Raw genomic sequence first — 55,233 nt, 5'->3', positions numbered from 1 at the left:
GTCAACGTTCTGCCCCCATCGACGCAGCGAGCGCGGAGGACTAGCCTGGCGCCAGGCGGGTGGTCCTGCCCGTCGACCCGACCGAGGAAGCGGTGTGCGATGGACTCGATGATGATGGGCGCCATGTCGAAGAACATGGAGTCGATGCCCGACATGCAGATGATGGACATGTCGGTGGTGCAGGCGTGCATGGACGCGTGTGCGGCGTGCGAACAGGCCTGCACGGTGTGTTCGACGCAGATGATGGACTGTTCTCCGGCCTGCATGAACTGTGCGGACATGGCGAGCACGATGATGCGATCGATGCTGCGGATGCAGGGGATGACGCCGGCCTCGATGATGGCGATGCTCGATGCGTGCATCGCCATGTGTCAGACCTGCATGGACGAGTGCATGGAGCACGCCGACATGAGCGAGGTCTGCCGTCTGTGCGCTCAGGCCTGCCAGGCGTGCATGGACGCGTGCGCGGCGATGAGGGACATGATGATGGCGGGTGCCTGAGTCGCGGTCGGCTCAGACGGCGGCGACGTTGAACTGCGTGCGTCCCACGGCGAGGACCGCGTAGCGGGCGTGCAGCGCCACCGGTGTTCCGGGCCCCGCCTCGAGTGCCGCGCCCGAGGCGTTCCACAGCGCGTGCACGGCGCCGTCGAGCGTGCGCACGAGGAGGTCGCCCGCCACCGGGTCGGACGCCTCCACGATGCCGTCGACCCATTCCGCGGAGGTCGCCGAGGCGATGCGCGCCTGGATCAGGTGCAGAGCGTGCCCCGGAGCGAAGGACGAGCAGCGGCCGCCGTTGCTGCACATGCACGCCGCACGCTCACGCACCGGGACGGGCGAAAGGCGGTTGAGCGGCGTGGACACGGTGGTCTCCTTCGGATCGATGTTCCGAAAAGAGTAGGTCGCCCGCCGATCCCGGGCCAGGCGGCCCGACATGCGGCGAAACATACGGGTGTAGAATCGCCGGGTGCTGTCGTCGATGAGCGCCCCTCGGGCGCAGAGCGGAGCTGCAGGCGCCCCTCGCGCCGCAGGCAGAGGCTGAGGACCGGCCGGAGACGGAACCCCGTCGCCGGTGTCGCGTCGTACCCGGCTTCCCTGTCCGGGCTCCTCACTCCGATCGACTCGCCCGTTGCGGCGAAAACCTGAAAGCACTGCTCCCATGCGTCTCATCGACGATCGCGCCATCCGCGCCTCCTTCCTCAACGTCTCCCGCAAGGAGGTCTCCGACCTGTCCCTCCCGCCCGGCTTCGCCGAGATCGACTTCGAGCGACTCGACTTCCTCGGCTGGGTCGACCCGAAGATCCCCCGCCGGGCCTACGTCGTCACCTGGGTCGACGACGCCGTGGTGGGCGTCTTCCTGCAGCGCGCCGAGCAGCGGGTGCTCGCCCGCGCCCAGTGCTCGTGGTGCGAAGACGTCACGCTCCGCAACGACGTGCAGCTGTACGTCGCGCGCAAAGCCGGACCTGCGGGGCGCAAGGGCGACTCCGTGGGCGTCCTCACGTGCGCCGAGTTCGGCTGCAACCGCAACGTGCGCATCCTGCCGCCACTGGCCTATCAGGGCTTCGACCGGGAGTTCGCGCGCGACCTGCGCATCCTGCGCCTGCAGGAGCACGTGGCGGGATTCCTCGCCGAAGTCGGCGGGCGCGCGGACTAGACGGAACGTGCGCGCTCGGTGATCCGGGCGCGCACGTGCTCCCACGCGGGCTCGGACAGAGCCGCCGACCGGCGGGCGAACTCGTCGAAGCTGCGCCGACCGGACCAATCCGTCGGCAGCATCGACGGCGGCAGGCCCGGGTCGGTGTACGGCAGCACCCGCCAGCGGTCGATCAGCTGCACGGATGCCGCGAAGGGCTCCGTCGGCAACGTCGCGAGAGACGCCTGGAAGGCGAGGTGCTCGGCGCGGAGCGCGTCGAGGTCCCACCACTGGGCGGCCGCCTCGACGAGCGTGCCGGCCGGGGCAGGGGCGGAGGCCAGGAACAGCGTCGCCCAGCGCCGCGCGTCGAGCTCGTAGAGGATCTGCAGGGCCTCGTCCCGAAGGTGCCCGGGGCAGATCCACAGTGCGGGCGACACGACTCCGGCACCGATCCACTGCAGTCGGCGGCGCAGCTGGTGACGGGTACTGCGCGCGCTCTCCGGGATCGAGAAGGAGACCAGGCACCACGGGTCGGTATCCGTCATCTCGCGCATCTCGAAGATGCGACGGTCGCCGCGCTCCAGCATCGGGATCGCGGCCGGGTTCAACCGGTAGCCGATCGTGTCGTCGCGCTCGGCGAGCAGCAGCCCTTTCTGCTTGAGGCGGGCGATGCCGGTGCGGGCTTGCGTGGGCGGGATGCCGAGGTCTCCCGCGAGCGCCACCAGGTCCGCCGCCGAGATCCATCCGCCGAGAGGACGCAGGAAGACGCCGATGAACGTCCGCAGCAGCGAGGCCGTGCTGCCGGGACGCGCATCGATGTCGTCGAGGACGGGCGCGTCCGGGAAGTCAGAAGTCACCGGACTCCAGCGCGTCGCGGATGGCGAGCACACCCGTGATCGTCTCGACGTGCGAGGTACTCAGCGGGGAGAGGCCGAGGCGGATGCCGTCGGGGAAGCGGAAGTCCGGGATGATCCCCTCCGCCCACAGCTTCCGTGTCACGTCCCGGAAGTCGGCATGGCCGATCGTCACGTGTCCGCCTCGGAGGTCGGCGTCGCGCGGGCTGAGCAGGCGCACACCGAGGGGCGCGAGGACGGCATCGTAGGCGCGGACCGCCAGATCGGTCAGGGAGCGGGACTTGGCACGCACGCTCTCGATCGTCGACTCCTCGATCAGGTCGAGCATCCCCTGCATCGCGAGCATCGATGTGACCGGCGGCGTGCCGCTGAGCAACTGGCGGATATCGCCGGACGGCACGTACTCGGGGCCCATCGCGAAGATGTCGGCGGCACTCCACCACCCCTGGATCGGCTGCCGCAGCACTCCGTGGAGCCCGCGGCGGAGGTACGCGAAGGCGGGGGATCCCGGGCCACCGTTCAGGTACTTGTACGTGCAGCCGACCGCGACGTCCACGCCCCAGTCGTCGAGCTGCATCGGCACGACGCCGGCGGAGTGGCACAGATCCCACATCATCAGCGCGCCGGCCTCGTGCGTGACCGAAGTGATGCCGGGCATATCCGCCAGGGCTCCGGATCGGTAGTCGACGTGGCTGAGCGACACCAGGGCCGTGCGCTCCGAGACCACCGCGGCCACGTCGGCGACGGTCACGCCGGCCACCGGGTCGGGTTCCAACCAGCGCAGGGTCAGGCCCGTCTCGGCGGCGACGCCTTCGGCCAGGAAGCGGTCGGTGGGGAAGTTCCCCGCCTCGATCACGAGTTCCGTCCGGGTGGGATCGGCGGTCGCGGCGGCACGCATGAGCTTGTAGATCAGCACGCTGGTCGAATCGGCCACGACGGTCTGGCCCGCGCCGGCTCCGAGTGCCACGCGTCCGATGCGGTCGCCCAACTCCATCGGCAGCGCCATCCACTGTTCGTCCCAGGAGCGGATGAGCCGGGTGCCCCAGTCCTCGCGCACGAACGCGGCGAGCTTCTCGGGGATGTCGCGCAGCGGACGGCCGAGGGAGTTGCCGTCGAGGTAGGCCGTGACGCCCGGGGCATCGGCGAACGCGTCGAGGTGCGCACGCAGCGGGTCGGCGGCGTCGAGGGTGCGGGCGAGGTCGAGCAGTTCACGGTCGAGGGGGTCGGTCATGTCACACCTTCAGGTCTGCGGGGATGAGGGGGCGTGCGGCGAGCGGGTCGGCTGTCGCGGGAGAGGCACCGGGAAGGAACAGGAGCGTCGCCGACGGGGCGAGCGGATCCAGCGGGGAGAGCGCGTGCAGGAGCGCATCGGCGTGGACGCCGGCCTCGCGGAGGGCGGCGACCTCCCGGGCGTTCAGGTCGTTCGGCATCGGTCCGTTGCCCAGGTCGGTGCCGTAGAGCACGGTCCCTCCTGCCGCGTGGAAACGGCGGACGTTGTCGATCGCGATCGCGCGCGCGGGGCCGTCGTGGATGGCGAGGGTCGAGATCCACGACGCCGAGGCCGCCTGCCGTGCGATCTCCTCATCGTCGAGGCGTTCCGTGAACGGGGCATGGGCGAGGCGGGCGGCGCCGAGGGCGACGACGCGCTGCGCCTCACCCGGTCCTTCGGCGTGGGCGACGACCGGGAGGGAGCGGCTCGCGGCGATGCCGACGATCGTGCGGAACAGGTCGTCCGAGAAGACCGGTCCGGCCGTGCTGTTGCTCGTGACCTTGAGACAGGAGGCCCCGGCATCCGCCATCTCGGCCACCGCATCCGCCGCGGCTCTCTCGTCCGCGACCTCGCGCACCGAGCCTTCCGGTGCCCACTCGCGGTCGGAGGGGTATCCACCCGGGGCGGCGACGAACGCCCCCGCGAACTCGACGAGCGGGTGCGGGTGCGGGATCGAAAACGTGCCGGAATCGCGGGTCGCGGGCGCGTTTTTGATCCCGCCACGCGCGAGTCGGCGCAGCACGCCCGGGTTGCCGCCGAGGTCGACCACGCGCCCCAGGCGCGAACCCGACAACTGCGCGTGGTCGACGAGTTGCAGGTGCACGTGGTGGTCCGTGAACCCGCCCAGCACGACGCCGTCGAGGCGGGGGAGGCCGGCAGCGGAGTGCCCATCGCTCAGCCACACCCGCCCGTCGACGAGCTCGACGACGCCCTCGCGCCAGCCGACCCCGTCGAAGAACGTCGCGGCGTGCATCAGCTGCCGATCTCGGTGCGCACGGTGTAGAGCTCGGGGAAGAACGTCAGATCCAGGGCGCGCTGCAGGAAGCCGACGCCGCTGGATCCGCCGGTGCCGACCTTCATGCCGATCGTGCGGGAGACGGTCTTGAGGTGCCGGAAGCGCCAGAACTGGAAGTTGTCCTCGAGGTCGACCAGGTCTTCGCACGCTTCGTACAGGTCCCAGTACCGGTTCGGGTCCTGGTAGATCTCGCGGATCGCGGGCACCAGCTCCGGGGTCTCGCGGTACGGCTCGCGCACGTCGCGGTCGAGGATCGAGGACGGGACCGGCAGGCCGCGCCGGGCGGCGAACCGCAGGAACTCGTCGTACAGGGTCGGCTTCTCCCACTCGGCCGTGAGCAGCGCGAGGTTCGCGGGGTGGTCGGCGAAGACGTTCAGCATCTTCTCGTTCTTGTTGCCGAGGGCGAACTCCACCGCCCGGTACTGCACGGACTGGAACCCGGACGAGTTGCCGAGCGCTCCGCGGAACTGTGCGTACTCGGTGGGCGTGAGGGTGGCGAGCACCGACCACTGCTGCGTCATCACGTCCTGGATGCGCTTGACCCGGGCGATGCGCTTGAGTGCTTCGCGCAGGTCGTCACGGGCGAGCAGCTCCCGAGCGGACGAGAGCTCGTGCAGCAGCTGCTTGAGCCACAGCTCGGTGGTCTGGTGCTGGATGATGAACAGCATCTCGTCGTGGTGCTGCGGCTCGCTCACCGGGTGCTGTGCCGTGAGCAGCTGGTCCAGCGCCAGGTACGACCCGTAGGTCATCCGGCCGGACAGATCGGTGACGATCCCGGATTCGAGGGCGCGTTCGTTCTCGGTGCTCATGCGCCGAACATATCACTTCTGTGGCGAGCGTCACAGAGATGAAATGTTCTCGATCCGGATCAGCTGTCCGACGGCAGGGCCGGTGTGCGCGGCGGGGGAGTGCGTCGCGTGCCCGGAGCGCCGGTGGCTTCGAACGCCACGGCCAGGCGCAGCAGCATCGTGTCGTCGTACGCTCGTCCGGCGAAGGTCAGGCCGATCGGCATGCCGATGTCGCTCATCAGCCCCATCGGAACCGTGACCGTCGGGATGCCGAGGTGTCGGATGGCGAGGTTGCCGTTCGCGATCCAGGTGCCGTTGCGCCACCCCAGGTCGGCGGAGTCCGGGTTCACGTCCATGTCGGCCGGGCACACATCCGCGACCGCGGGGAACACCACGGCGTCGAGGTGGAGCGCATCCATCCACTCCTCGAGGTCGCGGCGACGCGTCTCCTCCAGGCCCCGCAACCCGTTTTCGAGCTCGGGCATGTCCGTGAAGGGGGTATCGGGGTGGCTCCGCACCCAGTCCGGATACTCGGCGATGTCGTCGTCGAAGCCGGTGTAGCGGTCGGGGAGGGCGCCTTCCGGGTGCGGGAAGATCGTGGCCCCGTCGACCTCCGTGAGCGTGCGGAGAGCCGGATCGCCGTTCGCCTGCAGGAAGTCCTCCCACGCCCACGCCGAGAGGTCGACGATCTCGCGGCGCAGGTACTCGGGCGACACCAGTCCACGCGTCGGGAGGGTGGGGGCGCCCGGGCGGTCTCCCTCGTAGTTGGACACCACCGGGAAGTCGACCTCGATCACGGTCGCCCCGGCGGCGCTCAGGTCGCGGCGAGCCGCCTCCCACCGTTCGATCACACTCGCCCGCGTCTCGATGCGCCGACCTGTCGGGCCGCCGATGCCCGGGGCCTGCGCGCTTCCGGCATCCGGATCCGCATTGATGTACATCTTCGGGATGCCGATCCGCATGCCGTCGAGCGCTGCCGGGGTGCCGGTGGCGAGGGCCGCATACGAGTCCGGTCGGACCGAGGCGGCCGAGGGGATCGGGACCCACGGCTGTGCTCGCCAGAAGTCGCCGCGGGAGTCGGGGTCGTCGGCGACGATCACTTCGAGCACTTCGAGCAGGTCGGCCATCGTGCGGGTGTGCGGCACCACCACGTCCATCGTGGGAACGAGCGGCCAGTTGCCCCGGGTCGAGATCACGCCGCGGGAGGGGGTGTAGGCGCACAGGGCGTTGTTGGTCGCAGGCCCGCGACCGGAGGACCAGGTCTCCTCCCCGAGCCCGAAGGCGGCGAAGCTCGCGGCGGTCGCGGTGCCGGAGCCGTTGGAGGAGCCCGATGCGAAGGGTGCGGTGAGGAACGCGGCGTTGTACGGGCTCTCCGCTCGGCCGTAGACCCCACGCTGCATGCCGCCGTTGGCCATCGGCGGCATGTTCGTCAGCCCGAGGCAGATCGCTCCGCCCGCGCGCAGGCGCTCGATCGTGAAGGCGTCGCGCTGGGCGATCAGATCCGTGAAGGCCGGGCTTCCGGCTGCGGCGGTGAGCCCCCGCACGAGGTAGCTGTCCTTGGCCGTGTACGGGATGCCGTCGAGGGGGCCGAGCACCTCGCCTCGGGCACGGCGTGCGTCGGAGGCCGCAGCCTCGGCGCGGGCGTCGGGGTTCGCGACCACCACCGCGTTCAGGGCGGTCGGCGTGCCCGGCGCATCGAAGGCGGCGATGCGAACCCGGTAGGCGTCGACGAGGTCGACCGCGGTCGTGGTGCCGTTCTCGAGCGCGCGCCGCAGGTCGGCGATGGAGGCTTCGACGACGTCGAACATCAGCGCGACCCGTCCACGGAAGGCTGCTGCTGCGTGATGCAGTGGATGCCGCCGCCGCGGTCGAACAGCGGGCGCGCGTCGACCGTGACCACGCGGCGTCCGGGGTACGCGTCCGCGAGGATCTCGCGGGCCGCGGCATCCGCCTTCTCGTCGCCGAACCCGCACGCGACCACGCCGTCGTTCGTCACGAGATGGTTGACGTAGCTCCAGTCGACGGGCCCTTCGTCGTCGCTCAGCGTCGAGGGCGCGGGCAGGTCGATCACTTCCACGCGGCGACCGGCGGCATCCGTCTGCTCGGAGAGGAGGGCGCGAAGGTCGCGGGAGACGGCGTGGTCCGGGTGCTGCGGGTTCTGCTGGTCGTGCAGCAGGAGCCGGCCGGGGGAGACGATCGTGGCGACGATGTCGACGTGGCCGTTCGTCCCGAAGTCGTCGTAGTCGCGAGTGAGCCCGCGCGGCAGCCAGATCGCCTTCGTCGCGCCGATCGTCCTGGCCATCTCGGCCTCGATCCGCTGTTTGTCGGCGTAGGGGTTGCGTCGCGGGTCGAGCTGCACGGTCTCGGTGAGCAGCACCGTGCCTTCGCCGTCGACGTGGATGCCGCCGCCCTCGTTCACGAGCGTCGAGCTCACGAGCTCCGCCCCGACGGCGCCGGCCACGATGCGGGCGTGCTGAGCGGCCCTGCGCCACTCGGCCCAGTCGGGAGCGCCCCAGCCGTTGAAGATCCAGTCGACGGCGCCGAGCACGCCCGGGCGCTCGTCGTCGACGACGAAGGTCGGGCCGGAGTCGCGCATCCAGAACTCGTCGACAGGTGCCTCCAGGATCTCGATGCCGGCACCGAGCATGCGTCGGGCCCGCGGGATCTCGCTCGGGTCGACCAGCATCGTCACGGGTTCGAACTCGGCGACGGCGTGGGCGACGGCCGTCCAGGTCGCGTACCCCTCTTCGCGCTCGGCATCCGTGGCACCGAGCGTCTCGCCCTCCGCGGGGAACGCCATCCAGGTGCGCTCGTGAGGTGCCGTCTCGGCGGGCATGCGCCAACTCATCGTGATCTCCTCGTCGACGATCTCGGGCGGACGGAATCCGCTGTTGAACACGTGATCAACGGGTGATACCGTAGCCCGCGATGAAGATCACGTCAAGAAGCACCGCGCCGCGGCGGATGCCCCCGGAGGAGCGCGAGCGATCGATCGTCGACGGCGCGATCGCCCTGGCACGCGAGGGCGGACTCGAGGTGCTCACGGTGCGCGCGGTGGCGGCGCGCGTCGGTGTCACCCCGGCCCTGGTCGCTCACTATCGGCCCGTCATGGACGCCTTCGTCGCCGAGATCTTCGGGCACATCGTCGCCGCCGAGCGCGATGAGGTGATCGCGGCTTTCGATGGCGTGGGTGACCTCCGCGCGGGTCTGCACGACCTGATCGAGACCCTCCTCGACGGCGAGCGCGACGACGTGACACTGATCTGGGTGCAGGCCTGGGCGCTCGGTGCCCGCAACGACATCCTCGCTGCCCGCGTGCGGTCCGAGATGGACGGGTGGCAGAGCGCTCTCGAGCAGATCTTCGTCCGAGCGGCGGCGGCGGGAGTGATCGCCGACGGCCGTTCCGACACCGCCGCGTGGCTCCTGCTCGCCATGGTCGACGGCATGAATGCGCACTCGCTCGTGAAGTGGGCGCCGAGCGATCGCGCCGACCTCGCACGCCGCGCGCTGTCCGCCGTCCTCGACAGCGCCGCACCCCACGCGATCTCCCTCGCTTCCCCGACCGAACCCCGCATCGAAGACCAGTAAAGGAACGCTCATGGATGCTGTGCGCATGCACGCGGCTTCGCCCGAATCGACGGCGATCGTGGATGCCGTGCTCGACTACTCGCGCCGTCGCATGCTCGCCGCCGACGTGCCACTCGACAAGCCCCAGACCGAGGCGGAGCTGAACCGTCTCGTGGGGGCGACGATCACCGACGCCGGGCTCGGAGCCCAGCGCGCGCTCAGCGTGTTCGAGCACATCCTCGCGCCGGCCTGTCTCACCACGAGCCACCCGCTCTACCTGTCCTTCATCCCGACCGCTCCGACCATGGCGGCCATCGCGTTCGACCTCGTCGTCTCGGCGTCCGGGCTCTACGGCGGGAGCTGGCTCGAAGGGGCAGGTGCGGTGCATGCCGAGAACGAGGTGCTCTCGTTCCTCGCCGCGGAGTTCGGGCTGCCGGACACTGCGGGCGGTGTGTTCGTGCAGGGTGGCACGATCGGCAACCTGTCGGCCCTCGTCGCGGCGCGGGAGGCCGCCAAGGCTCGGCTGGTCGCCCAGGGCAAGGAACTTCCGGCGCGCTGGAAGATCGTGTGCAGTGCGGAGGCCCACTCCTCGAACAAGTCCGCCGCGCGGGTGATGGATGCCGACGTGGTGCTCGTGCCCGCGGGCGACGACGGCATGCTGCGTGCCGACGCGGTGCGCGAGGCGCTCGACACCCACGGCGACGAGATCTGCGCCGTCGTCGTGACCGCGGGTTCGACGAACTTCGGCATCGTCGACGACATCGCGGCGATCGCCGCGCTCAAGGACGAGTACGACTTCTGGCTGCACGTGGACGGTGCCTACGGGCTCACCGCGATGCTCGCGCCTGGCGCGCGTTCCCGCTTCCGCGGTGTGGAGCGTGCCGACTCGGTGATCGTCGACCCGCACAAGTGGCTGTTCGCGCCGTTCGACTGCTGCGCGCTGATCTACCGTGAGCCGGACCAGGGTCGCCGCGCGCACACCCAGCACGCCGAGTACCTCGACACGCTGACCGACGCCGAGGAGTTCAGCCCCTCGGACTACTCGATCCAGCTGACCCGTCGCCCGCGCGGGCTTCCGATGTGGTTCTCGCTCGCGACCTACGGGGTGGATGCCTACCGCGAAGCGATCGGCGCGACCATCGCCCTCACGGAGCGCATCGCCGCAGAGATCTCCCGCCGCCCGGAACTGCGCCTCGTGCGGGATCCGCAGCTGTCGGTCGTGGTGTTCGAGCGCGACGGCTGGGAGCGTGCCGACTACGACCGCTGGTCGGCGGAGCTGCTCGACTCCCAGCGCGCCTTCGTCGTGCCCAGCTCGCACGCCGGGCGCCCGAACACGCGCTTCGCCATCCTGAACCCGCTCACGACCTTCGAAGACCTCACCGGCATCCTCGACACCATGAAGTAGATGGCCGTGCCGGATGTCGGGAGGATTCCCGGATGTCGGGGGAGTCGGCCCGATCTTCCCGACACCCGTCCTTCCTCCCGACATCCGTACCGGCGGCGGGAGCGAGCCGGGAGCGGGCGCCGGGTGCGGGCGGCGGGGCGAGAGATCAGCCGCCCATGCCGGCGATGAGTCGTGTCAGCCCGTACTCGAAGGCGCGGTCGACGTCGCCGCCGAGGCGGAAGGCACCGGCGAGCTCCATCTGCAGGAAGCCGGTCGCCCACGCCGTGAAGAGACGGGCGGCGTCGAGGGCGTCGTCCTCGCCGACCAGTGCGGAGGACGCGCGGATCACCGGCGCGGCGGAGCGCGCGAGGGCATCCTGCGGGGCCGCGATCGTGAACATCAGCCGGAACCCCTCCGGATTCTCCTTCGCGAAGCTGCGATAGACGTGCGCGAGGCCGGCGAGGTCGTCGCCCTCGTCCTCGAGCCGTGCGGTGAGGGCGTCGATCGTGGACACGGCGACCGCGGTGTGCAGGGCGTCCCGATCGCGGATCCGCTTGTAGAGCGAGGGGGCACGGACGCCGACGCGAGCCGCGACCGCCTGCATGGTGAGTCCCGCGGGTCCGGCGATTTCGAGGATCTCCCGTCCGGCGGCGACGATCTCCGCGATGGACGTGCGTCCGGGGGTCGGCATCGGTCCTCCTGGATGGCTATTGACATTAGCCATGATAGCTACGTATCGTAGCTATCGCAACAGTCCCGAGAGGATCCGCCATGAAGCTCGCACCCCACCTGCACCGACTGGGCAACGACATCGTCGCCTCCTACCTCATCGACCTGCCCGAGGGGATCACCCTGATCGATGCGGGTCTTCCCGGGCACTGGCACGACCTCCAGCGCGAGCTCAAGCTGATCCGCCGTCCGCTGTCCGATGTCCGCGGCCTCGTCCTCACCCACGGCGACAGCGACCACATCGGTTTCGCCGAGCGGCTGCGCACCGAGGCGGGGGTGCCGGTCTTCATCCACGCGGCCGACAGCCACCGCGTGCGCACGGGCGAGAAGCCCAAGACGGCGATGGGGCCTGCGAGGCTCGGGCCGACGCTCGGATTCCTCGCCTACGGCCTCCGCAAGAACGCGCTCCGCAGACCGCACGTCTCCGTGGTGACGGAGGTCGGGGATGGCGACGTGCTCGACCTGCCGGGCGCTCCCGTCGTGATCGGGATGCCCGGTCACTCGCCGGGGAGCATCGCGGTGCACGTCCCGGTCGTCGACGCCGTGTTCGTGGGGGATGCGCTCACGACGAGGCACGTGCTCACCGGCCGCACCGGCGCACAGCCCGCGCCCTTCACGGACGAGCCGGAGGCCGCTCTGTCCTCGCTCGATCGCCTGGCCGCGCTGTCGGCCTCCTGGGTGCTGCCGGGGCACGGCGCCCCGTGGCAGGGAACGCCGTCCGAGATCGCAGCGGCCGTGCGGGCGGCCTGAGCGGGCGACGCCCTGGTTCAGCCGAGGATCGTGTCCGTGTCGCTGACGGTGATCTGCGGGGGATAGAGCCTCATCACCTGCAGCGCGGCCTCATGGTTCTCCGCCGTCGATCCGGCGCAGGCGTCTGCGGCGATCGTGACGTGGGCACCCGCATCCGCGGCGGCGAGCGCCGTCGAGATCACGCAGCAATCGGTCGAGACGCCGGCCAGCACCACGCGGCCCCCGCGTCCGACCACGGCTTCGAGCTCGGGCCCCCACTTGCCGAAGGTCGGCAGGTCGATCGTCGGGTGGGTGCTCACTGTGGCCGCCTCCGGCACCAGCGCGAACAGCGGATCGCTCGGCGGCTGATCCGCGAACGGCCAGGCGTCGAAGTACGCACCCCATGACGTCGTCCGGTCGGCGGTCGGCATCCAGCGGGTCACGAGGACGCGGTCACCGAAGGCGTCGGCCAAGGTGCGGATGCGGGGCATCGCCTCGGTGAAGAAGGGGGACCCCCAGGCGGACTCCGGCGCGGCGAAGATGGCCTGCGGATCGATCACCACCAGCCAGGTGTCGTCGAGCAGGCCCGCACTCACGCGTCCTCCTGGCGCCGGATCTTCCCGGCCCGGGCGAAGTACGTCACGAGGAACGACAGCACCAGTGCGAAGAACACCCCGAGGTTCGCGTAGGCCCAGTCCCCGTCCCTGCCGCCGACCAGGAACAGCAGATAGCCCTGCCAGTTGTTCCACGCGGCATCCTCGGCGAAGTTGTTCACGACCAGCCCCCATCCGATCACGCTGGTCACGACCATGGTGCCGATCGAGGTCCAGTCCCAGGCGCCGTAGCGGCCGCGGCTGTCGAACAGGGCATCCTCGTCGTAGTCCTTCCGGCGGCGCAGGATGTCGGCGATCAGGATGCCCGCCCAGGATGCGAGCGGGACACCCAGTGTGATCAGGAAGCTCTGGAAGGGCCCGAGGAAGTCGGTGGCGAAGAACACGACGAAGACCGTGCCGAGGGTGAGGATCACTCCGTCGATCGCCGCGGCGGACGGACGGGGGATGCGGATGCCGAGGCTGAGGAGGGTCAGCCCCGAGGAGTAGATGCCCAGCACCGCCCCCGAGACGAGGGCGAGCACCGCTGTCAGCAGGAAAGGCACGAGCACCCAGGTCGGCAGGATCGACGCGAGGGCGCCGATCGGGTCTGCGGCGATCGCATTCATCAGCTCTTCGTTCGAGCCGCCGAGCAGCAGGCCGAAGACGACCAGGATGACCGGCGCGACCGAACCGCCGATGGTGTTCCACGCCACGATCGCCCCGTCGGACGCTGTGCGCTTCTGGTAGCGGGACCAGTCGGCGGCGATGTTGATCCAGCCCAGTCCGAATCCGGTCATCACCATGACGAGTGCCCCGATGACCTGGCCGATGCCGCCGTCCGGGCGGGCCAGCACCGCTGCGAGGTCGATCTGCGGCGCCGCCAGGACGATGTAGAGCACGGTGACGACGCCGGTGATCCAGGTGAGCACCGACTGCATCCGCATGATCGTGTGATAGCCCAGCACGGATGCCGTGACGATCAGCGCCGCGACGATCACGGTCGCGACGATCTTGAGTCCGATGCTGTCTCCGTCGCCGCCGAGCTGGGTGATCACGGTCGCGGTCGCGAGCACGGCCATGATCGCGAGGAAGGTCTCCCAGCCGATCGAGGTCAGCCACGAGACGATGCCCGGGAACTTCTGGCCCTGCACGCCGAAGGCTGCGCGCGAGAGCACCATGGTCGGCGCCGAACCGCGCTTGCCGGCGATCGCGATCAGCCCGCAGAGCAGGAACGACACCACGATGCCGAGGACCGATACGAGGGTCGCCTGCCAGAACGAGATGCCGAAGCCGAGCACGAACGACCCGTACGACATCCCGAAGACCGACACGTTCGCCGCGAACCAGGGCCAGAAGAGGTCGCGGGGTCGCGCGGTGCGCTCCGACTCGGGGATGATCTCGATGCCCGCGCGCTCGATGAGAGCCGGCTTGATGTCCGTCATGCTGACATCCTGGCACTGCCGCCCCGTCACCGGGCGGACTTCTGCGGTCGAACCGCGCCAGAAGGCTCAGCCGGCGAAGAACGCCTGGGCGGTGCGCGTGAGGTCGTGGAGGTCGGAGACCCCGGCGAGTTCGCGGGCGGAGTGCATCGAGAGGATCGGGATGCCGACGTCCACCGTGCGGATGCCGAGGCGCGTCGCGGTGATGGGGCCGATCGTCGATCCGCAGGGCACGCTGTTGTTCGACACGAACTCCTGGGCCGTCACCCCGGCCCGCTCGCACCAGGACAGCCAGGACGCGGCGCCGACAGCATCCGTCGCGTACCGCTGGTTGGCGTTGATCTTCAGGATCGGCCCCGACCCGAGCACCGGCTGCACGACGGGGTCATGCTTGGCGGCGTAGTTGGGGTGCACGGAGTGTCCGACATCGCTCGACAGGCACCACGACGACGCGTACCCTCGGCGCCGCTCGGATGCATCGGCGCCGAGCCCGGCATACAGGCGCTCGAGCACGTCTTCCAGGAACGGGCCGGCCGCTCCGGAGCGCGATTCGGAACCGAGCTCCTCATGGTCGAAGGCGGCGAGCACGGCGATGGGGCCGCCCGCCCTCGGCTCGTGCGTCGCGAGCGCGACCACCCCGGCGTGCACCGAGGCGAGGTCGTCGAGACGGCCGGAGGCGAAGAAGGCGTCGTCCTTGCCGAACACGGCGCCGCGTGCGCTGTCGGCGATCACCACGTCGTATCCGCGGATGTCGGCGGCCGCCACGTCGGCGGAGGCGGCGAGCTCGGCGAGGATGTCGGCTTCACTCGCGTCGCCCAGGCCCCACACCGGCTGCGTCTCGACCTGCTTGTCGAGGGCGAGGCCGTTGTTGACGCCGCGGTCGAGGTGGATCGCGAGCTGCGGCAGGCGCAGGAGAGGGCCGGTGTCGGCGAGCACCACGCGTCCGTCCGCGAGGGCCAGGCGTCCGGCGAGACGCAGCTCGCGGTCGAGCCAGGAGTTCAGCAGCGGGCCGCCGTAGACCTCGACGGCGGCCTGCAGCCAGCCGCGCGACCCCGTGGTCGGCTGCGGCTTGAGCTTGAAGCCGGGGGAGTCGGTGTGGGCGCCGAAGATCTGCACGGGTGTCGTCGCGGTGGCATCCGCGGGCACCGTCCAGGCGATCGCCGCGCCGTCGCGGACCACCACATACCGCCCGCCCGCGGGTGCGGTCCAGGCGTCCTCCTCACGCAGCCGGGTGAACCCTGCGCTCTCCAGGCGTCGAGCGACCTCCGCCGCCGCGTGATAGCTCGACGGAGAAGCGGCGACGAAGTCGGCGAGATCCTCGGCGTGGGCGAGCGCGGCGGGGGTGACAGGCATGTCGTGACCTTCCTTCGGATGTGCGGTCCTTCGAGCGTAGTCCGGGGTCTGCATTCGGGCCGTCGAGCGGGGCGCTTCGCGTTCCCGGGTGTTCACCACGGCGCGGTAGGGTCTTCTCGATAGCGCCTAGGGTTCCGGGGTTCGCACCCGTCTGGTCCGAGCGGCGCCACGGCACTTCTCCGCAGGAGAGCCGTCATCTGACAGGACAAAAGCCCGGAGGACCCTGTTCGTCGCGCCGTGCGTCGGACGGAAGGGTCTCGCCGTGTCGCCTCTCGCCTTCGTCCTGGTCTTCGGAGCCGCCATCGCCCACGCGGCGTGGAACATCATCGCGCACGGCATCAGCAGGGCCGGAGCGCCGTTCTTGTGGTGGGGTGCCGTCGGGAGCACCGTCGTGTGGGCCGGAGTCGTGCCGTTCACAGGCGGCCCCGGTACCGACGATGTGGGGTCCTTCGCCCTCGGTGTCGTCGTCTCGTCGATCCTTCACGTCGGCTACATGGCCGTCCTCCAGCGCGGGTATCAGCGAGGCAACCTCTCCACCGTCTACGCGACCGCCCGCGGCACCGGCCCCTTCCTCTCCGTGATCGTCGCCGTACTGGTGCTGGGGGAGCGCCCGTCGGCGGTCGCGCTCGTGGGCGTGGCGGCGGTGATCGTCGGGGTCGTCGCCGTCGGTCTCGTCGATCGGGGCAGAGGGGCGGGAACGGGGCGGATCGACCCCGGTATCGTGTTCGGCCTGCTCACCGGCGTCGCGATCGCGATCTACACGATCTGGGACGCTCACGCGGTGCGCACGTGGGACCTCTCGCCCGTCGCGTTCATGGTCGGGACCACGGTGCTGCAAGTGCCGTTCTACTCGATCGCGGTTCGTCGCCGCTGGGATGCGGTGTGGGCGCTCGGCCGCACGCAGTGGCGCCGCATCCTCGCTTTCGGGATCCTCTCCCCACTGTCGTACATCCTGGTGCTGACGGCGATCCAGATCGCCCCGGTCGCGCTGGTCGCACCGTTGCGCGAGGTGAGCGTCGTGCTGGTGAGCCTTTTCGGGGTCTTCGTCCTGCGGGAATCGCGTCCGGGATGGCGGATCGCCGCATCGCTCGTGGTCGTCGCGGGGATCGTGCTGCTCGCGCTCTGAGGGTCGTGGTCCGCTTCCCGCCGAACGCATTCCGGAATATCGCGAAACACCTCCTGAACAGGCCTGTTTCGGGGCTCGAAATGTCAGTGGTCGGGCGTTGAATGAGGGCATGCACCCGCTCCTGGAATCTCTCGATCGGCTGGTCACCGACCTCGATCGCGTGCTGTCCGGCGGAGGGTTGGCGGGTCAGAGATCGTCAACCTCGCGGGTCTCACTGACCTGAACGCGTTGTCCCATCCCTTCGAGTCCTTCGGAGCGATGGGTAAGCTCCGCGTAGGAGGAGAAATGGGATCGCAGACTTCAGAGTCGGAAGGCACCTCGGTCGCGCAACGCGAAGGGCCTCACACCACTATCGAAGAGGGCACTCAATCGGGGGCAATCCGGGTGGCGCGAGTCGCTGTGTGTCTGTTGCGCCTCGGACCTGAGGCAGAGCCTCTCTTTACGGTTCCCGCCGCTCGCGCGCTTTCCGATCAGATCTCTGCGTCGCTTATCAAGGCGCTAAGTGCGGACACTCGCGTGTCCGAAGTTATCACGGCGCCGCCTGCCCCCGAGTTCGACAACGCGCGGACGGTACCCTTTTTTTATATCGATCCCGATCGTGACGGACCGACGCTAGGCGTCGAGCAGTTTCAGGCTTTCCGCTTGAACACAGCCCTTGAGTTCCGCGTGCGCGTTCCGGCGAAGAATCAGCCGAAGTATCGAAGCATGGATGACGTGCCGACAGACGACTACCTCGTCTCATGGGACGGGACTGTGCTCTATGTGCAATGGGATCAAGAGAACCCGGCGAGCACTGGCTCTGGCGGCCACGTTGTTCTTTCGATCGTGGAAGAAATCGCGAGAGCGGCTGGATACGAGGCTGTTGTGATGGCGTGCTCGCGTGGATGCCATCACCGCTTCATTCACGGAGATTTCGTGACCTTCGCCTCAGACCGGGTCCCGGACCACTACCACCGTATCGGCAGCTCGCCTACGGGAAATGGCTTCACTGTTCCGTTTTCGATGTCGGACAACGCGGTAGAGGATCTTCGTCGGATCCGGAGACACCTCTCGGTATTGATCGAAGTCTTTGCAGGCACAAAGTCCATTGCGGATGCGATTCTATATTGGGGCTGGCGTGCCCGCGCGGATGCCCAGACGACTCTCTCGATCGCGTACGAACGCGTGTCGAAACGGCCGTGGTATCGGCCCGTCGGCTGGCTCATAGACTCATGGCGCTTGCGCGGTACATCGAAGCTCAGTCAGAAGATGCAGTCGAGCCAGTGGTTGAGCCTGGCATCGATCGACTCGCAGATCGGTAACTGGCGCGAAGGCGACAAGCGTTTTGCCGAGCGGGTCGGTACGGAGAGGCTCAAAGAACTCGCTCGGCTGTTCGACACGGCTGGCGATGAAGTGCGATCCCTTGACACCACAACTGTACGTGCGTCTCTTCAAGACATTGCGAGTCGGGCGGAGGGGCGCTCGCTACGAGTGGTGACGCTTGCGGGTGCCGCTTGCGCGCTGGTTGGTGCCGTCGTCGGCGCGGTGGGCTCTGCACTCTTGACTTGAATCTGCAACGTGACTCGGAGACGTGACCGTAGCGTTGGCAGCACGGGAATCGCGTAGCGATTGCGAGAGTCGCATCCAGGATGGCGGATCGCCGCGTCACTCGTGGTGGTCGGGGGCGTCCTGCTCGCGCTCTGAGCGCCGTCGTCCACCGCGGACGAGTGCATTCCGGCATATCGCGAAATAGCGTCTGAACAGGGCCGTTTAAGGCATGAATGTCAGTGGTCGAGTGTTGGATGAAGGCATGAACCCGCTTTTGGACTCACTCGATCAGGTGGTCGCCGGACTCGATCGAGCGCTGTCCATGGGAGCCTTGGCGGGGCAGTCGGATTCCGGACGGATGGAGGTGCTCCACGCCGCAGGAGAAGCGCTGCGGCGCGTGGAGGCGGTGATCCTGGAGACGGTCGCGTCTGCCGACCAGCGGATGCCCGACGTCCACGGATGTCGCTCCATGAACGAGCTGCTGCAGCGGGTGCTCCGACTCGATGCGCCGGGGGCCTCGCGCATGGTGAAGGCGGCGTCCGCCGTGCGTCGTGAGATGTCGTTGTCGTCGGGGGAGCGGCTACCCGCCCGCTACCCGTCGATGCGCGCGGCGCTCCTCGACGGTGCGATCGGAATCGCCGGGCTTCTCGCGGCGACGGGGCCCATCGAGCAGGCGGGGGACCGCATCGGGGTGGCCGACCGGCTTGCGGCCGACGCGGCGATGGCGGACTTCGCGCGCGGCCATCCCGCTGCGGACGCAGGTGCCGGTGCGGAAGCGGGTGCAGAGAGGGATCCCGCGCCGCCCGCGACGCCGGACGACCTTCGTCAGTTCGCGCAGGTGCTGGCCATGACGCTCGATCCGGATGGCGCTGAGCCGTCCGACCTCCGGGCACAGCAGCAGCGGTTCGTGACGGTCGGGCGCCTCCGCGACGGGGTGCATCCGCTGCGAGGCAATCTGCTGCCGGATGCCGCGGCGCAGCTGCAGCTGATCCTCGACGCGCAGTGCAATCCGAAGACCGGCGGTCCGGTTCCGCCCGGGGTCGTCTTCCGCGACTCCGAGGGAGAAGTGCCGGACGCTGAGCCGTGGAACACGGATCCGCGGCACGTGATCGACGGGCGCTCCGCGGCGCAGAAGCGACATGATGCGCTGACCGCCGCGTTGGGGATCGCAGCGCGCCATGACGAGATGCCGAGCCTGAGCGGCGCCGCCCCGACTCTGGTCGTGCAGGTGGGGGCCGAAAGTGTGGCGACCGGCACCGGATGGGCCACGATCGCGAACACGCAGGCGCCGGTCCCTCTCGGAGTGGCTTCGCAGGTCGCGTGCGCCGGAGCGATCCAGCGTGTCCTCACCGACGAAGGGCGGATCATCGGCGTGACGGTGAGCGATCGAGTGTTCACCGTGCATCAGAGGCGCGCGATCGTCGCTCGGGACGGGGAGTGCCTGATTCCCGGGTGCCACGTTCCCGCGCCCTGGTGCGAGATCCACCACGTGGTCGAACATGCCCGCGGTGGTCTCACCCAGACCGACAACGGCGTGCCGTTGTGCTGGTGGCATCATCGTTCGCTGGAGACCTCCGGCTGGGAGATCAGGATGAGCGAGGGGCTTCCGGAGATCCGCGGTCCCGCATGGTGGGATCCGGGGCGTCGCTGGCGCGCTCCACATCGCTCCGTTGTGTCCGGAGCTGTTCGGACCGGCGGGGAGTCGGTGCTCAGCGGAGGCTGATTCTCAGCGGAAGTTGACGAGGCCGGCGTGCGCGGCCGTGACCAGGATCTGCACCCGGTCGCGCAGGTGCCACTTCGACATCATGCGTCCGAGGTGGGCCTTCACCGTCCCCTCGGAGACGATCAGCGCTTTGGCGATCTCGGCGTTCGACATGCCCTTCGCGAGGCATTGGAGCACCTCCGCCTCCCTCTCGGTGAGAGGTTCGAGGGCATCCACATCGGCGGTCGTCGGGGTGGACGCGCGGACGTGCTTGATGAGCATCGACGCGATCCGCGGGGAGAGCGAGCTCGCTCCGCTGTGCACCTCGCGCACACCGATGACGATCTCTTCGGCGCTGGAGTCTTTGAGGAGGTAGCCGGAGGCGCCTGCGCTCAGCATGGGGAGGACCGTGTCACTCCCGTCCAGCGTCGTCACGGCGAGCACCCGGACGTGCGGCCAGCGTTCGGCGATCACACCCGTAGCCTCGATGCCGTCCATCTCGGGCATCTGCACGTCCATCATCACGACGTCGGGCTGCTCGCGCTCGACGGTGGCGATCGCCTCGAGTCCGTCCTCCGCCTGGGCGATGACGGTGATCTCGGGGTCACGGGAGACGAAGTGAGACAGCGCCGAGCGGACCAGCGGATCGTCGTCGACGATCAGGACACGGATTTCCTGCATAGGGGGAAGCCTAACGGCGTGAGCGGCTCGACGACCGCATGTAGACCTTTGGCTAAAAAGATCTGGACTTGAGGCAGATGTGCCTCGTGAAGATCACCGAGAAGATGAATACAGACATCGACGAACGACTACATAATGGAGGTGAACGCAATGACTTTCTGGCAGCAGGTTGGCAAGTTTTTTGGTCTCGTCCGCTAGCGTACCTGGCGAATAGGAGATAGTGAAGTATGGCCTTCGACCAGTCCCCCCGACGATCTGCGGATTCGTTCCGGTTGGGTCGAGGCGAGAAGCTCAGCACGATCGAGCGGATCGTCGTCCTGGTCATACTCGGCATCACCATCGCCACCGACGTCATAGGCTTCTTCACCACGCCGGGTGTGAACCCAGCCGCCCTGGTGGTGAGCGTCGCATCCACTGCAGCGTTCGCCCTCTATCTCTGGAAGCCGCTCCTCGCGACATGCGCCCTCGGCGTCGTGTTCGCGTCATCATTTCTCGTGGGAACCGAATCCCAGGTTCTGACCGCCGCCGCAGTCGCGTCGGGTCTGGTCATGAGGCTGGGGTGGACTTCCCTGATCCTCGCCTACACCGGTGCGTTCCTCATCGCGACAGCAGTCGTCGCCTACGGCGACGCTGACGCCGGTGTGAATGTCGGTCTCTTCCTCGTCTTCGCCACGGTGGCTGGAGCCGTCGGGTTCGCCCTTCGGCTCGCGTTCGCCCGTGGCAGCCGCCTCGAGCGCGAACTCCAGGCGGCGGCCGAACAGGAGCGCCAAGCAGTACTCGCCGAGCGGCGCTGGATCGCCGGTGAGTTGCATGACAGCATCGCTCACCAGCTCACGGTGGTGTCGTTGCACGTGCAGATGCTCGAAGACCCCCAGACAAGTACAGATTCGCAAGAGGCGATTCGCGTCGCCGCACGCAAGGCGATGACCGATCTCCGATTCGTGATCGAGCTCGCCGACGACGCGCCGCAATCCTCGAGCGTGCAGACCGGTGACCTCGCTGCGGCGATCGACGAGGCCCAAGGAGAATTCGAGGCTGCAGGTCACTCCGTGGACCGCGTGGGAGATCCTCGGGACGAGCGCATCCCGCGTGCGGTCGAGATCGTCCTCGCGCGCATCACGCGCGAGTCCGCCACGAACATCCTCAAGTACGCCGGCCCCGGCGAAGTGCAGATGCACCTCGCGGTCGACGACGAGGTCGCGCATCTCATCCTCCGGAGTCCTCTCCCGACCACCCCACGCCGGGAGCTCTCCTCGAGCCGTACGGGTCTCACCCGCATGGCGGAGCGTGTGATGGGAGCGAGCGGACAGTTCAGCGCCGGCGAAGAGGAAGGATTCTGGGTCGTGTCGGCCCGCCTTCCGGTCGTCTGATGCTCTAGAGTGTGTGAGCACGCTTCGTCGATGACCGCAAAATCTGGACAAAGGTCTAGATAAACCTCGACGTTCGGCCCTACGTTTCGGGTTGAGTCTCTCCGTATTCTGGAGGCTCCCCAGATAAAGCGTCCCCAGCGCTGCGATCGCGAGCGCGGTCTTTCTGGCTTCTGAAACACTTTGCGCGCTCGCGATCGCCATCTGCGTTAACGGGCGATTTTCCGGCCCCGTTCTGGCCCCGGGCTACGCGCCCACCGCTCGCATGTAGTGCCCATCGGTGGAGATTCCCGACGCGGCGACGGTGAAACGCACGACCTCGCTCAGGTAGCGGTCCTCCGACGCCTCGAAGATCCGTCCCTCCGCGTCGCGCGAGGTGCGGGTGAGGCGCAGGATCGGCGTGCCACGCGGTACGCGCAGGAGTGCGGCATCCTGATCATCCGCTGCGACCGCGTCGATCACGTGCTCCAGGGTGACGATGGGGTGTCCCACCGACGACAGATACTCGGTGATCGAGACCTCATCCAGGTTCACCTCGAACAGGTGACGCCCCGCGACCTCGGTGTAGTTGAGGCGCTCGAGCATGGTCGGGCGCCCGTCGAGGAAGCGCAGCCGTACGACGCTCACGATGGTGTCGCTCTCGTCGACGCCGAGTGCCGCCCCCAGGGCGCCGGCGCGCCGCAGGCTCAGCTCCTGGGTCTGGGCGCCGGGCGAGACCCCGAGTTCGCGCGCCCAACGTGTGAACGGCACCGACACGTCCACCGCCTGATTGGCCTTGCGCGCCACCACGCGCGCGGGGCGGCCGCGCGTCGTCTCGATCAGGCCCTCTGCGCGCAGAGCCGCCAACGCATTGCGGATCGGGCCTCGCGAGGTCTGCCACCTCTGCGCGAGCTCCGCCTCGGTCGGGACGTCGTCTCCCGGGCGCAACCCGCCGTCGGCGATCCGAGCGCGGAGGTCGTCAGCGATCTGGGTGTACACAGCTTCAGCCACATAGGTACATTACTTCGTCATGCTCACCCACGCGATCGCGTTCCAGGAGCGTTCATCCAGGCGAATGGCCGGTAAACGAGTTCTGAACTCTTCCGAGTTAGGTACATATCTCGGTGCGGCACCTGTCAGAGTCTTCCGTGGATCACCCCTCCCACTCTGAAAGGTCCTCATGAAGCTTCGCGCTCTCCCCGCCCTCGCCGGTGTCGCGATCCTCGCGCTCGGTCTCGCCGCCTGTTCCGGCTCGGCTGAGGCGACCGGTGCCTCGGGCGCCGACGGGTCGTCCTCTGCGAGCGGATTCGCGGTCGACGAGAACACGCTCGTCTTCGGCGTCGTGCCCGACTCGGTCGACACCGAGACCAACTACCAGCCGCTGATGGACTACATCGCCGACCTCACGGGCAAGTCCGTCGAATACCACGAGTCGACCGACTACGCCGCGCTCATCGAGGCCGCCGTGGCCGGCAAGGTCGACGTGGCGTCGTTCTCGGGCTTCACCTACGTCACCGCCACCAACAACGGCGCCAAGCTGACTCCCATCTCCTCGATCGTGACCGAAGAGGGCCAGGAGCCGGGCTATTACTCGCAGGCGATCGTCCCCGCAGACAGCGACATCACGAGCATCGACGGTTTCAAGGGCAAGAAGGTCTGCTTCGTCGACCCGTCCTCGACCTCGGGCTACCTGTTCCCGTCGTACAACCTGCTCGAGGCCGGCATCGACCCGAAGACCGACATCACCCCGGTCTTCGCCGGCAAGCACGACGTCAGCGTCACCAAGGTCGGCGAGGGCGTCGAGTGCGAGGCGGGCTTCGCCGAGGACTCCGAAGTCGAGAAGTCGGACAAGGTGAAGGTCATCGACGAGACCATGGTGCCCGGTGCACCGCTCGTCTACTCCTCCACGCTCCCCGACGACGTCTCGAAGAAGCTCATCGACGGACTCTCCGAGATCACGATCGACGACATCATCGCCGCAGGCATCGACAGCGCCGACACCGACTCCTTCCGCAGTGTGTTCTACGCCACGAAGCCGGTCGACGACGCGTACTACGACCTGATCCGCGACATCTGCAAGGAGACCGAAGCGGAGCAGTGCAAGGCCTGAGCCCGGCCTGACCACCTCGCCTCATCGGCGCCCTCCGTCCCGTCCGCCTCGCACGGACGAGACGGAGGGCACCACCGCACGACTCACCACACCACAGGAGCCACGACATGACCGCCTCGGCATCCGACGCCCTCATCCGCCTCGACGGCGTGACGAAGACCTTCGGGACGACCACTGCGTTGAAGGACGCCTCTCTGGAGGTGTCCCGCGGCGAGATCGTCGTGCTTCTCGGGCTCTCCGGCTCGGGCAAGTCGACCCTGCTGCGCCACCTCGACGGCCTCGAGATCCCCACCTCGGGCTCGGTCGAGGTGTTGGGAGCCGAGGTTCCCTCGCTCAAGGGCCGGGCGCTGCGCGACCTCCGCAGCCGCGTGGGCTTCATCTTCCAGCAGTTCGAGCTCGTGCCCTCGCTCACGGTGCTCGAGAACGTCCTCACCGGTTCGCTCTCCGACCTGCGCGGACCGCGCCTCGGGCTCTGGGGGTACTCGCGAGCCGCGAAGGTCACCGCGCTCGAGCACCTCGATCGGGTCGGGCTGCTCGACCGCGCCTACCAGCGCAGCGACACCCTCTCGGGGGGACAGCAGCAGCGCGTGGCCATTGCCCGTGCCCTCATGCAGAAGCCCGACATCCTGCTCGCCGACGAACCGGTCGCCTCGCTCGACCCCGAGTCGAGTGAACAGGTGATGGCACTGATCCGCGAGATCGCCGCCGACGAGGGACTCACCGTCGTGTGCAGCCTGCACCAGGTCGACCTCGCGATCAGCTGGGCCGACCGCATCGTCGGACTCCGCCACGGCGAGGTCGTGCTCGACACCCCGACCGGCGACCTCACCAAGGCCGAGGTCATGGAGATCTACGGCCGCGTCGCCACCACGACCGCCGAGATCCGTGCCGTCCAGGAAGAGCTCGTCGAAGCGGCGGCGCAGGTGGCCGCATCATGACGGCTCTCGACGCGTCGACGGACTCCTCGACGCGGGGCGGCGGGGCGGCTCCTCGGCAGGCGGGACAGGTGAGGGAGCGCGCCCCGAAGCGGGTGGTCTCCCCGGAACGCATCGCGGCATCCCTCACCCTTGTCGCGCTCCTGGTCCTCGGCATCCTCGCCGTCCGTGACGTCGACATCTCGATCCCCGCCATGGTGCAGAGCTGGGGCAACGCCGAGAACTTCATGGCCCGCATCGGCGGACTCACGTTCCCCGCGCCCGGGGATCTCGTCTGGCTGATCGCACTCACCGTCGGTCTCGTGCTCGTCGGAACCCTGCTGGCCGCGCTTCTCTCGGTGCCGATCGCCTACCTCGCCGCGTCCAACACGACTCCGGGCAACGGCTGGCGTGCCGCCGCTCGATTCATCGGCGTGCTCACCCGGGCGCTCCCCGATGTGGTCCTCGCGATGGCGTTCGTGCTGATGTTCTCGCTCGGCACCCTTCCCGGCATCCTCGCCATCGGCATCCACTCGATCGGCATGATCTCGAAGATGTTCGCCGATGCGATCGAGCAGATCGACGAGGGTCCCCGCCTCGCGATCCGTGCCGCGGGCGGTTCGAAGATGCAGGAGTTCTCGGCGGGGATCATCCCGCAGGTGCTGCCCAGCTGGGTGGCCACCGTGCTGCATCGCAACGACATCAACCTGCGAGGCAGCGTCGTGCTCGGCTACGTCGGGGTGGCCGGTCTGGGCCTGGAGATGTCGTACGCCTTCAAGTCGCTGAACTACGGCAAGGGCCTCGGCGTCGCGCTCGTCATCTTCCTCCTGTGCATCGCGATGGAGGTCATCTCGAGCATGGTTCGCGGCGCGATGCTGGGCGAGCAGAAGCACACCCGCTCGTGGATCGACCGGATCCTCCACCCGCGCCTCGGAGCGAACACCGCAGCCGCGCCGGTCGGTCGCCCCGCCTGGGCCACGAGCCCCGAGACCGCCGTGCGTCGCCCCTGGACCTCCCGACGCGTGCGCCACACCGTCGCCGGCGTCGTGGCGGTGCTGGTCGTCATCGGCAGCATCGTGGTCAGCCAGATCAACTGGATGGACCTCATCACCTTCTGGGCCAAGCTGCCCGAGGTCGCCGCGCTGTTCTGGCCACCCTCCTTCGGGAACTACGACGCGAGCGCCATGTTCGAGGCGATGCGGGAGACCGTCGCGATCGCGCTGGCCGCCACGGTGCTCACCCTCCTCCCTTCGCTCGTGCTCGGCTCGCTCGCCGCCCGCAACGTCGCGCCGAACTCCGCAGCACGGGGGACGGCACGACTCCTGCTCGTCGGCATCCGCGGTATCCCGGAGCTGATCCTGGCGATCGTGCTCGTCGTGATCACGGGACTCGGCGCGCAGGCCGGCGTCATCGCCCTCGCGATCGGCGGGATCGGACTCCTCGGCAAGCTCATCGCCGACTCGTTCGAAGAGGTGGATCGCGGCCCCGAGCGCGCGCTCCGGGCCGTCGGGGCGACGCGTCTGCAGACCTACGCCTCGGCGACGGTGCCGCAGGGGACCCAGGCGCTGATCGGTCACAGCTTCTACATGCTCGACACGAACATCCGTGCGGCGACCATCCTCGGGATCGTCGGTGGCGGTGGGGTCGGCTACTACCTGCTCAACGCGAGCCAGGGTTCGCGCTACGAGACCGTGACGGCGATCGTGCTGATGATCCTCGCCACCGTGCTCGTCGTCGAAGGCCTCGCCATGTGGATGCGGAAGGTGTTCCGATGAACCCGGATCGCTCCGCGGACTCTGCGGACGTCGTGGTGGTCGGGGCCGGGATCGTCGGTCTCGGCGCGGCCTACGCGGCGGTCCGTCGCGGGCTGCGGGTGATCGTGGTCGACCGCACCGATGCACCGGTCGGTGCCACGATCCGCAACTTCGGACACCTCTGCATCGGAGCGCAGGGCGGGGACGCCCGGCGGTATGCCGACGCCTCGCGCGAGCTGTGGCTGCGTCTCTCCCAGGACGCGGGCTTCTGGCTGCGCGAGTCGGGAACGCTGGTCGCCGCCCGCCACGACGACGAGATCGCGGTGCTCGAGGCGGCCGCTCACGATGGCGGGATCCGGATGCTCGAGGCCGACGAGCTCCTGCAACTCGCACCGCTGCGCGCCCAGGGCTTGGTCGGCGGCGCACACATCGAGAGCGACCTGCAGACCGATCCGCGCACGGCGGCGTCTGCGATCGTCCGCCACCTCGCAGCCCTCGGCGTGGACTTCCGCTTCCGCACCGGCGTGACCGGAGTCGGGCGCGGCCGGGTCGACACCACCCGGGGGCCCCTCACCTGCGGCAGCGTGGTCGTCGCCGTGAACCACGACATCGACCAGCTGCTGCCCGAGGTGGCCGAACGGCACGGGATCGTCCGCTGCGCCCTCGACATGATGCGGGCGGCCGTGTCGTTCCGGCATCCGCTCGCGGCACCCTTGCTCACCGGATGGTCGCTCGTGCGGTACGGGCGCTTCTCCGACGGACCGGAGGCCGCCCTGCTGCGCGAACGTCTCCACGCCGAACGGCCTGATCTCGCCGCGCTCGACCTGAACCAGATGTACACACAGCTCCCCGACGGCACGCTCATCATCGGGGACTCGCACGCGACCGCCGCAGCTCCTTCGCCGTTCCAGCCCGAGGCCGCCTTCACCGCGTTCCTCACCGAGGCGGAAGCGCTGTTCGATGCGCCGGCGCCGCGGGTGATCGAACGCTGGCAGGGCGTGTACGCCAAGGGTCGGCAGGAGTTCCTGATCGATCGGGGCGACGACGGTGTGCTCGTGCTCGCCGCCACGACCGGGATCGGGATGACCACGGGCCTGGGTCTCGCGGAACACAATCTCACCGCCGCCTTCGGATGGGCGGCAGCAAGGGAAGGAACAACATGACCACTCCCCTCGAACTCGTCGTCCTCGACATGGCGGGAACCACGGTGCTCGACGACGGCGTCGTGGAGCAGGCGTTCCAGCGCGCGGCCGAGCGCACGGGCGTCGCGGATCGGATGCCGTGGGCGGAGGCACTCGACCACGTGCGTGCGACGATGGGGCAGTCGAAGATCGACGTCTTCACGCACCTCTCCGGCGGCGATGCCGATGCCGCGGCACGGGCGACCGCGGCCTTCGAGGGCGCTTACGCCGAGATCATCACCGAGCAGGGCGTCTCCGAGATCCCCGGTGCGGCGGACGCCATCCAGGGCCTCAAAGACGCCGGACTGCGGGTCGCGCTGACCACGGGCTTCGCTCCGATCACTCGAGAGGCCCTGCTCGACGGTCTCGGTTGGCGCGGCCTCGTCGACCTCGCGCTGTCGCCGATCGATGCCGGACGCGGTCGCCCCGCTCCCGACCTCGTGCTCACGGCGCTGCTGCGCACGCAGACCTCGTCGGTCTCCGCGGTCGCCGTCGCGGGCGACACCGTCAGCGATGTCGAGTCCGGACGCCGGGCCGGCGCCGGCTTCGTCGCCGGTGTGCTGACCGGTGCCCATGATCGGCCGGCCTTGAGCGCAGCGGGCGCCGATGCCGTGCTCGCCGACGTCACCGCGTTGCGCGGAGTGCTCGCCCAGCGCGAACTGCTTCCGCTCGTCACGACCTCCTGAGAGACCGTGACATGGGAACGCTGCTGATCCGTCCTCCCGGGCACCGCAGAGACGTCGCGCTGCGCCCGGCGGCGACCGCGATGGTCTGGATCGGCGCCGGACACCCGCACGAGACGATCGCGGTGCCGGGAGTGGCGCTCGCCGATGGCGACGTGCTGGTCGCGGTCGAGATGTCGACCATCTGCGGCTCCGATGTCCACACCGTGCAGGGGCGCCGCTCCGCCCCGGTGCCGCTGGTGCTCGGGCACGAGAGCGTCGGGCGTGTGATCGCGACCGGTGACGCCGGAGCGAGCGGGGTCGATGGCACCCCGCTGCGCATCGGCGATCGCGTGGTGTGGTCGGTGACCGTCTCCTGTGGGAGCTGCGACCGCTGCCTGCGCGGGATACCGCAGAAGTGCCGCGACCTCGGCAAGTACGGTCACGACCGGGTCGGTGTCCACGGCGACCTCACCGGCGCCTTCGCGAGTCACGTGCAATTGCGCACCGGCACCGCGATCGTCCGCGTACCGGAGGCGCTCCCCGCCGCAGTGCTCGCTCCCGCCTCGTGCGCCACGGCGACCGCCTGGGCAGCGGTGGCCAGGGCTGCCCAGGGACGGGACCTCGACGGCGCCGCCGTGCGGATCCACGGCGCGGGATTGGTCGGGCTGTCCGCCGCGGCCATCGCCGTCGAACAGGGCGCGACGGTGGAGGTGCTCGACCCGAACCCGGAGCGGAGGACGCTCGCGACACGATTCGGCGCGACCGTCGTGGACCGCGAACCCGATGTCGTGATCGAGGCGTCCGGTCACGCGGTCCGCGACGCGCTCGAGGGCGTGGCGGTCGGCGGCACGGTCGTGCTCGTCGGCAGCGTCTTCCCCGCGGACCCGGTAGCTTTCGACGCCGAGAGCATCGTGCGGCGCCTCGTGACGGTCGCCGGTGTCCACAACTACACGGGTGCCGAGCTGGCGGAGGCGGTCGGCTTCCTGGCCGGACGCGGTCGCGCCTATCCCTTCGGTGACGCCGTCGGCGCGGTCCGTGGGCTCCTCGAGATCGACAGGGCGTTGGAGGAGGCAGCCGAGCCAGGGGCACCGCTGCGGATCGGGCTCGTCCCGGGGCGCTGAACCTCCGGCGCGCCGGCCTCCTGCGCGCCGGCCTCCGGGGTCAGGGATCCGGGGTCTGGGTTCAGCGGGAGATGCTCTCCACGGTCTTGCCCGTCGTGGTCGCCGAGAGTGATCGGGCGATGTCCGCCTGGCTCACGATGCCGACCAGGCGGCGGTCCGCGATCACGGGCAGACGGCGCACCTGGTTCTCCTGCATGCGTTCCAACGCCACGCGGATGTCGTCGTCCGCGCCCACCGTGACAGGCTTCCCCTTCGCGAGCGCCTCGACCGGTGTCGTCTCGGGATCCATCCCCAGAGCGACCGCACCGACCACGATGTCGCGATCGGTGAGCATGCCCTTGAGGCGGCTGTCCTCTCCGCAGATCGGCAGCGCGCCGACGTCGAGCTCGGCCATGACGGATGCGGCGATGCGGAGCGAATCGTTCACGCCGATGCAGCGCGGACTCGGCGTCATGAGCTCGCGCGTGGTGGTCATCGCTCTTCGCTCTCGTCGTAGTCCGGACGCGGCGGCTGCAGCGGCTGATCGGAGTACTCTCCACCCGCGCGCCCCCCGTAAGGACGTCCGTGGTCGGCGAACTCGTCGCGTGCGAACACGAACGTCCAGGGCCCCGCCGTGAAGTGCGCGCCCGTGCGCAGCGTCTCGGAGGACTCGTCGGTGTGAGTCGCGTCCACACCCAGGCTCGCGTTGGTCTCGCCCTCGCCGTTCAAGGTCAGCACGTACTCGTCGCGGTCGTCGTGCGTGATGGTCGCGTGCACGGGGTCGGTCTCGGGGAGGCGCAGTTCGTTGCCCTCGGCCGACCCGATCCGCACCACGTCGGCCTCGAGCGCGAATTCGGTGCGTTCGTCGTCTCGGCTGATGCGCAATCGAGGGTTCCCCGCGCCCCATTCGGCATGCGTGGTCGTGGGGGTGTATCCGTCATCCGGGCGGTCGTCGATGTGTCGGTCGTTCATGGCAGTCCTCCTCGAATCGCGTGTCCCGAGGCTAGGGTCCTGCCGTCGCTCCGCCGAAGGGGGTTGACTTCGGCGCAGCGAGTCGCCAGCGCGCGGTCGACCGCACCCGGAGGCGATAACCTTCTCCCGAGTACGGGAGAATGAGGTGAGCCGTCGTCTCGGCCCGGCAGCGACCAAGGAGCACCACCCATGGGTAAATTCGTCTACGAAGGTGGCGTGAAGACCGAGATCGAGGATCGCGCCCTCACCCACCTTCAGCTCGTCATCACCGCGAAGCTTCGCCGCGGGGAGCCCTTCCCGTTCAGCTGGCGTGAGGATGCGAGCGTCGGCGGCGGGCGCACCACGGTGTGGATCCAGCCGGGGAGCTCGCTCGTCTTCAAGTACTTCGGCAGCCGTCAGCCCTCCATCAACCGGGCGTGGATCGAGGCACTCGCCTTCACCGCGAACGCGCCGAGCGGGCTGTACCTCGTGCCCGAACCCGCCGAGGCCGGCGACGAGCCCGGTGCCGGTGAGGTTCCGGTCACCCCTCCGCTCTGAGCCGCGACCGCGGCTCCGAGCCCGGGATGTCAAGCCCCTGACCACGGGCGGGCAAGGATGGAAGTGTGGGCCTCGTTCGACGAGACGAGGAGGATCGGCCATGACCGACGACATCACCGACCCCCGACACGCGCACCGCGAAGAGGGCTTTCCCGACCAGCACCAGGACCAGCCGGGGCTGACCGAGCGGACGCGCCCCGAACCGGACCACGGCGAAGGGACCTACGTCGGCCACGGGCGTCTGGAAGGTCGCCGTGCTCTCATCACGGGCGGTGACTCCGGGATCGGTCGGGCCGTCGCGATCGCCTTCGCACGGGAGGGCGCCGACATCGCGATCGCGCACCTGCCCGAGGAGCAGGACGACGCGGAGGACACGCTCGCCCTCGTCCGCGAGACGGGGCGCACGGGTGTGGGCTTCGCAGGCGACCTGCGAGAAGAGGCGTTCGCGACCGACATCGTCGCCCGCACGCGGAGCGAGTTGGGTGGGCTCGACGTGCTCGTGCTCAACGCGGGCTATCAGCACGACATCGACGACTTCGGGAGTCTGGAGACGGACCGCATGCGTCGGGTGTTCGACACGAACCTGGCGGGCATGCTGTTCTCGGCGCGGGCGGCCTACCCCGACCTCCAGCCCGGAGCGAGCATCATCGTGACGGCTTCCATCCAGGCCTACAACCCCTCACCGGGATTGATCGACTACGCCATGACCAAGGCGGCGCAGATCGCGTTCGTCAAAGCGCTCGCCGAGGAGGCGGGACCCCGCGGCATCCGCGTCAACGCCGTCGCGCCGGGACCGGTCTGGACACCCCTGATCCCCGCGACCGGATGGGATGCCGAGCGGCTGGCGACCTTCGGTGCCGACACTCCGCTGGGTCGGGCGGGTCAGCCGGCGGAACTGGCCGGCGCCTACGTGTACCTGGCATCGGCGGAATCCTCGTACACGTCCGGCTCGGTCATCGCGGTCACCGGCGGCAAGGGCCTCTGACACGTGCTCAGGCGGCGGCACCGAGGGGGAGCCGCCGCCTAAGCTTGGGGGGTGCAGAAGCCGGCCGCGTCCCGTCCCCTCGTCGGAGTCGCGCTCGTCATCGGCTCCTGCCTCTCGCTTCCCTTCGGCGCCGCCGTCGCGGCCCAGCTCTTCCCGGTGCTCGGTCCGTGGGGGGTGACCTCACTGCGCGTCGCGATCGCCGCGATCCTCCTGGTCGTCATCGTGCGCCCGCGGCCCGGGAAGTGGACCCGCCCGCAGTGGTTCGCCGCGGTGCTCTTCGGCGTCTCGCTGGCCGCGATGAACGGCTTCTTCTACGCGGCGATCGACCGCATCCCCCTGGGCCCCGCCGTCGCGATCGAATTCCTCGGACCACTCGTGCTCGCGGCCGTGCTCACCCGGAAGGTCACGGACTTCGTCTGGGTCGGAGTGGCTCTCCTCGGAATGATCGTGCTGGGCATCGACGGCCTGATCGGTGCCGAGCCGCTCGATCCGCTCGGTGTGCTGTTCATCCTGATCGCAGCGGGCTTCTGGGCCATGTACATCCGGATGAGCGCCCGCGTCGGCTCCCTCATCCCGGGCAGCAGCGGCCTGGCGATGGGACTCGTAGTCGCTGCCGTCCTGCTCATCCCGGTCGGCATCCCGGCCGCGTCGACGGTGGCGATGGATCCGCAGCTGCTCCTGCTCGCTGCGATCACCGCGGTGCTGTCGTCCGTGATCCCCTACAGCTTCGAGCTCGCGGCGCTGCGCCGTCTGCCGCAGCGCGTGTTCGGTGTGCTGCTGAGCCTCGAACCGGCGTTCGCGACGCTCGCCGGCTGGCTCATCCTCGGCCAGGACGCCACGCCGCTGCGGATGCTCGCCGTCGCCCTCGTGATCGCCGCGAGCGTCGGGACCACGCTCGGGGTGCGGAGGGAACGCCGCGACGACGGTCCCTCCGGCCCGTTCACTGCACCGATACCGCTGCCCGACTGACCGCGGGGACCGGCAGCGGGTACCGGCGGCGCAGGATCACGCGCTGCACGAGCGTCCACACCACCGTGACCGTCAGGTAGAGCGCAGCGGCGAGAGGCACGAACACGGCGAAGACCGCGGTCGCGTAGTGCATCACCGAGACGACGCGCAGCAGGGTGGGGGAGTTCAGGGGTGAGTCGTCCCCGTCGACCGGCGTCGGGCGGAACACGCGGCGGGTGATCTCGGCGACGGCGAGCATGACCGCGAGCAGCACCCCGAACACGAGGAAGGTGGCGGGTGTCGCGGTGCCCCCGAACAGCGCCGACACCAGGCTCGTGCCCAGCGGTGCGCCGAACAGGTCGTGCGCGAGCAGCTCGTTCGGGTGTCCCGCGATCTCGGGCCGGAGGAACAGCGTGTAGAGGATGCCGACCACGGGGGCCTGTGCGAGCACCGGGAGCATCCCCGCGAACGGCGACGTGTTCTCCGCGCGGTACAGCGCCAGCGTCTCCTTCTGCAGGCGCTCGGGGTTCTTCTTGTGGCGGCGCTGCAGCTCGCGCAGCTTCGGCGCGAGACGCGCCCTGGTCTGCTCGGCCTTGGCCTGGGAGATGCCGACGGGGATGAGCAGTACCCGCACGAGCAGTGTGACGAGGACGACGGCGAGAGCGGCGGCGGAGGCACCGGCGATGGGGGTGAGCAGGTCGGAGAGCCCGGTCAGCGCGCCGTAGGCGGCGTCGAGGAGGGCGGCGAGGGGTGGAAAGGCAAAGGGGTCCATGGAAGTGTCCGTTCGAGGTGTCGGGAAGGGTCGGCGAAGGCCGCGCGGTCCCGTCGAAAGAGCGGACTACGCGGCGGTCGCGACTCCCGGCGCCCGAGGGCGCGGATGCCCGGCGGCATCAGGATCACTCTGCGTGAGGAGGGTGCCGACGTCGATGGCGCGCAACGGATGCGGGGCACCGGTCGAGGCCTCCGGGCGCACACTCAGCACGATCGCGAGGGTGAGTGCGGTCACCGCGAGCAGGGCGACGGCGAGGCCGAGAGCCGTGGCATCCGGCATCGACACGAGGCCGAGCGCGGTCGCGACGATGCTCAGCATCTGCCCGAACCACTCGCTCATGCGCGCTCCCTTCCTGTTGTGAGGGTAGCACCGGGGGCCGCCGCCGCTTTCGAATCGCGCGAATGGTGCGCTCCCGGCCACTTATGCCGCACAGTGCGCGATTCGAAAGCCGACGGGGCGTACGGTCGAATCATGAGTGACCTTCGCGCCCTGTTCGGAATCGAGCATCCGATCATCCTCGGTCCGTTCGGCGGGCTCTCCTCGACCGCCCTCACGGCTGCGGTCAGCGCTGCGGGCGGCCTCGGTTCGTTCGGACTCTACGGCTACGACGGCGACCGCATCCGTGCGACCGGCGCGGCGCTGCGGGCGGCGACCGATCGTCCGTTCGCGGTGAACATCTGGCTCCCCACCGGCGACGAGGTCGAGCCGAATCCGCAGCACACGGTGTTCGCGCAGGCGCTGCAACCCTTCTACGAGGCGGTCGGCATCGATCTCCCGGCGCGCCCGGAGCGGTACGTCCCGTCGCTCGAGGAGCAGCTCGACGCGATCTGGGAGATCCGGCCCGCCGTGCTCAGCACGGTGTTCGGGGTGCCGTCGGCCGAGGTGGTCCAGGAGGCACAGCGCCGGGGGATCCGCATCGTCGGTACCGCGACCACCGTCGCCGAGGCTGTCGCGCTCGCCGACGCCGGGGTGGATGCGGTGGTCGCCACGGGTGCCGAGGCGGCCGGGCATCGGGTGTCGTTCCTCCGTCCGGCTGAGGACTCGCTCGTCGGCACGTTCGCGCTCGTCCCGCAGGTGGTCGATGCGGTGGATGTGCCGGTGATCGCGGCAGGGGGCATCGCCGAGCGACGGGGAGTCGCCGCGGCGTTCTCGTTGGGGGCGACCGGCGTGCAGGTCGGGACGGCCTTCCTCGCGACGGCGGAATCCGTGGCCACGACCGCGCATCGCGCCGCGATCCGTGCGACCGCCGCCGAGGAGACGGTGCTCACCCGTGCCATGAGCGGTCGTCTGGCCCGGGGCGCCCGCAACCGTGCGGTGCGGGCGATCGAGGCGAGCGGCACGATCGCACCGTTCCCGATGCAGAACTGGCTCACCGGACGCTTCCGGGCCGCGGCGGGGGAGCAGAATCTCGGGGAGCTCCAGTCGCTGTGGATGGGGCAGGCGGCGCCGCTCGCACGCCATGACAGCGCCGCCGAGGTGTTCGCGGAGCTGGCCGCCGGCGTGCCGCGCCCCTCCTGACCGCTCTCTGCCTGCGCTCCGGTCGCATTTTCTCCGCCAAAACAGCGGTTTAGCGTGCGAAAGTGCGACCGGAAGAGGGCCGAAGCGGGCGCTAGAGGATGACGGTGGACTTGCCGTGCACGATCACACGGTCCTCGGCGTGCCACTGCACGGCGCGGGCGAGCACGAGTCGCTCGACATCGGCCCCGCGGCTCTGCAGCTCGGCCGCTGACTCGGAGTGGGTCACGCGCGTGACGTCCTGCTCGATGATCGGCCCCTCGTCGAGATCGGCCGTCGCATAGTGCGCGGTCGCGCCGATCAGCTTCACGCCGCGGTCCTTGGCGCGGGCGTAGGGGTTCGCCCCGATGAACGCGGGCAGGAAGGAGTGGTGGATGTTGATCACCGGCGCCTCGAGGCGGGTGATGAAGTCGTCGGTGAGGATCTGCATGTAGCGCGCCAGCACGACGAGGTCGACGTTCCCGCGCAGCAGTTCGAGCTGTCGCTCCTCCATGGCGGCCTTGTCGCCCGAGGGGATGTGCACGAAGGGGACGCCGAAGGAGCGGACCGACTCGGCCAGGTCGGGGTGGTTGGAGACCACCATCGTGATGTCGATGTCGAGCTGGCCACGCTGTGTGCGCCAGAGCAGCTCCATCAGGCAGTGGTCGTACTTCGAGACGAAGATCGCCACGCGCTTGCGGCGGGCGACGTCGTGCAGCGACCACTCCATGCCGAAGCGTTCGGCGACGACGGCGATGTCGGCTTCGAGCGCGGGGCGTGCGGCGGCGAGTCCATCGAGGTGGATCACGGTGCGCTGGAAGAAGCGTCCGCCCTCGGAATCCGTCGAGTGCTGGTCGAGCGAGATGATGTTCGCACCGTGCTGGGCGAGCACGCCCGCCACGGCGGCGACGATCCCGGGCTGGTCGTCGCAGGCGATGAGCAGGCGGGCGGTATCGGGCTGGGACATGGAGGCTCCTCGAGGGTGTGCATCGATTCTGCCGTGGATGCACACCGGGGGCGAATCGCGGGAGGCGACTCGCTACTCTGAGAATCGTGGAAGCGAGCGATCTCGGCCTGGTGCTGATCCCCCTGCTGGCCGTCGCCGCGCCCCTGCTCGCCCGTGGGGTCCGCCCGGTGGTGCGGGTGCCGATCGTGGTGTTCGAACTCGTGCTCGGGATCCTCGTGGGGCCGGCGGTGCTCGGCTGGGTCGAACCGGGCCCCCTGCTGGAGAAGCTCAGCGACTTCGGTCTGGCGCTGCTGTTCTTCGTCGCCGGCACCGAGATCGACTTCAAGACCGTGGCGGGCAAACCGCTCGCCCGCGCCTCCCTCGGCTGGCTCCTCAGCGTTCTGCTGGGCATCGGCCTGGGCTTCTTCTTCGCCCCCGGCGAGGGGATGGTCGTGATCGGCATCGCGCTGAGCTCCACCGCGCTCGGCACGCTGATGCCGATCCTGCGCGACGCCCGCGAGCTGGACACGCCGTTCGGTCGTGCGATCAGTGCGATCGGCGCGGTCGGCGAGTTCCTGCCCCTGATCGCGATCTCGATCTTCCTCAGCACGCGCACCACACCGATCGCCACGGCCGTCCTGCTGACGTTCGTGGTGCTGGCCGGGCTCGCGGTGCTGCTCGCGCACCGTGTGCCGCACGGGCGGCTGCACCGCATCGTTCGTGCGACGCTGCACACGTCCGACCAGTTCGGGGTGCGCTTCGTGATCCTGCTCATCGCGGCGCTGGTCGGCCTGAGCGTGATGCTCGACCTCGACATGCTGCTCGGCGCCTTCGTCGCGGGAGCGGTGTGGCGCATCATCATGACGCGGGCACCGAAGGAATCCGCCGAGGAGGTCGAGAGCAAGATCGAGGCGATCGCATTCGGATTCCTCGTGCCGATCTTCTTCCTCTACACGGGCGTGACCTTCGACCTGCAGGCCCTGCTCACCTCGCCGACGGCCCTCGCCCTGGTGCCCATCTTCCTGATCGCGCTGCTGGCCATCCGCGGGGCGGCCGCGCAGCTCTCGGCCCCGGTGGGGATGAGCGTCCGCGACCGTGCGGCCCTCGGGCTCCTCGCCGCCACCGGACTGCCGATCATCGTCGCGGTCACCGCGATCGGCGTCGACGAGAAGATGCTCGACACCGGCACCGCGGCGGCACTGGTCGGAGCGGGCATGCTCTCGGTGCTGCTCTATCCGCTGATCGGGATGACCCTGCGCGGGGATCGCGCCGACGTCGTCGGGCCCGCCCGTGCGGGCGACGCTGTGCAGGGGGAGCTGTGACGAGTGCGTCGGCGCTCCTGACCCGTACGGTGCAGAGCCTCGACGGCATCGCGAAGGAAGGGCTCGGCGAGCAGCGCGTCTCCCGGTGGCGCGCGCGCCGCATCGTGCGGGTCGGCGAAGCATGGCATCTGGGTGTGCTGCTGCTGACCGACACGCACGCGCTGGCCACGGCCGAGGTGCTCCGCGCGGCCGATCCCGGACGCCGCGGTTACACCGCCGAGTCGGCCAGAGCACGCGCCGAACGTCGTGCCGAAGCCCTGCGGGGTGGCTTCGACGAGGGCGACGTCGTCCACGTGGGATGGAGCGTGATCGACGTCGACGCCGTGGATGCGGGCGGCTCCTCCGGTCCGCTGGCGCTCGTCGACGGCGTCCCCTCGGTGCGGTGGAGCGCAGCCGGCGGGTACATGCCCCTGGAGGCATACCTGCGTGAGCGCGTGTCCCTGTTGCGGGATTCGGCGGGAGGCTGAGTCAGGCGAAGGTCTCGGCGAAGCGGCGCAGAAGCGCGGCGCCCTCGGTGACCGATGCGGCGAGCACCTGCTGCTGCACCGCGTCGAACTCTTCCGGGTCGAAGTAGCCGGTGGTGCGGTAAAAGGTCATCCGGTCCGCGAAGTCGCGGGGAGTGGGCTCCGGATGGAACTGCGCTGCATACAGGTGCGTGCCCACGCGGTAGGCCTGCACCGGGCAGACCTCATTGGTCGCCAGGAGCATCGCGCCGGGCGGGGTGCTCGCCGAGCTCTCCTTGTGTGCCGTGAACACGGTGAGAGCGGGGCCGCTCGGCCCGAAGACGGGATCGGCGGCGCCGGCTTCGGTCACATCGATCACGGTGGCGCTCGCGGGCTCGGGAGTGTCCGTCACGACCTCGCCCCCGAGCATGCGGGTCACGACACCGATGCTGAAGCAGGTGAAGAACACCGCGATCTCGGCGGCCATCGCCGCGTCGGCCAGTGTGCGGAGGTCGGCTTCGACCCGCAGCTGCTCCGCGGACTTCACCGTGTCGGAGACGTTGAACGGGGAGCCCCCGACCACGACGCCGCGGTATCCGCGTAGACGCTCGATGTGCAGCGGTGTCTGCAGCAGGTCGAGTCGATCGACGACGTCGACGCCGACCGCCCGTCGGAAGGACGCATGCTCGGCGTCCGCCGCCCCGATCTCGGGTCGCACGCACACGTAGAGAAGCGAGGCCATCAGGAGATTCTAACGAGCGCGCGGAGCCGGGCCGACGCGGTCACCGGGAGGAGTTCGCGGTCCGGCCGCGGACGATGCCGACGAAGGTCTCGACGTCGGGTGTGGTGCGATCGCGAGGCCAGACCAGCGCCACCGTGGACGTCGGACCGCCGACGAGCACGCGGTGGTCGGCATCCTTGCGGTGGTGCAGGCGAGCCAGCGACATCGGGACGATCACGATGCCGACGCCGGAGGCCGCCGTGGCGATCGCCTCTCCGGTCGGCAGTGCGGCGAAGGCGGCCGGGAGTGTGCCGGGGAGGTCGAGCGGGCCCAGCACGTCATCGGACAGCCCGATCACGACCTCGCCCTCGAGATCCGCGGCGGAGAGCTCTTCGGCCGCCATCAGGTGCGAGTCGACCGCGGCGATCACGACCGGCACCTCGTCGTACAGAGGGATGATGTGCAGGGACTCGTCCGTGAGCGGCAGACGGACCAGCGCCGCATCGATCCCGTCGAGCGCCTCGCGCTGGGTGGCGACCTCGATCGGGACGAGCTCGAGCGGCACTCTCGGCATTCGCTGCTTCCACGCGTCGATCCACTTGCCCGGTGTCGCGCCCGGCACCGCGCCCAGACGGAAGGTACGCGGTGCCTCGGGCTCGGGCTGAGGGGCATCGAAGACGACCTTGGCCGTCTTCTTCTTCGGCTTCTGCGGCGGGAAGCGCTCGGCGGGGGCGGCCTTGTTGCGACGTACAGGGGTACCTCGACCTGCGCCCTTCCCGGGCCGCCTTCCCTGATTCGCCATGGGGTCCAGGCTACTCGGCGGGGGAGGCGGGCACGTCCGCCCGCGTGGCGGGGTCCGTCGCCGTCGCGAGTTTCCGCTGCGCACGGCGGATGAGCCCTGCGGCTCCCCCGACCAGGATCAGCACGCCCACGGTCAGGAGGAGGATCGTGACGATCGTGGTCGGCGTCAGAGCGAGGAGCCCATCGGCGACGGTGTCCCTCCGGTCGGCGTCGGCCAGCATCCAGAGGGCGACCGCGGCGATCGCGGCGAACAGGAGGCCCCAGATGATGGCGGCCCAGCGCGTGCGGGGAGGGGAGGGGGCTTCGACGATCGTCGGCGTACTCATCACTGGTCTTCCTTCGCGGGCTCGTAGAGGGTGACGGAGATCACTCCGCTGGTCTGATCGATCGTGACGGGTTGTACGAGGGTGGGCTCGGTGTCCTCAGCGGCGACCTTCTGCAGGACGATCGACTCCCCGTTCCTGCGCACGGGAGTCCAGGTGCCGTGCGCAGTGATCTGGCCGGTCTCCTCATCCACTCGGGTCCACGAAACGGTCGCCGACCCGACGACGGCGCGCAGATCGAGCTCGACGCCCGACTGGACGTCGATGTAGGTGTTGCCGGATCCCTTGTCCACGACGATCGACCGCGCACCATCCTCGAACGGATTCAGCGTGAGGAACGTATCGCCGAAGGGCTGCCGGACATGCGCGGATTCGTCGTTGCCGAGCGCGACGTAGCCCAGCGTGACGCCCGGGAAGGCGGAGAAAGCGCCGGCGACGAGTCCGCCGATGAGCGTCACCACGGTCGCGAAGGCCAGGAACCCGCTGCGCCGACGGAACGCCCCGGCCACGATCATCCCGAGTGCCAGGATGAGCGCCGCCGCGAGCAGTCCCAGGGCGCCGCCGAGGGCCTCACCGCCCGTGACGAGACCGACGGCAGAGCCCGTGATGATCGCGAGGCCGACGATGGTCGCGGCGAACGCGAAGCCGGCCCGGGGGTTCGAGGCACGGCGGAGGCGTCGGCGCTCCGCGGCCTCGGTCGCGAACACCGCAGCCTCGGCCTGGCGTTCACGACGCAACTGGTCGCGGGCGGCCCGCTCGATGTCCTGCTGCTGGCGGCGCCACGCCTGATCCTGTTCCTTCCAGGCCGCATGCTGGGCGCGCCAGGCCTCGAGAGCGGTCGGGTCCTGTGAACCGGGCGGGAGGGGGGCGGGCGGTTCCGGGGGAGTGAAGGCGAGCGCGGTGTCGGAGACCTCATCGGTGAGAGTGGCATCCGCCCCCTCAGCGGTACCCGAATCGCTGAGGGGGTCGGGTGCGGCCGGGGCCGCCGAATCTGCGGAAGCCATCGGCAGATCCGGCGCGGAAGCACCCGGGGTGCGGCGCATGGCGCGCACGATCAGGAAGAGCAGACCGGCGACGAGCACGAGCCCGACGATCCAGCTGACGACGGAGAGAGCCGACCACCCGTCGTAGCCGAGTCCGAAGAGACGTCCGGCCAGTGGTGCGGTCGGGAAGAGACCGATGACGGCCATCGCGAGGATGCCCCACTGCGCCGGCTGATAGTCGCGGCGGAACAGATCGCGGAGGTGGACCCGTCCGTCGATGTCGGGCAGCAGCGCCCAGGCCGCGGCATACAGGAAGATCACCGGCAGGCCGAAGAGCGCCGCGACCACGAGGATCCCGCGGACGATCAGCGGATCGATGCGCAGCCGGGCAGCGATCCCCGCGGCGACACCGCCCAGCCAGCCCTCGGACCGGGCGACACCGAGGCCGGCGACCCAGAGGAGGAAGCGTTCGGCTCCGCGGGGGATGCCGGTGCCCGGTGCGCCGACGGCCGGAGTGGCCTGGTCGGCAGGAGGCGGGGGTGCAGTCGGAATCGTCATGCTTCGATCCTGGCGTCATCCGTCGGGCCCCTGCCATGGGGGGAACCCCTGAGTGGCCCCTGATTCTGGCCAGGGGAGGACCCGGAGCGCCCATGCGGATGATTGGATGGGCGACATGTCCTCTTCGGCGCATGCTCCCGCGCGATCAGCGCCCATCGCTGCGCCGCGCCCGCCGCTGACCCGTGATCGCGACTGCCTGGTGGCCGGGGTGAGTGCGGGCCTCGCGCGACACCTGGGCGTGCGGGTGGGGCTGGTGCGAGCGCTGTTCCTCGCGCTGACGCTGTGCGGCGGCGCCGGCATCCTCCTCTACGCCTGGTGCTGGGCCTTCACGCCGTGGAGCGAGGGGGAGGAGGCCCCGACCAGACGCGTACCGGTCGCCTGGCTGCTGCTCGCTCCCGCCGGTGTCGGGATCCTCATCGTGCTGGCCTGGCGCGGCGGCAGTGACTGGCTGAGTGGATCCATCCCGCCCGATCTCGCCGCGGTCGTCGTCGGTGGCACGGTGGGCTTCGCGACGGGCGCCGGGCTCTGGGCGACCCTGATCGATCGCACCGACACCGCGCGCGGACCGCGACACACGATGACCGTCCGGATCCTGGCTCTCGTGCTGCTCGCCCTGCTGTTCACCGTGCTGCTCTCCTGGCCCGTCGCGCGCTCGGGGGTGGCGCTCGTGCTCCTCCCTCTCGCCGGGCTCGCTGCGGTGATCTCCTCGGCCCTCATCCCGCGATGGCGCGAACTGTCCGGCGAACGGGTGCGCCGCATCCGCGAGGAGCAGCGCAGCCAGATGGCCGCGCACCTGCACGATTCCGTGCTGCAGACGCTGGCGCTGATCCAGAACAGGGCAGGAGCCTCCAGCGAGGCGGCCCGCCTCGCCAGGGCGCAGGAGCGCGAGCTGCGCGCATGGTTGTACGACGGCGACGCACCGGCCGACAGCGACCTCCCGACGGATCTGCGTGACTACGCGGGAGCCCTCGAGCTCGACTATCCGGTGCGCATCGACGTCGTGTCGGCGGGCCTGTCCACCGAGCGCGCCAGCGGGGAACTCGCGGCGGCGGCCCGAGAGGCGATCCTCAACGCCGCGCGGCATGCCGGCGGGGACATCTCGGTGTACATCGAGGGGAGCGCCGCGGGCGTCGACGTCTTCATCCGGGACCGCGGTGAGGGCTTCGACCTCGACGATGTGCCGAGCGATCGCCTCGGGGTACGGGAGTCGATCATCGGCCGGATGCGTCGTGCCGGTGGTACCGGAGCGGTCCGCAGCGACGCGAACGGGACCGAAGTGCATCTGAGCATTCTGGCGGCCCCGCCGTACGACCGGGCGGCGGGGCGACCGATCCCCACCCGGGAGGACGACCATGCCTGAGAGCATCCGCGTCGTGATCGTCGACGACCACTCGATCTTCCGCTCCGGCCTGCGTGCCGACCTCGATGCGAGTGTCGACGTGGTCGGCGAGGCGGCGGACGTGCCGTCCGCGATCGCCGTGATCGCGGAGACACAGCCGGACGTCGTCCTGCTCGACGTGCACCTGCCGGGTGGGAGTGGCGACGATGCCGCGGGCGGAGAAGCGGTGATCCGCGGGTCGGCCACGGCGGCGCGGTTCCTCGCGCTCAGCGTCTCGGATGCTGCCGCCGACGTCGTGCGCGTGATCCGGGCGGGCGCCCGCGGCTACATCACCAAAGGGTCATCGGGCATCGAGGTCAGCAGCGCCGTGCACGCCGTGGCGGACGGGGATGCGGTCTTCTCACCGCGGCTCGCCGGGTTCGTTCTTGACGCCTTCGGAGCGGTCGCCGGTGAGACCGCGACGGCGACCGACGAACTGGATCGCCTCTCCGCGCGTGAGCAGGAGGTCATGCGGCTGATCGCCCGCGGCTACGCCTACAAGGAGGTCGCTTCGGAGCTCTTCATCTCGATCAAGACGGTCGAGACGCACGTGTCATCCGTGCTGCGCAAGCTGCAGCTCTCCTCCCGCCACGAACTCACCGCGTGGGCGTCGGAGCGCCGCCTGCTGTAGTCGTGACGGCCCGGCTGTCACCCCGTCAGGCCGCGAGCCACAGCCCCTTCTGATCCGTCGCGATGGTGAGCCCGGCCGCGACGGTCTCGTCGTCGCCGATCCTGGCGCCGCGGATGATGCGCGCTCCGGCGCCGACATCGGTGCGGACACCCACGTAGGCGTGGTCGCCGATCGCGGCACCCTGGCCGATGTGCGCGTGCGCGTCGACGAACGCGCCTTCCCCGACCACGGCGTCTTCGTCGATCCAGGCGCCGCGGGCGATGGTCGCCCCGGCGCCGACGCGCGCGCCCGGTTCGATGTAGGCACCCGCCTCGATGTGCGCCTTCGGATGCACCTTCGCGCCATGCGCGACGAGACCCCGACCGTTCGCGTGCTTGCGGTACCGCAGCGTCGCTCCCTGGTCGTTCTCGATGTCGACGTAGTTCTTACCCACGATTCCTCCCGTGCTCCGGAGTCTCTTCCGGATATATCAACAACCACGGCAGGGGTGGATTCATTCCCTCGGATGGATGTCCTCGGTGTCCGCGGTGCTCAGCCCACGCGCGAGACCGCGTCGCGGATCGCCATTGCGAGATCCGCGGGACGGCTCCACATGGGCCAGTGGCCGGTGGGCAGGTCCACGAGCTCCAGATTCTCGAGTGCGTCGACCTCGGCGAACATGGGATGTCCGGCGCGGGCGAGTTCCTGCAGCTGCGCGCTCGGGATCGAGCAGCAGACGATGGTGGTGGGGATCCGGCGGCGCGCATCGTCGGAGAGCGGCACCGGAGCTCGGAGCACGGGTCCCGGCTCGGGGACCGCCCGTTCGCGGAAGCGGTCGAGCATCGCGGTGCTCAGGCCCTCGATGCTGGCCTGCTGTCCGAGAACGTCGAACGGTGGCAGGGGCAGCGCCTCCACCGTCTCCGGGAGGTCCGGTGCGAACACGTTTCCCGGCGCGACCGGGCCGGAATCGACCCACACCACACGGCGGACGAACGCGGGGTGCCGATCGAGGACGATGCTGACCGGGGCATTGGCTCCGCTGTGCCCGACGAGCACGACCGGCTGCTCCGCCGTGGCTCCGGAGCGCAGGACGGCCGCTTCGATCGCCGCCGCCTGCTCGTCGAGAGTCCGTGAGGAACGGTCGGGGTCATCCGGGTCCAGGCCGGGGAGCGTGAGCGCGATGGCGTCCGATCCGTCCGCCGCCAGGTGCGCGCGCACCTCGTCCCAGGCCCACGCGCCGAGCCAGTGGCCCGCGATCAGGAGGATGGTCGGAGTACTCGATGCTGTCGTCATGACCCGATGCTCGCACTGTGTGCGGACAGCTGTATGGCACTATTTCTGTCATGAATTCATCGGAGTGTGCAGAGTGAGGCGGAGCGAACGACTTCATGCGCTGTCCGAGATGCTGCGTCGCGGCGGAACCAGGGGTTACCCGGCCGAGCGGCTGGCGGCGGAGTTCGAGGTGTCCGTCAGAACCGTCAAGCGAGACCTCACCGCCTTGGCGAGCAGTGGCGCGCCCGTCTGGTCGAGACCCGGACCCGGAGGAGGCTACGGTCTGGCTCCGAGCGCGAATCTGCCGCCGATCACCCTCTCGCCGGCCCAGGCGGTGGCGCTCCTGGCGGCTGTCTCCGCGGCGTCCGACGCCCCGTACGCCGATCTGGCTTCGGCCGGGGTCCGGAAGATCCTGGACGTCCTCGATCCCGCCACGCGCGGCCGCGCGGCCGACCTCGCACGTCGGATCTGGGTGGCGGGGGCGCCCTCGTCCTCACGCACCGTCCGATCGGTCCTGGAGGAGGCGATGTCCGCGCAGCGTACGGTCCGCATCCGCTATACGTCGCGCGTCGGGGCCACGACCACGAGGGAAGTGGAGCCCGTGATGTTCGCCTCCACGAACGGGCAGTGGTACCTCGTCGGGTGGTGCCTGCTGCGCGACGCGATGCGCTGGTTCGTCGTGTCGAACATCGAAAAGGCGACCCTGACGAGCGCGGCCTGCAGCGGCCATACCGTTGCGGAGGTCGGAACCCCTCCGCCGAACGCCAGGCCCGTGCTCGTCACCGACGGCGAGTGACTAGCGCTGACACGACGGGCACCAGAAGGTCACGCGTTCGCGTGTCGGATCCGCGCCCTGTTCGCCGCGTCGGATGAGGGTGCCGCAGCGTCGGCAGGGGCGCCCGGCGCGGCCGTAGACCCAGGTGCCCTGACCCGGTCGATCGATGCCCGTGAAGGTCCTGCTGCGGCGGTCGCGGTTGGCGCGGATGGTGCGCACACCGAGGTCGAGAAGAGCGGAGACATCGACCTCCGGCGTCGGCGTCGTCGGCAGGATCCCCCGGAGGAACAGGAGTTCTGCAGCGTACTCGTTGCCGAATCCCGCGACGTTGCGCTGGTCGAGGAGGGCGACGTGGATACTGCGGGCGTCGGCACCGAGCCGCCGGTTCGCCTCGTCTGCGTCCCAGTCATCGGCGAGCGGGTCCGGGCCGAGATACCCCACCAGCTGTTCCTCGTCGCGGGTCGGGACGACCTCGATCTCGGCGAGATCGACACCGACGGCCTCACGGTCGGCCGTGCCGATGAGCGCGCGGACCTTGAAGGCCGGATGCCGCCACTTCTCGCCGTGGCGGTAGACGAACCACGCCCCGTCCATGCGCAGATGGGAATGCAGGGTGCTGTCGCCGATGCGCGCGAGCAGGTGCTTGCCCCGGGGTACCACCGCGTGCACCCGCTGACCGGTCAGATCCAGGGTGGCGAAGCGGGGGACACGAAGGTCGAACCGGGTCACCTCGGACCCGGCCAGAGCCTCGTCGAGGCGTCGCGCCGTGCGGAAGACCGTGTCGCCCTCGGGCATCAGGGAGCCTCGGACGGCGCGGGTGGAGGCGGGAGCAGCGGGGGGTGAGGGGAGGCCGTGACGGCGGCACGAGCGAGCATGTCGCGCGCCAGCACGGTGCTGCCGGCGACCGCAGCCGGCATCACCGCGACGGCACCACCGGGAATCAGGAAACAGAGCTGGGTGGCGACGCCGAAACCGAGCACCCGCGCCCGGCTGCCCGAGAACAGGGCGGCACGGTCGGCCGGGCTGAGGTCACGAGCGTCGAAGGCACGCCCGGTGAGTTCGCGCGCCAGCAGTCGGCCGGTCAGCACCACACCCGCGATCGCGCCGAGGAATCCCCCCACGGCAGGGAGGAAGCCGATCAGGAGGACCAGGATCGCGATCAGGATGCCGAGCACCACGAGACGCAGCCCCTCGCCGATCGTGGTCCAGAAGCTGCCGCCGTCGGCAGGGGGAGCATCACCGAGATCGCCCTCGACGGCGTGCCAGATGCGCTGGTAGAACGGGTCGCCGATGGTCAGCGTCAGTGCGCTGAAGACCACGCTGGCGAGGGCGAGGGCGGCTGCGACGACCACGAAGCCCACGGCCGCGCGCAACAGGCCCTTCCACGGCTCGATCCATCCCTCCGCGAACGGCGTGAGCCACGCGGAGACCGAAGGCATGCCGATCACGAGCGGGATCAGCGCTGCGGCGAGGATCAGGACCGCGATGATCGCAGGGATCAGACCGAGCATCATGAGCCCGGGGCGCGTGCGCCACAGCCCGAACCCGTGCAACAGCGTGCGGACGCCGGTGGCGAACTCTCGGATCATGGCTTCCAGCGTAGGTGCATCGTTCAGGTGACCTTGCGGAGGGTGTAGCCGCGGGGCGTCGCCACGAACCCCGCCTCCTGCAGGGCGAGGGCGAGCTCGGTGCCGTACACGCCCTCGCCGTTGATCTTCTCGACCGTGAGGGTGTCGAGCCGGCGTGCGCGTGCGGTCGCCGCGAGATCGGTGGCCGCGGCCCGCAGCACGTCGCCGTCTTCGCTGAACGCCAGCACCGTGCGTCCGCCGCGCTCGAGGGAGAGGACGAGTGTTCCGTCGACGAGGACCACGAGCCCGCCGGCCTTGCGCCCCGGGCGGTGCGAGACCCCGTCGAGCTTGGGCCAGCCGAGAGCGGCACCGTAGGGGTTGGCGGGGTCGGTGGCGGCGAGGGTCACGGCATCGCGTGGGGGCGGATCGGCGAGTCCCGCATAGGTGCGCAGACGATCGACCGTTCCGGACGCGGCGAACTGGGCGGCCCCGAGCTTCTCGATCACGTAGCCACGACGACAGTGCCCGGCCTCTTCGAAGCCCGCCAGCACGCGGTATGCCTGGGCGAAGCCGCCGGGGAGGCCCTCCGCCTGGACCGCACCGCGGGTGACGACACCGTAGCGATCGAGGAGGAGACCCGCGGTCACGGTGGCCCGGCGGGAAGCATCCTTCTCGACGGGAGGCAGCAACGACCATCGGCCTCCGATCGACGGCGGCCTCGGCGCGGCGGAACCGGTGAAGGACACACCGCGGTAGGTGCGGGCGCGGGGGGCGCGGCGCTTCACCTTGTGCGCCTGCGAGCCGCCGGCGAGCAGCGAGCGGATCGGCGCGAAGGTGTCATTGGTCACGTGGCCCGACCAGGTCAGCGACCACAGCGCTTCGAGGACGGACTGCTCGTTCTCGGCGGCCGCCATGTCTTTCAGCTGCCCTGCGAAGTACGCGCCGCCGACGTCGAGGGCGAGGAGGATCCGCGACTCCAAGGAATCGGAGGCGATCTCGGCATCGGGCTCCGGCAGCGTGAACGGCGCGAGATCGGCGGGGTGCATCGACACCCAGCCGTCGCGTCCCGGGAGCGTGCCGTGGCCGGACCAGATCACCTCGCCGGCTGCCGTGAGCTCGTCCAGAAGGGCGGGCGTGTAGTCGCGCACGCGAGAGGGCAGCACCAACGATTCCCACGCGCTCGCAGGGATCGGCACGCCCGCGAACTGCTCGATCACGGCGAGCACGCCGTCGACGCCTTCGAGAGGGCGACCGATGTGCTGCCAGTCGGGGAGGAAACGGGCGTAGGCCTCGGGGGAGACCGGTTCGACGGATCCGCGGATCGCGGCGAGCGAGCGCATGCGGAGTCGGCGGAGCACCTCGGCGTCGCACCACTCGATCGCGTCGCCGCTCCCGGCGGCCTCGGGGAGGAAGTACCCGCTGGTGAGGCGCCCCGCGGTCTCCAGGCGCTGAAGCGTATGACGGGCGACCGCGGCGCCGAGTCCGAACCGGGTGGCGACGGCGTCCGTCGTGAACGGGCCGTGCGTGCGGGCATACCGGGCGATGAGATCGCCCAGCGGATCGGCGACGGGTTCGAGGAACGCGACCGGGATCCCCGTCGGGAGTGCGGCGCCCAGCGCATCGCGCAGTCGCCCGGCATCCTCGATGGCGGCGACACGGCTCATCCCGCCGACCGTCACGGGGATCGCGCGCCGGGCCGCGACCAGGTCGCCCAGCAGCGCGGCGGCGGCATCCGCCCCGACGGTGTCGCCCGCTGCGCCGGGCACGCTCTCCGGGTCGAGGCGCAGGGCCACTTCCTCTGCATCGAGCGGCCCGAGCATGCGCAGCAGATCGGCCACGCCCTCGATGCCACGCGCGCGACGGTCGGGGTCGAGCCGCTGGGCCTCGCGCTCGAACTGGACGAGCACCTCGGGGTCGAGGAGTTCACGCAGTTCCACCGTGCCCAGCAGCTCGCCGAGGAGCGCAGGGTCGACCGACAGCGCGGCTGCCCGGCGTTCGGCGAGGGGCGAGTCGCCCTCGTACATGAACGCGCCCACATAGCCGAACAGCAGATCGCGGGCATAGGGCGACGGCTGGCCGGGCTCGGTCTCCACCAGGCGGATCCGGCGGTCGGCGATCGACGTCGCGAGGGCGCGCAGGGAGGGGAGGTCGTAGACGTCTTGCAGCACCTCGCGCAGCGTCTCGAGGATCACGGGGAACGTGGGGTGGCGCCTGGCCACTTCGAGCAACTGCGCCGACCGCTGCCGCTGCTGCCACAGCGGGGTGCGCTTGTTCGGGTTCATGCGGGGCATGAGCAGCGCGCGGGCCGCGCACTCGCGGAAGCGGGAGGCGAACAGGGCCGAGCCGCCCACCTCCTCCGTCACGATGTGCTCCAGCTCTTCGGGCTCGAACACGAACAGTTCGGCGCCCGGCGGCTCCGCCTCCGCGTCGGGGATCCGCACGATGATGCCGTCGTCGCTCGCGACCGCCGATCCCTCGACGCCCAGGCGTTCGCGTACGCGGGCGTTGATCGCCAGAGCCCAGGGCGCGTGCACCTTCATGCCGTACGGGGAATGCAGGATGACCCGCCAGTCGCCGACCTCGTCGCGACCTCGCTCCACCGTGAGCGTGCGGTCGGTGGGGAGCGTGCCCGTCGCCTCGCGCTGCTCCGTGAGGTGCGCCAGGAGGTTCTCTCGAGCCTGCTCGTCGAGGCCCGCATCGATCAGTCGCTGTGCCGCCTTCTCGGGAGGTGCCGTCGACACCTCCCGCGCGAAGGCGCCGAGCGCCTCGCCGAGCTCGAACGGCCGGCCGATGCCGTCGCCGTGCCAGAACGGTACCTTGCCGGGCTGTCCGTAGGCGGGGATCACGTTGACACGGTCGTGGGTGATCTCGGCGATCCGCCAACTGGTCGTGCCGAGCGTGAACACGTCGCCCACCCGCGATTCGTAGACCATCTCCTCATCGAGCTCGCCCACGCGGGCACCGGTGGTCTCGCCGGCCACGAAGACCCCGAACAGTCCGCGGTCGGGGATCGTCCCGCCGCTGGTCACCGCGATGCGCTGCGCGCCGGGCCTCCCGGTCAGCGTCCCCGCGTCGCGGTCCCAGACGAGTCGCGGACGCAGCTCGGCGAACTCATCGGACGGGAAGCGTCCGGCGAGCAGATCGAGCGTGGCCTCGTACGCAGAACGCGGGAGGGACTGGAACGGTGCCGAACGACGGACGGTCTCGAACCACTCCTCCACACTGATCGCACCGAGGGCGCTCGCCGCGACGGTCTGCTGGGCGAGGATGTCGAGCGGATTGCGCGGCACCTGGATCGCCTCGATCTTCCCCGCCAGCATCCGCTCGGTGACGATCGCGGTGTGCAGCACATCGCCGCGGTGCTTGGGGAAGAGCGCGGCACGGCTGATCTCGCCCACCTGGTGTCCTGCGCGTCCGACGCGTTGCAGGCCGGAAGCCGCCGACGGCGGGGCCTCGACCTGGATCACGAGGTCGACCGCACCCATGTCGATGCCGAGTTCGAGGCTGCTCGTCGCGACGACGCAGCGCAGGACGCCCGACTTGAGCTCTTCCTCGACCTGGGCGCGCTGCTCCTTCGACACCGATCCGTGGTGTGCCTTGGCGAGCACGGGGTCGGCGCCGGCCGTGGCTCCGGCCTGCGCCATCATGGCCGCAGGGACGGTCGCTGCGGGCAGCTCGACGCCGATCCGCTCGGAGTGGATCTCGTTGAGACGGCCTGTGAGCCGCTCGGCCAGGCGCCGCGAGTTGGCGAACACGATCGTCGAGTTGTTCTGCAGGATGCGGTCGACGATCGCCTCCTCCACATGCGGCCAGACCGAGCCCGTGACTTCTGTGTACTCCGCATCCACGGTCTCGCCCGCGACACCGGGCGGGGGCGGCGGATTGGTCATGTCGTCCATCGGTACGACGACCCCGAGTTCGAAGGTCTTGGACGCCGGCGGTGCCACGATCTCCACCGGAGCCGACCCGCCGAGGAACCGCGCGACCTCGTCGATCGGACGCACGGTGGCCGAGAGGCCGATCCGTTGTGCCGGTGTCTCGATGCCGTTCGTGCGGCGCAGCGCGTCGAGGCGTTCGAGACTCACGGCCAGGTGCGCGCCGCGCTTGGTGGCGGCGACGGCGTGCACTTCGTCGATGATCACGGTGTGCACGCCCCGCAGCGTCTCGCCCGCGCGGCTTGTGAGCATGAGGTACAGCGACTCGGGGGTGGTGATCAGGATGTCGGGCGGATCCGACACCAGCTTGCGGCGGTCGCTCGACGTGGTGTCGCCCGAACGCACTCCCACCGTGACCGCGGGCGCGGGCACACCGAGGCGGCGCGCGGACTGGCCGATGCCGATCAGCGGGGAGCGCAGATTGCGTTCGACGTCGACGCCCAGTGCCTTCAAGGGGGAGATGTAGAGGATGCGGGTTCGAGGCTCGCCCTTCGCCGGGAGCGCGGCCTCGGACGTGCGTTCTCGGAAGACGCTGTCGATCGACCACAGGAACGCCGACAGCGTCTTTCCGGAGCCCGTGGGCGCCACGACCAGAGCGTGCTTCCCGGCGGAGATCGCCTCCCACGCACCCGCCTGGGCCGGCGTGGGCGCGGGGAACGCACCCCGGAACCAGTCCTGTGTGGCCGGGGTGAAGCGGTCGAGCACATCGCTCATGTCTCCATCTTCGTCGAGGCCGGGGACATCCGGGCCGTCCTCCCACGCGTCAGGGCTCCAGCGAGACCTCCCGCAGCGCACCGTCCCCGTCGATCTCGAGGGTGAGGTCGAGGTCGAGCCGCCGCAGGAACGCGTCGTCATGACTCACCACGAGCACCGCACCGCGGTAGGCGCGGAGGGCGTCGACGAGCTGGTCGACCGTGTCGAGGTCGAGGTTGTTCGTCGGCTCGTCCAGCACCACGAGGTGCGGGGCGGGGTCGGCGAGCAGCAGCGTCGCCAGCGCGACGCGGAAGCGCTCGCCACCGGACAGGGAAGACACCGGGCGCTCCGCGGTGGCCCCTCGGATGAGGAACCGGGCGAGGCGGTTGCGCAGTTCCTTCTCCGGTACGTGCGGCGCCGCGGCGGCGATGTTCTCGAACACCGAGCGCTTCTCGTCGAGACCGTCGACCCGCTGCGGCAGGTAGCCGACCAGGTCGGTGTGGGCCTCGGCATGCAGGCTCGGGCGTTCAGAACTCAGGACTTCCGTCTCGGATCCGCCTTCCTCCGCCCTCGGCGCCTCGAGGGGAGCCGTTTCTCCTGAGTTGTGAACGCCGCCGGCCACCAACCGCTCCAGCAGGGTCGTCTTCCCGGCACCGTTGCGCCCGATCAACGCCACCCGCTCGGGGCCCTGGATCACCCAGGCCCGCTCGTGATCGCCGATCGTCGCGATCCGGCGGCTGCGCGACATCCCGGGATCGGGCAACTCGATCTTCATCGACGCCTCGGAGCGCACGCGTCTCCCGGCGTCGTCGAGCACCGACCGTGCGGCATCCTCTTTCGCCCCGACCTCGGTGCGGAGCCTGCCGGCCGACACCTCGGCCGCCATCTTGCGGCCGTGGGCGATGATCTTCGGGACCCGCTTCTCGATCTCGGCCTTCTTCGCCGTGCGTGCGCGGTGGGCGAGCTTCACCTCGGCCTCGATCCGCTGGCGCTTCTCCTTGCGGAACGCCTGGGCGGCGGTGACCTCGGCCTGTTTCGCCGCATCCTGCTCGGCATCCAGCCAGGCGCGCCACTGCGAGTACGGTCCGCCGAACACACTGAGCGTCTGGGCGTACAGCTCCGCGGTGTCGTCCATCAACTCGAGCAGGGACAGGTCGTGGCTGACGACGATGAGCGTGCCCTTCCAGGCGCGCACCATCGTGCCGAGCTTCGCCCTGGCGTCACGGTCGAGGTTGTTGGTCGGCTCGTCGAGCAGCGTGATCGGCGCGCGGCGCAGGCGGATGCCGGCGATCGCGACCAGGACCGCTTCGCCGCCGGACAGCTCGCCGACCCTGCGGTCGAGGAACTCCGGCGCGAGGCCGGCTTCCGCCAACGAGGCCTCGGCGCGCGCCTCGATGTCCCAGTCGTCGCCGACGGCGTCGAAGTGCGCGGGGTCGATGTCGCCTGCGCTGATCGCCCGGACGGCGTCGAGCGCCGCGGAGACGCCGAGAAGCTCCGCGACCCGACGGTCGACATCGAGCGTCAGCTGTTGCGGGAGATACGCGACATCGCCGGACGCCGTGACGATGCCCGAGGTGGGGTCGAGCTCACCGGCGATCAGCCGCAGCAGTGTGGACTTGCCGGCGCCGTTGCGACCGACCAGGCCCGTGCGACCGGAACCGAAGCTGCCGGAGACGCCGTCGAGCGCGATCGTGCCGTCCGGCCAGGCGAAGGCGAGCCGGTCGAGGGTGACCGACGCGTGAAGGGAAGTGGGTGTTGACATGGGTGTCTCCTGTCGAGTGCGAGGGTGCACTGACACCGAGCACCGGCCGGACGTGTGGAGTCACAGGTCGCGGAGGAGCGGGTCTGCCGTGGAGTCGGCGATCGTCGGGTCAGCGCGCGGGAAGAGAGGCGCGGAGGCGACGGATCAGATCAAAGGACTTCCAGACACGGCGGACAGGACTCCCCGAAGATACCCGGGCGTGTCGGTGCCGCGCAACCCGGGCGTGTCGCGCATCCGTCGCGCGGGGGATGCCGCCGTGCGCAGGGATGCGTAGCGTGGAGGCATGGCAGATCGAGGTCCGAGTCCCCAGGAGTCCCGTTCGCGGATGGGGCTGGGCGTCGGCCTCGCACTCGGAATGGCGATCGGCGTGTCCCTCGGCTCCGCGCTGCAGAACTGGGCGCTCGGCATCGGGATCGGGATGGCGATCGGCATCGCGCTCTCGGTCGCCATCACGTCCGGCGGCACGTCACGCCGCCCTGCCGAGGACGAGGCCGAGGGCGAGGAATCCGAGGACGGGGAGGGTGACTCTCTCCCGGGCGAGCCGGATGCCGACGGGGATCGGCCCCCGCGCTGATCAGGGCGACAGGATCCGCTCGAGCCACTTCGCCAGGAACCGATGCACGTCGACCAGCTCCTCTTCGGAGATGCTGTGGGTCAGACCCGTGTACACCCGTCCGGAAAGCTCGGAGTGCGCGGGGAGCCACTGTGCCGTGTGGTCGATCAGTGCGGTCGGGATGACGTCGTCGTTCGTGCCGCGGCCCCAGAACACGGAGGGGCGCAGTTCGGTCAGCGCCTCGTCGTTCGGCAGCTCGCCCGGTGCGGCGTATCCGCTCAGCGCCACCACGGCGTCGATGCGCTCGGGCGCGAGCCGCAGCGCTTGCAGTGCCACCGCGGCACCCTGCGAGAAGCCCAGCAGAGCGACCGACGGGGCATCTCCGACGGCCGTGGCGAGCCACTGCAGGAAGGCCTCCCCGGCAGCGGTCACGGCCTCGGGGGCGCGCCCTTCGAGCCCCTCGATCGGGTACCACGAGCGGCCCGGCATCGGCCACGGAGGCGTGAGGGGTGCAGCGACGGAAGCCACGGCGATGCCCTCCGGCAGATAAGGAGTGAGCCCGAAGAGGTCGTGCTCGTCGGCCCCGTAGCCGTGCAGAAGGACCAGCAGCGGCATCCGTCCGCGGTCGAGGGACGACCATCGGGTCGCGGTGTCGTCGATCGTCAGGTTCTCGCTCACACCGTCATCCTGCCAGCAGCCGCCGACGTGGGGCCGGTGTCGGTCCGAGGAGGCGGCTGGTAGAAAGGACACATGGCGGTCCGTACACCTGATCCCGACCCGGAGCCCGAAGACGAAGGTCTCGGCGCTTTCCGAGACGCGAACCCGCCGGCTCCGGATGCGAACCCCGGCTGGCTGAGCGAGTTCGAGCTGGAGGAGGCGCGGCGGCGACTGCCGATGCTCTACGTCGAGGCGATCCCCGTGCGCACCGACGGCTCCGGCCAGGTGACCGAGATCGGCATCCTGCTGCGGTCCACCCCGATGGGGGAGATGACGCGCACGATCGTTTCCGGACGTGTGCGCTTCGGGGAGACGATCCGCGAGGCGCTCTTCCGACACGTGGAGAACGACCTGGGCCCGATGGCCTTCCCGCTGCTCCCGCCGCAGCCGCTGCCGTTCACGGTGGCCGAGTACTTCCCGATCCCCGGTGTCAGCGCCTTCCACGACGATCGGCAGCACGCCGTGTCGCTGGCCTTCGTCGTGCCCGTCACCGGAACGTGCGAGCCGCGTCAGGACGCGCTCGAGGTCACCTGGTTCTCGCCGGAGGCCGCAGGATCCGACGCGGTCGCGGCCGAGATGGAGAACGGTCGAGGCACCCTGATCCGTCAGGCTCTCGCGAGCCTGGGTCTTCTGCGCTAGCACCCGCGCCCGGCACTCCCGCGCCCGGCACTCCCGCGCCCGGCACTCCCGCGCCCGGTACGCCGCCTG

Annotated in this window: 55 protein-coding genes; 26 read left to right on the top strand and 29 right to left on the bottom strand. The window is 69.9% G+C overall.

Features of this window, described 5'->3' with window-relative positions; translation table 11 throughout:
• Positions 1-99: 99 nt before the first annotated feature.
• Positions 100-501: a hypothetical protein gene (locus L978_RS17425; RefSeq protein ID WP_047524644.1), complete on the top strand. Its 402-nt coding sequence runs from the start codon at positions 100-102 to the stop codon at positions 499-501.
• 12 nt (positions 502-513) lie between these two features.
• Here the strand turns inward: L978_RS17425 and L978_RS17420 are convergent, their stop codons facing one another.
• Positions 514-861: a DUF1380 family protein gene (locus L978_RS17420; RefSeq protein WP_047524661.1), complete on the bottom strand. Its 348-nt coding sequence runs from the start codon at positions 859-861 to the stop codon at positions 514-516.
• A 295-nt stretch (positions 862-1,156) separates the two neighbouring features.
• Here L978_RS17420 and L978_RS17415 point away from each other — a divergent pair, with 295 nt between their 5' ends.
• Positions 1,157-1,651 carry an FBP domain-containing protein gene (locus tag L978_RS17415; protein WP_047524642.1) on the top strand — a complete coding sequence of 165 codons (495 nt, stop codon included), beginning with the start codon at positions 1,157-1,159 and terminating at the stop codon, positions 1,649-1,651.
• Here L978_RS17415 and L978_RS17410 read toward each other — a convergent pair.
• From L978_RS17410 to L978_RS17385, 6 genes are read right to left on the bottom strand one after another with little or no spacing between them, the layout of a single operon-like run.
• Positions 1,648-2,487, bottom strand: a complete 840-nt coding sequence (locus L978_RS17410) for a PaaX family transcriptional regulator (RefSeq protein WP_047524640.1) — start codon at positions 2,485-2,487, stop codon at positions 1,648-1,650. The two genes, L978_RS17415 and L978_RS17410, sit on opposite strands and share 4 nt — an antisense overlap.
• The gene (locus L978_RS17405) at positions 2,477-3,715 is read right to left on the bottom strand and encodes a kynureninase (RefSeq protein WP_047524639.1); all 1,239 of its coding nucleotides are present in this window, start codon (positions 3,713-3,715) and stop codon (positions 2,477-2,479) included. Before L978_RS17405 ends, L978_RS17410 begins: the two co-directional genes overlap by 11 nt.
• A 1-nt stretch (position 3,716) precedes the next feature.
• Positions 3,717-4,727 (bottom strand): hypothetical protein, encoded by a 1,011-nt coding sequence (locus L978_RS17400; protein WP_052193837.1) that lies wholly within the window; start codon positions 4,725-4,727, stop codon positions 3,717-3,719.
• Positions 4,727-5,578 carry a tryptophan 2,3-dioxygenase gene (locus L978_RS17395; RefSeq protein WP_047524638.1) on the bottom strand — a complete coding sequence of 284 codons (852 nt, stop codon included), beginning with the start codon at positions 5,576-5,578 and terminating at the stop codon, positions 4,727-4,729. Before L978_RS17395 ends, L978_RS17400 begins: the two co-directional genes overlap by 1 nt.
• A 59-nt stretch (positions 5,579-5,637) precedes the next feature.
• Entirely contained in the window at positions 5,638-7,365 is a 1,728-nt protein-coding gene (locus L978_RS17390) for an amidase (protein WP_047524636.1), read from the bottom strand.
• On the bottom strand, positions 7,365-8,405 hold the full coding sequence (locus L978_RS17385) for an agmatine deiminase family protein (RefSeq protein WP_047524658.1): 1,041 nt from the start codon (positions 8,403-8,405) through the stop codon (positions 7,365-7,367). The genes L978_RS17390 and L978_RS17385 overlap by 1 nt, the downstream gene beginning before the upstream one ends.
• A gap of 80 nt (positions 8,406-8,485) precedes the next feature.
• Here L978_RS17385 and L978_RS17380 point away from each other — a divergent pair, with 80 nt between their 5' ends.
• Together L978_RS17380 and L978_RS17375 are read left to right on the top strand one after the other, a co-directional pair.
• The gene (locus tag L978_RS17380) at positions 8,486-9,145 is read left to right on the top strand and encodes a TetR/AcrR family transcriptional regulator (RefSeq protein WP_047524635.1); all 660 of its coding nucleotides are present in this window, start codon (positions 8,486-8,488) and stop codon (positions 9,143-9,145) included.
• Between the two features lie 10 nt (positions 9,146-9,155).
• Positions 9,156-10,529, top strand: coding sequence for a pyridoxal phosphate-dependent decarboxylase family protein (locus L978_RS17375; protein WP_047524632.1), 1,374 nt, complete (start codon positions 9,156-9,158; stop codon positions 10,527-10,529).
• A gap of 145 nt (positions 10,530-10,674) precedes the next feature.
• Here the strand turns inward: L978_RS17375 and L978_RS17370 are convergent, their stop codons facing one another.
• Entirely contained in the window at positions 10,675-11,199 is a 525-nt protein-coding gene (locus tag L978_RS17370; RefSeq protein WP_047524629.1) for a TetR/AcrR family transcriptional regulator, read from the bottom strand.
• An 80-nt stretch (positions 11,200-11,279) separates the two neighbouring features.
• Here L978_RS17370 and L978_RS17365 point away from each other — a divergent pair, with 80 nt between their 5' ends.
• A complete protein-coding gene (locus L978_RS17365) occupies positions 11,280-11,987 on the top strand; it encodes an MBL fold metallo-hydrolase (RefSeq protein ID WP_047524627.1) in 708 nt (235 codons plus the stop codon).
• Positions 11,988-12,004: 17 nt separating this feature from the next.
• Here L978_RS17365 and L978_RS17360 read toward each other — a convergent pair whose 3' ends face one another.
• From L978_RS17360 to L978_RS17350, 3 genes are all read right to left on the bottom strand, one after another.
• Entirely contained in the window at positions 12,005-12,562 is a 558-nt protein-coding gene (locus L978_RS17360; protein ID WP_047524625.1) for a cysteine hydrolase family protein, read from the bottom strand.
• Positions 12,559-14,001, bottom strand: a complete 1,443-nt coding sequence (locus L978_RS17355; protein WP_047524623.1) for a purine-cytosine permease family protein — start codon at positions 13,999-14,001, stop codon at positions 12,559-12,561. Before L978_RS17355 ends, L978_RS17360 begins: the two co-directional genes overlap by 4 nt.
• 66 nt (positions 14,002-14,067) lie before the next feature.
• Positions 14,068-15,351 (bottom strand): M18 family aminopeptidase, encoded by a 1,284-nt coding sequence (locus L978_RS17350; protein ID WP_047524621.1) that lies wholly within the window; start codon positions 15,349-15,351, stop codon positions 14,068-14,070.
• A 262-nt stretch (positions 15,352-15,613) separates the two neighbouring features.
• Here L978_RS17350 and L978_RS17345 point away from each other — a divergent pair, with 262 nt between their 5' ends.
• From L978_RS17345 to L978_RS17335, 3 genes are all read left to right on the top strand, one after another.
• The gene (locus L978_RS17345; protein ID WP_047524619.1) at positions 15,614-16,477 is read left to right on the top strand and encodes an EamA family transporter; all 864 of its coding nucleotides are present in this window, start codon (positions 15,614-15,616) and stop codon (positions 16,475-16,477) included.
• Between the two features lie 285 nt (positions 16,478-16,762).
• Positions 16,763-18,025: a hypothetical protein gene (locus tag L978_RS17340; RefSeq protein WP_047524617.1), complete on the top strand. Its 1,263-nt coding sequence runs from the start codon at positions 16,763-16,765 to the stop codon at positions 18,023-18,025.
• Positions 18,026-18,266: 241 nt separating this feature from the next.
• Complete coding sequence (locus L978_RS17335; protein ID WP_047524610.1) at positions 18,267-19,727, top strand: HNH endonuclease signature motif containing protein; 1,461 nt, start codon at positions 18,267-18,269, stop codon at positions 19,725-19,727.
• Between the two features lie 3 nt (positions 19,728-19,730).
• Here the strand turns inward: L978_RS17335 and L978_RS17330 are convergent, their stop codons facing one another.
• Positions 19,731-20,387, bottom strand: coding sequence for a response regulator (locus tag L978_RS17330; protein ID WP_231555096.1), 657 nt, complete (start codon positions 20,385-20,387; stop codon positions 19,731-19,733).
• A gap of 227 nt (positions 20,388-20,614) precedes the next feature.
• Here L978_RS17330 and L978_RS17325 point away from each other — a divergent pair, with 227 nt between their 5' ends.
• Entirely contained in the window at positions 20,615-21,757 is a 1,143-nt protein-coding gene (locus tag L978_RS17325; RefSeq protein WP_047524608.1) for a sensor histidine kinase, read from the top strand.
• A gap of 243 nt (positions 21,758-22,000) precedes the next feature.
• Here L978_RS17325 and L978_RS17320 read toward each other — a convergent pair whose 3' ends face one another.
• Positions 22,001-22,744 carry a GntR family transcriptional regulator gene (locus tag L978_RS17320; RefSeq protein WP_047524606.1) on the bottom strand — a complete coding sequence of 248 codons (744 nt, stop codon included), beginning with the start codon at positions 22,742-22,744 and terminating at the stop codon, positions 22,001-22,003.
• 169 nt (positions 22,745-22,913) lie between these two features.
• Here L978_RS17320 and L978_RS17315 point away from each other — a divergent pair, with 169 nt between their 5' ends.
• The 6 genes from L978_RS17315 (at position 22,914) to L978_RS17290 (ending at position 29,478) form a co-directional block, all read left to right on the top strand.
• Positions 22,914-23,843 carry a phosphate/phosphite/phosphonate ABC transporter substrate-binding protein gene (locus tag L978_RS17315; protein ID WP_047524604.1) on the top strand — a complete coding sequence of 310 codons (930 nt, stop codon included), beginning with the start codon at positions 22,914-22,916 and terminating at the stop codon, positions 23,841-23,843.
• Between the two features lie 107 nt (positions 23,844-23,950).
• A complete protein-coding gene (gene phnC, locus L978_RS17310; RefSeq protein ID WP_047524603.1) occupies positions 23,951-24,781 on the top strand; it encodes a phosphonate ABC transporter ATP-binding protein in 831 nt (276 codons plus the stop codon).
• Positions 24,778-26,532, top strand: a complete 1,755-nt coding sequence (gene phnE / locus L978_RS17305; protein ID WP_047524601.1) for a phosphonate ABC transporter, permease protein PhnE — start codon at positions 24,778-24,780, stop codon at positions 26,530-26,532. Before phnC ends, phnE begins: the two co-directional genes overlap by 4 nt.
• Positions 26,529-27,674: a TIGR03364 family FAD-dependent oxidoreductase gene (locus tag L978_RS17300; RefSeq protein WP_047524600.1), complete on the top strand. Its 1,146-nt coding sequence runs from the start codon at positions 26,529-26,531 to the stop codon at positions 27,672-27,674. Before phnE ends, L978_RS17300 begins: the two co-directional genes overlap by 4 nt.
• A complete protein-coding gene (locus L978_RS17295) occupies positions 27,671-28,378 on the top strand; it encodes a phosphonatase-like hydrolase (protein WP_047524598.1) in 708 nt (235 codons plus the stop codon). The genes L978_RS17300 and L978_RS17295 overlap by 4 nt, the downstream gene beginning before the upstream one ends.
• An 11-nt stretch (positions 28,379-28,389) precedes the next feature.
• Positions 28,390-29,478, top strand: a complete 1,089-nt coding sequence (locus tag L978_RS17290) for an alcohol dehydrogenase catalytic domain-containing protein (RefSeq protein WP_052193835.1) — start codon at positions 28,390-28,392, stop codon at positions 29,476-29,478.
• A gap of 61 nt (positions 29,479-29,539) precedes the next feature.
• On the opposite strand, the gene L978_RS17285 is transcribed toward L978_RS17290, so the two are convergent.
• Positions 29,540-29,953 carry a CBS domain-containing protein gene (locus tag L978_RS17285; protein ID WP_047524597.1) on the bottom strand — a complete coding sequence of 138 codons (414 nt, stop codon included), beginning with the start codon at positions 29,951-29,953 and terminating at the stop codon, positions 29,540-29,542.
• Positions 29,950-30,429 (bottom strand): FHA domain-containing protein, encoded by a 480-nt coding sequence (locus L978_RS17280; protein ID WP_047524595.1) that lies wholly within the window; start codon positions 30,427-30,429, stop codon positions 29,950-29,952. Before L978_RS17280 ends, L978_RS17285 begins: the two co-directional genes overlap by 4 nt.
• A 189-nt stretch (positions 30,430-30,618) precedes the next feature.
• Here L978_RS17280 and L978_RS17275 point away from each other — a divergent pair, with 189 nt between their 5' ends.
• From L978_RS17275 to L978_RS17265, 3 genes are all read left to right on the top strand, one after another.
• Entirely contained in the window at positions 30,619-30,966 is a 348-nt protein-coding gene (locus L978_RS17275; protein ID WP_021201203.1) for a DUF7882 family protein, read from the top strand.
• Between the two features lie 100 nt (positions 30,967-31,066).
• A complete protein-coding gene (locus tag L978_RS17270; RefSeq protein WP_081997107.1) occupies positions 31,067-31,951 on the top strand; it encodes an SDR family oxidoreductase in 885 nt (294 codons plus the stop codon).
• A 51-nt stretch (positions 31,952-32,002) separates the two neighbouring features.
• Positions 32,003-32,920, top strand: coding sequence for an EamA family transporter (locus L978_RS17265; RefSeq protein WP_047524593.1), 918 nt, complete (start codon positions 32,003-32,005; stop codon positions 32,918-32,920).
• Here the strand turns inward: L978_RS17265 and L978_RS17260 are convergent.
• Positions 32,892-33,671 (bottom strand): YidC/Oxa1 family membrane protein insertase, encoded by a 780-nt coding sequence (locus tag L978_RS17260; RefSeq protein ID WP_047524591.1) that lies wholly within the window; start codon positions 33,669-33,671, stop codon positions 32,892-32,894. The genes L978_RS17265 and L978_RS17260 overlap by 29 nt on opposite strands.
• 66 nt (positions 33,672-33,737) lie before the next feature.
• Positions 33,738-34,010 (bottom strand): DUF6412 domain-containing protein, encoded by a 273-nt coding sequence (locus L978_RS17255; RefSeq protein ID WP_047524590.1) that lies wholly within the window; start codon positions 34,008-34,010, stop codon positions 33,738-33,740.
• 132 nt (positions 34,011-34,142) lie between these two features.
• Between L978_RS17255 and L978_RS17250 the strand changes: the two genes are divergently transcribed.
• Complete coding sequence (locus L978_RS17250; protein WP_047524588.1) at positions 34,143-35,189, top strand: NAD(P)H-dependent flavin oxidoreductase; 1,047 nt, start codon at positions 34,143-34,145, stop codon at positions 35,187-35,189.
• Positions 35,190-35,280: 91 nt separating this feature from the next.
• Here the strand turns inward: L978_RS17250 and purU are convergent, their stop codons facing one another.
• Positions 35,281-36,132 (bottom strand): formyltetrahydrofolate deformylase, encoded by an 852-nt coding sequence (gene purU, locus L978_RS17245; protein ID WP_047524587.1) that lies wholly within the window; start codon positions 36,130-36,132, stop codon positions 35,281-35,283.
• An 86-nt stretch (positions 36,133-36,218) separates the two neighbouring features.
• Here purU and L978_RS17240 point away from each other — a divergent pair, with 86 nt between their 5' ends.
• Both L978_RS17240 and L978_RS17235 read left to right on the top strand, forming a co-directional pair.
• Positions 36,219-37,433 carry a cation:proton antiporter gene (locus L978_RS17240; RefSeq protein WP_047524585.1) on the top strand — a complete coding sequence of 405 codons (1,215 nt, stop codon included), beginning with the start codon at positions 36,219-36,221 and terminating at the stop codon, positions 37,431-37,433.
• The gene (locus L978_RS17235; RefSeq protein WP_052193834.1) at positions 37,430-37,900 is read left to right on the top strand and encodes a hypothetical protein; all 471 of its coding nucleotides are present in this window, start codon (positions 37,430-37,432) and stop codon (positions 37,898-37,900) included. The genes L978_RS17240 and L978_RS17235 overlap by 4 nt, the downstream gene beginning before the upstream one ends.
• A 1-nt stretch (position 37,901) precedes the next feature.
• Here the strand turns inward: L978_RS17235 and L978_RS17230 are convergent, their stop codons facing one another.
• The 4 genes from L978_RS17230 to L978_RS17215 are packed head-to-tail and all read right to left on the bottom strand — an operon-like array spanning position 37,902 to position 41,262.
• On the bottom strand, positions 37,902-38,618 hold the full coding sequence (locus tag L978_RS17230; protein ID WP_047524584.1) for a glutamine amidotransferase-related protein: 717 nt from the start codon (positions 38,616-38,618) through the stop codon (positions 37,902-37,904).
• 40 nt (positions 38,619-38,658) lie between these two features.
• A complete protein-coding gene (locus L978_RS17225; RefSeq protein ID WP_047524583.1) occupies positions 38,659-39,399 on the bottom strand; it encodes a substrate-binding domain-containing protein in 741 nt (246 codons plus the stop codon).
• Positions 39,400-39,409: 10 nt separating this feature from the next.
• Entirely contained in the window at positions 39,410-39,724 is a 315-nt protein-coding gene (locus L978_RS17220) for a hypothetical protein (RefSeq protein ID WP_047524582.1), read from the bottom strand.
• Positions 39,724-41,262: a PspC domain-containing protein gene (locus tag L978_RS17215; protein ID WP_047524581.1), complete on the bottom strand. Its 1,539-nt coding sequence runs from the start codon at positions 41,260-41,262 to the stop codon at positions 39,724-39,726. Before L978_RS17215 ends, L978_RS17220 begins: the two co-directional genes overlap by 1 nt.
• Before the next feature lie 106 nt (positions 41,263-41,368).
• Here L978_RS17215 and L978_RS17210 point away from each other — a divergent pair, with 106 nt between their 5' ends.
• Positions 41,369-42,622 (top strand): ATP-binding protein, encoded by a 1,254-nt coding sequence (locus L978_RS17210; protein ID WP_231555095.1) that lies wholly within the window; start codon positions 41,369-41,371, stop codon positions 42,620-42,622.
• Positions 42,615-43,271, top strand: coding sequence for a LuxR C-terminal-related transcriptional regulator (locus tag L978_RS17205; RefSeq protein ID WP_047524580.1), 657 nt, complete (start codon positions 42,615-42,617; stop codon positions 43,269-43,271). Before L978_RS17210 ends, L978_RS17205 begins: the two co-directional genes overlap by 8 nt.
• A 25-nt stretch (positions 43,272-43,296) precedes the next feature.
• Here L978_RS17205 and L978_RS17200 read toward each other — a convergent pair whose 3' ends face one another.
• A complete protein-coding gene (locus L978_RS17200; protein ID WP_047524579.1) occupies positions 43,297-43,704 on the bottom strand; it encodes a DapH/DapD/GlmU-related protein in 408 nt (135 codons plus the stop codon).
• Between the two features lie 98 nt (positions 43,705-43,802).
• Positions 43,803-44,543 (bottom strand): alpha/beta fold hydrolase, encoded by a 741-nt coding sequence (locus tag L978_RS17195; protein ID WP_047524577.1) that lies wholly within the window; start codon positions 44,541-44,543, stop codon positions 43,803-43,805.
• Positions 44,544-44,616: 73 nt separating this feature from the next.
• On the opposite strand from L978_RS17195, the gene L978_RS17190 reads away from it, so the two are divergent.
• Positions 44,617-45,318: a helix-turn-helix transcriptional regulator gene (locus tag L978_RS17190; protein WP_047524575.1), complete on the top strand. Its 702-nt coding sequence runs from the start codon at positions 44,617-44,619 to the stop codon at positions 45,316-45,318.
• Here L978_RS17190 and L978_RS17185 read toward each other — a convergent pair whose 3' ends face one another.
• From L978_RS17185 to L978_RS17170, 4 genes are read right to left on the bottom strand one after another with little or no spacing between them, the layout of a single operon-like run.
• A complete protein-coding gene (locus L978_RS17185; protein WP_047524574.1) occupies positions 45,319-46,092 on the bottom strand; it encodes a DNA-formamidopyrimidine glycosylase family protein in 774 nt (257 codons plus the stop codon).
• Positions 46,092-46,886 carry an EI24 domain-containing protein gene (locus L978_RS17180; RefSeq protein WP_047524572.1) on the bottom strand — a complete coding sequence of 265 codons (795 nt, stop codon included), beginning with the start codon at positions 46,884-46,886 and terminating at the stop codon, positions 46,092-46,094. Before L978_RS17180 ends, L978_RS17185 begins: the two co-directional genes overlap by 1 nt.
• Before the next feature lie 23 nt (positions 46,887-46,909).
• A complete protein-coding gene (locus tag L978_RS17175) occupies positions 46,910-51,514 on the bottom strand; it encodes an ATP-dependent helicase (RefSeq protein ID WP_047524570.1) in 4,605 nt (1,534 codons plus the stop codon).
• A 49-nt stretch (positions 51,515-51,563) separates the two neighbouring features.
• Entirely contained in the window at positions 51,564-53,255 is a 1,692-nt protein-coding gene (locus L978_RS17170; RefSeq protein ID WP_047524568.1) for an ABC-F family ATP-binding cassette domain-containing protein, read from the bottom strand.
• A gap of 283 nt (positions 53,256-53,538) precedes the next feature.
• Between L978_RS17170 and L978_RS19040 the strand changes: the two genes are divergently transcribed.
• Positions 53,539-53,829: a hypothetical protein gene (locus L978_RS19040; protein ID WP_197055684.1), complete on the top strand. Its 291-nt coding sequence runs from the start codon at positions 53,539-53,541 to the stop codon at positions 53,827-53,829.
• Here L978_RS19040 and L978_RS17160 read toward each other — a convergent pair whose 3' ends face one another.
• Positions 53,830-54,486 carry an alpha/beta hydrolase gene (locus L978_RS17160; protein WP_047524565.1) on the bottom strand — a complete coding sequence of 219 codons (657 nt, stop codon included), beginning with the start codon at positions 54,484-54,486 and terminating at the stop codon, positions 53,830-53,832.
• A gap of 72 nt (positions 54,487-54,558) precedes the next feature.
• On the opposite strand from L978_RS17160, the gene L978_RS17155 reads away from it, so the two are divergent.
• Complete coding sequence (locus L978_RS17155) at positions 54,559-55,164, top strand: NUDIX hydrolase family protein (protein WP_047524563.1); 606 nt, start codon at positions 54,559-54,561, stop codon at positions 55,162-55,164.
• The last annotated feature ends 69 nt before the right edge of the window (positions 55,165-55,233 follow it).

The sequence above is a fragment of the Microbacterium sp. ZOR0019 genome (assembly GCF_000800925.1).
Taxonomy (GTDB): domain Bacteria; phylum Actinomycetota; class Actinomycetes; order Actinomycetales; family Microbacteriaceae; genus Microbacterium; species Microbacterium aurugineum.
Note: the sequence above shows the minus strand (reverse complement) of the source record. Positions and strands in the feature narration are given on the sequence as shown.

Bases quoted from the DNA above. Each gene is read 5' to 3' on its own strand.
- L978_RS17280 (WP_047524595.1), bottom strand. From the start codon at position 30,429: ATGAACGACCGACACATCGACGACCGCCCGGATGACGGATACACCCCC.
- phnC (WP_047524603.1), top strand. From the start codon at position 23,951: ATGACCGCCTCGGCATCCGACGCCCTCATCCGCCTCGACGGCGTGACG.
- L978_RS17205 (WP_047524580.1), top strand. From the start codon at position 42,615: ATGCCTGAGAGCATCCGCGTCGTGATCGTCGACGACCACTCGATCTTC.
- L978_RS17365 (WP_047524627.1), top strand. From the start codon at position 11,280: ATGAAGCTCGCACCCCACCTGCACCGACTGGGCAACGACATCGTCGCC.
- L978_RS17390 (WP_047524636.1), bottom strand. From the start codon at position 7,365: ATGTTCGACGTCGTCGAAGCCTCCATCGCCGACCTGCGGCGCGCGCTC.
- L978_RS17400 (WP_052193837.1), bottom strand. From the start codon at position 4,727: ATGCACGCCGCGACGTTCTTCGACGGGGTCGGCTGGCGCGAGGGCGTC.
- L978_RS17375 (WP_047524632.1), top strand. From the start codon at position 9,156: ATGGATGCTGTGCGCATGCACGCGGCTTCGCCCGAATCGACGGCGATC.
- L978_RS17395 (WP_047524638.1), bottom strand. From the start codon at position 5,578: ATGAGCACCGAGAACGAACGCGCCCTCGAATCCGGGATCGTCACCGAT.
- L978_RS17270 (WP_081997107.1), top strand. From the start codon at position 31,067: ATGACCGACGACATCACCGACCCCCGACACGCGCACCGCGAAGAGGGC.
- phnE (WP_047524601.1), top strand. From the start codon at position 24,778: ATGACGGCTCTCGACGCGTCGACGGACTCCTCGACGCGGGGCGGCGGG.
- L978_RS17290 (WP_052193835.1), top strand. From the start codon at position 28,390: ATGGGAACGCTGCTGATCCGTCCTCCCGGGCACCGCAGAGACGTCGCG.
- L978_RS17385 (WP_047524658.1), bottom strand. From the start codon at position 8,405: ATGAGTTGGCGCATGCCCGCCGAGACGGCACCTCACGAGCGCACCTGG.
- L978_RS17275 (WP_021201203.1), top strand. From the start codon at position 30,619: ATGGGTAAATTCGTCTACGAAGGTGGCGTGAAGACCGAGATCGAGGAT.
- L978_RS17425 (WP_047524644.1), top strand. From the start codon at position 100: ATGGACTCGATGATGATGGGCGCCATGTCGAAGAACATGGAGTCGATG.
- L978_RS17370 (WP_047524629.1), bottom strand. From the start codon at position 11,199: ATGCCGACCCCCGGACGCACGTCCATCGCGGAGATCGTCGCCGCCGGA.
- L978_RS17175 (WP_047524570.1), bottom strand. From the start codon at position 51,514: ATGAGCGATGTGCTCGACCGCTTCACCCCGGCCACACAGGACTGGTTC.
- L978_RS19040 (WP_197055684.1), top strand. From the start codon at position 53,539: ATGGCAGATCGAGGTCCGAGTCCCCAGGAGTCCCGTTCGCGGATGGGG.
- L978_RS17380 (WP_047524635.1), top strand. From the start codon at position 8,486: ATGAAGATCACGTCAAGAAGCACCGCGCCGCGGCGGATGCCCCCGGAG.
- L978_RS17180 (WP_047524572.1), bottom strand. From the start codon at position 46,886: ATGATCCGAGAGTTCGCCACCGGCGTCCGCACGCTGTTGCACGGGTTC.
- L978_RS17295 (WP_047524598.1), top strand. From the start codon at position 27,671: ATGACCACTCCCCTCGAACTCGTCGTCCTCGACATGGCGGGAACCACG.
- L978_RS17405 (WP_047524639.1), bottom strand. From the start codon at position 3,715: ATGACCGACCCCCTCGACCGTGAACTGCTCGACCTCGCCCGCACCCTC.
- L978_RS17260 (WP_047524591.1), bottom strand. From the start codon at position 33,671: ATGGACCCCTTTGCCTTTCCACCCCTCGCCGCCCTCCTCGACGCCGCC.
- L978_RS17355 (WP_047524623.1), bottom strand. From the start codon at position 14,001: ATGACGGACATCAAGCCGGCTCTCATCGAGCGCGCGGGCATCGAGATC.
- L978_RS17350 (WP_047524621.1), bottom strand. From the start codon at position 15,351: ATGCCTGTCACCCCCGCCGCGCTCGCCCACGCCGAGGATCTCGCCGAC.
- L978_RS17210 (WP_231555095.1), top strand. From the start codon at position 41,369: ATGGGCGACATGTCCTCTTCGGCGCATGCTCCCGCGCGATCAGCGCCC.
- purU (WP_047524587.1), bottom strand. From the start codon at position 36,132: ATGTCCCAGCCCGATACCGCCCGCCTGCTCATCGCCTGCGACGACCAG.
- L978_RS17315 (WP_047524604.1), top strand. From the start codon at position 22,914: ATGAAGCTTCGCGCTCTCCCCGCCCTCGCCGGTGTCGCGATCCTCGCG.
- L978_RS17285 (WP_047524597.1), bottom strand. From the start codon at position 29,953: ATGACCACCACGCGCGAGCTCATGACGCCGAGTCCGCGCTGCATCGGC.
- L978_RS17195 (WP_047524577.1), bottom strand. From the start codon at position 44,543: ATGACGACAGCATCGAGTACTCCGACCATCCTCCTGATCGCGGGCCAC.
- L978_RS17340 (WP_047524617.1), top strand. From the start codon at position 16,763: ATGGGATCGCAGACTTCAGAGTCGGAAGGCACCTCGGTCGCGCAACGC.
- L978_RS17220 (WP_047524582.1), bottom strand. From the start codon at position 39,724: ATGAGTACGCCGACGATCGTCGAAGCCCCCTCCCCTCCCCGCACGCGC.
- L978_RS17185 (WP_047524574.1), bottom strand. From the start codon at position 46,092: ATGCCCGAGGGCGACACGGTCTTCCGCACGGCGCGACGCCTCGACGAG.
- L978_RS17255 (WP_047524590.1), bottom strand. From the start codon at position 34,010: ATGAGCGAGTGGTTCGGGCAGATGCTGAGCATCGTCGCGACCGCGCTC.
- L978_RS17155 (WP_047524563.1), top strand. From the start codon at position 54,559: ATGGCGGTCCGTACACCTGATCCCGACCCGGAGCCCGAAGACGAAGGT.
- L978_RS17225 (WP_047524583.1), bottom strand. From the start codon at position 39,399: ATGGCGAATCAGGGAAGGCGGCCCGGGAAGGGCGCAGGTCGAGGTACC.
- L978_RS17330 (WP_231555096.1), bottom strand. From the start codon at position 20,387: ATGCAGGAAATCCGTGTCCTGATCGTCGACGACGATCCGCTGGTCCGC.
- L978_RS17250 (WP_047524588.1), top strand. From the start codon at position 34,143: ATGAGTGACCTTCGCGCCCTGTTCGGAATCGAGCATCCGATCATCCTC.
- L978_RS17335 (WP_047524610.1), top strand. From the start codon at position 18,267: ATGAACCCGCTTTTGGACTCACTCGATCAGGTGGTCGCCGGACTCGAT.
- L978_RS17170 (WP_047524568.1), bottom strand. From the start codon at position 53,255: ATGTCAACACCCACTTCCCTTCACGCGTCGGTCACCCTCGACCGGCTC.
- L978_RS17215 (WP_047524581.1), bottom strand. From the start codon at position 41,262: ATGACGATTCCGACTGCACCCCCGCCTCCTGCCGACCAGGCCACTCCG.
- L978_RS17230 (WP_047524584.1), bottom strand. From the start codon at position 38,618: ATGGCCTCGCTTCTCTACGTGTGCGTGCGACCCGAGATCGGGGCGGCG.
- L978_RS17300 (WP_047524600.1), top strand. From the start codon at position 26,529: ATGAACCCGGATCGCTCCGCGGACTCTGCGGACGTCGTGGTGGTCGGG.
- L978_RS17325 (WP_047524608.1), top strand. From the start codon at position 20,615: ATGGCCTTCGACCAGTCCCCCCGACGATCTGCGGATTCGTTCCGGTTG.
- L978_RS17415 (WP_047524642.1), top strand. From the start codon at position 1,157: ATGCGTCTCATCGACGATCGCGCCATCCGCGCCTCCTTCCTCAACGTC.